General features: G+C 39.7%; 46 protein-coding genes and 3 pseudogenes (1 of these 49 running past the window's edge). 31 read left to right on the top strand and 18 right to left on the bottom strand.

The features are described 5' to 3' along the window. The 3 genes from P20480_RS02560 to P20480_RS02570 form a co-directional block, all read left to right on the top strand. Positions 1–605, top strand: the 3' portion of a protein-coding gene (locus P20480_RS02560; protein ID WP_008132359.1) for a hypothetical protein. The gene continues 151 nt to the left of window position 1, outside the view; the window shows 605 of its 756 coding nt (coding positions 152–756); the start codon falls outside the window, past its left edge; its stop codon occupies positions 603–605. Positions 606–789: 184 nt separating this feature from the next. Further along, entirely contained in the window at positions 790–1,287 is a 498-nt protein-coding gene (locus P20480_RS02565) for a (2Fe-2S)-binding protein (RefSeq protein WP_008132357.1), read from the top strand. Beyond that, a complete protein-coding gene (locus tag P20480_RS02570; RefSeq protein WP_008132355.1) occupies positions 1,284–3,545 on the top strand; it encodes a xanthine dehydrogenase family protein molybdopterin-binding subunit in 2,262 nt (753 codons plus the stop codon). Before P20480_RS02565 ends, P20480_RS02570 begins: the two co-directional genes overlap by 4 nt. Before the next feature lie 65 nt (positions 3,546–3,610). On the opposite strand, the gene P20480_RS02575 is transcribed toward P20480_RS02570, so the two are convergent. After that, positions 3,611–3,808 carry a CsbD family protein gene (locus P20480_RS02575; RefSeq protein ID WP_008132353.1) on the bottom strand — a complete coding sequence of 66 codons (198 nt, stop codon included), beginning with the start codon at positions 3,806–3,808 and terminating at the stop codon, positions 3,611–3,613. A gap of 352 nt (positions 3,809–4,160) precedes the next feature. Here P20480_RS02575 and P20480_RS19635 point away from each other — a divergent pair, with 352 nt between their 5' ends. From P20480_RS19635 to P20480_RS19960, 9 genes are all read left to right on the top strand, one after another. Then, positions 4,161–5,918: a DUF5666 domain-containing protein gene (locus P20480_RS19635; RefSeq protein WP_008132349.1), complete on the top strand. Its 1,758-nt coding sequence runs from the start codon at positions 4,161–4,163 to the stop codon at positions 5,916–5,918. A gap of 59 nt (positions 5,919–5,977) precedes the next feature. After that, on the top strand, positions 5,978–6,469 hold the full coding sequence (locus P20480_RS02585) for a helix-turn-helix transcriptional regulator (RefSeq protein ID WP_008132348.1): 492 nt from the start codon (positions 5,978–5,980) through the stop codon (positions 6,467–6,469). A 177-nt stretch (positions 6,470–6,646) separates the two neighbouring features. Further along, the gene (gene hrpB, locus P20480_RS02590; RefSeq protein WP_008132347.1) at positions 6,647–9,073 is read left to right on the top strand and encodes an ATP-dependent helicase HrpB; all 2,427 of its coding nucleotides are present in this window, start codon (positions 6,647–6,649) and stop codon (positions 9,071–9,073) included. 94 nt (positions 9,074–9,167) lie between these two features. Continuing rightward, positions 9,168–9,632 carry a nuclear transport factor 2-like protein gene (locus P20480_RS02595; protein ID WP_008132346.1) on the top strand — a complete coding sequence of 155 codons (465 nt, stop codon included), beginning with the start codon at positions 9,168–9,170 and terminating at the stop codon, positions 9,630–9,632. A 109-nt stretch (positions 9,633–9,741) separates the two neighbouring features. Further along, a complete protein-coding gene (locus P20480_RS02600; protein WP_008132345.1) occupies positions 9,742–10,857 on the top strand; it encodes an HDOD domain-containing protein in 1,116 nt (371 codons plus the stop codon). Between the two features lie 9 nt (positions 10,858–10,866). Then, positions 10,867–11,418, top strand: coding sequence for a heme NO-binding domain-containing protein (locus P20480_RS02605; RefSeq protein WP_006791471.1), 552 nt, complete (start codon positions 10,867–10,869; stop codon positions 11,416–11,418). Further along, positions 11,411–12,382 carry a sensor histidine kinase gene (locus tag P20480_RS02610; protein WP_008132344.1) on the top strand — a complete coding sequence of 324 codons (972 nt, stop codon included), beginning with the start codon at positions 11,411–11,413 and terminating at the stop codon, positions 12,380–12,382. The genes P20480_RS02605 and P20480_RS02610 overlap by 8 nt, the downstream gene beginning before the upstream one ends. Positions 12,383–12,480: 98 nt before the next feature. Continuing rightward, positions 12,481–12,999 (top strand): CHASE4 domain-containing protein, encoded by a 519-nt coding sequence (locus P20480_RS19965; protein ID WP_238530321.1) that lies wholly within the window; start codon positions 12,481–12,483, stop codon positions 12,997–12,999. Between the two features lie 60 nt (positions 13,000–13,059). Beyond that, complete coding sequence (locus P20480_RS19960; RefSeq protein ID WP_008132342.1) at positions 13,060–14,028, top strand: GGDEF domain-containing protein; 969 nt, start codon at positions 13,060–13,062, stop codon at positions 14,026–14,028. Positions 14,029–14,089: 61 nt separating this feature from the next. Here P20480_RS19960 and P20480_RS02615 read toward each other — a convergent pair whose 3' ends face one another. Then, complete coding sequence (locus P20480_RS02615; protein WP_006791468.1) at positions 14,090–14,305, bottom strand: hypothetical protein; 216 nt, start codon at positions 14,303–14,305, stop codon at positions 14,090–14,092. 167 nt (positions 14,306–14,472) lie between these two features. Between P20480_RS02615 and P20480_RS02620 the strand changes: the two genes are divergently transcribed. From P20480_RS02620 to P20480_RS02635, 4 genes are all read left to right on the top strand, one after another. Next, positions 14,473–16,380, top strand: coding sequence for a DUF1800 domain-containing protein (locus P20480_RS02620; protein ID WP_008132341.1), 1,908 nt, complete (start codon positions 14,473–14,475; stop codon positions 16,378–16,380). A gap of 10 nt (positions 16,381–16,390) precedes the next feature. Next, positions 16,391–17,731: a DUF1501 domain-containing protein gene (locus P20480_RS02625; protein ID WP_008132340.1), complete on the top strand. Its 1,341-nt coding sequence runs from the start codon at positions 16,391–16,393 to the stop codon at positions 17,729–17,731. Positions 17,732–17,819: 88 nt separating this feature from the next. Continuing rightward, entirely contained in the window at positions 17,820–18,533 is a 714-nt protein-coding gene (locus tag P20480_RS02630) for a DUF1499 domain-containing protein (RefSeq protein ID WP_008132338.1), read from the top strand. Between the two features lie 135 nt (positions 18,534–18,668). Further along, on the top strand, positions 18,669–19,715 hold the full coding sequence (locus P20480_RS02635; protein WP_008132337.1) for an NAD(P)-dependent alcohol dehydrogenase: 1,047 nt from the start codon (positions 18,669–18,671) through the stop codon (positions 19,713–19,715). Positions 19,716–19,772: 57 nt separating this feature from the next. Here P20480_RS02635 and P20480_RS02640 read toward each other — a convergent pair whose 3' ends face one another. Further along, positions 19,773–20,975, bottom strand: a complete 1,203-nt coding sequence (locus P20480_RS02640) for an MFS transporter (protein WP_008132335.1) — start codon at positions 20,973–20,975, stop codon at positions 19,773–19,775. Between the two features lie 230 nt (positions 20,976–21,205). On the opposite strand from P20480_RS02640, the gene P20480_RS02645 reads away from it, so the two are divergent. Both P20480_RS02645 and P20480_RS02650 read left to right on the top strand, forming a co-directional pair. After that, a complete protein-coding gene (locus P20480_RS02645) occupies positions 21,206–21,397 on the top strand; it encodes a helix-turn-helix transcriptional regulator (protein WP_008132333.1) in 192 nt (63 codons plus the stop codon). A gap of 108 nt (positions 21,398–21,505) precedes the next feature. Continuing rightward, positions 21,506–23,635, top strand: a complete 2,130-nt coding sequence (locus tag P20480_RS02650) for a TonB-dependent receptor plug domain-containing protein (RefSeq protein WP_008132331.1) — start codon at positions 21,506–21,508, stop codon at positions 23,633–23,635. 31 nt (positions 23,636–23,666) lie between these two features. Here the strand turns inward: P20480_RS02650 and P20480_RS19325 are convergent, their stop codons facing one another. Next, on the bottom strand, positions 23,667–23,837 hold the full coding sequence (locus P20480_RS19325; RefSeq protein ID WP_008132329.1) for a DUF2986 domain-containing protein: 171 nt from the start codon (positions 23,835–23,837) through the stop codon (positions 23,667–23,669). A gap of 170 nt (positions 23,838–24,007) precedes the next feature. Between P20480_RS19325 and P20480_RS02655 the strand changes: the two genes are divergently transcribed. The 4 genes from P20480_RS02655 (at position 24,008) to P20480_RS02670 (ending at position 34,069) form a co-directional block, all read left to right on the top strand. Beyond that, complete coding sequence (locus P20480_RS02655; protein ID WP_008132327.1) at positions 24,008–25,495, top strand: dipeptidase; 1,488 nt, start codon at positions 24,008–24,010, stop codon at positions 25,493–25,495. A gap of 380 nt (positions 25,496–25,875) precedes the next feature. Further along, on the top strand, positions 25,876–26,496 hold the full coding sequence (locus P20480_RS02660) for an OB-fold-containig protein (RefSeq protein ID WP_008132326.1): 621 nt from the start codon (positions 25,876–25,878) through the stop codon (positions 26,494–26,496). 62 nt (positions 26,497–26,558) lie between these two features. After that, complete coding sequence (locus P20480_RS02665; protein WP_006791454.1) at positions 26,559–28,661, top strand: flotillin family protein; 2,103 nt, start codon at positions 26,559–26,561, stop codon at positions 28,659–28,661. A gap of 80 nt (positions 28,662–28,741) precedes the next feature. Continuing rightward, positions 28,742–34,069 carry a DNA repair ATPase gene (locus P20480_RS02670; RefSeq protein WP_008132323.1) on the top strand — a complete coding sequence of 1,776 codons (5,328 nt, stop codon included), beginning with the start codon at positions 28,742–28,744 and terminating at the stop codon, positions 34,067–34,069. An 87-nt stretch (positions 34,070–34,156) separates the two neighbouring features. Here P20480_RS02670 and P20480_RS02675 read toward each other — a convergent pair whose 3' ends face one another. Continuing rightward, positions 34,157–34,921, bottom strand: a complete 765-nt coding sequence (locus P20480_RS02675; protein ID WP_006791452.1) for an EAL domain-containing protein — start codon at positions 34,919–34,921, stop codon at positions 34,157–34,159. A gap of 218 nt (positions 34,922–35,139) precedes the next feature. Between P20480_RS02675 and P20480_RS02680 the strand changes: the two genes are divergently transcribed. Continuing rightward, entirely contained in the window at positions 35,140–35,319 is a 180-nt protein-coding gene (locus P20480_RS02680; protein ID WP_008132321.1) for a 2TM domain-containing protein, read from the top strand. 69 nt (positions 35,320–35,388) lie between these two features. Here the strand turns inward: P20480_RS02680 and P20480_RS02685 are convergent, their stop codons facing one another. From P20480_RS02685 to P20480_RS02690, 3 genes and pseudogenes are all read right to left on the bottom strand, one after another. Beyond that, positions 35,389–35,826, bottom strand: coding sequence for an OsmC family protein (locus tag P20480_RS02685; RefSeq protein WP_008132319.1), 438 nt, complete (start codon positions 35,824–35,826; stop codon positions 35,389–35,391). Between the two features lie 129 nt (positions 35,827–35,955). Next, positions 35,956–36,094 (bottom strand): annotated as a pseudogene (locus P20480_RS19320) (DUF2256 domain-containing protein). Between the two features lie 2 nt (positions 36,095–36,096). Next, positions 36,097–37,626 carry a cryptochrome/deoxyribodipyrimidine photo-lyase family protein gene (locus P20480_RS02690; protein WP_008132316.1) on the bottom strand — a complete coding sequence of 510 codons (1,530 nt, stop codon included), beginning with the start codon at positions 37,624–37,626 and terminating at the stop codon, positions 36,097–36,099. A gap of 184 nt (positions 37,627–37,810) precedes the next feature. Here P20480_RS02690 and P20480_RS02695 point away from each other — a divergent pair, with 184 nt between their 5' ends. The 4 genes and pseudogenes from P20480_RS02695 (at position 37,811) to P20480_RS02705 (ending at position 42,718) form a co-directional block, all read left to right on the top strand. Continuing rightward, the gene (locus P20480_RS02695) at positions 37,811–38,419 is read left to right on the top strand and encodes a flavin reductase family protein (RefSeq protein WP_008132315.1); all 609 of its coding nucleotides are present in this window, start codon (positions 37,811–37,813) and stop codon (positions 38,417–38,419) included. Between the two features lie 43 nt (positions 38,420–38,462). Continuing rightward, positions 38,463–40,388 carry an alpha/beta hydrolase family protein gene (locus tag P20480_RS02700; protein ID WP_008132313.1) on the top strand — a complete coding sequence of 642 codons (1,926 nt, stop codon included), beginning with the start codon at positions 38,463–38,465 and terminating at the stop codon, positions 40,386–40,388. Positions 40,389–40,529: 141 nt separating this feature from the next. After that, positions 40,530–41,971, top strand: a pseudogene (locus tag P20480_RS18735) (ATP-binding protein). A gap of 74 nt (positions 41,972–42,045) precedes the next feature. Beyond that, positions 42,046–42,718, top strand: a pseudogene (locus P20480_RS02705) (response regulator). A 33-nt stretch (positions 42,719–42,751) separates the two neighbouring features. On the opposite strand, the gene P20480_RS02710 reads toward P20480_RS02705, so the two are convergent. Beyond that, the gene (locus P20480_RS02710; protein WP_008132303.1) at positions 42,752–43,606 is read right to left on the bottom strand and encodes a PA4780 family RIO1-like protein kinase; all 855 of its coding nucleotides are present in this window, start codon (positions 43,604–43,606) and stop codon (positions 42,752–42,754) included. 292 nt (positions 43,607–43,898) lie between these two features. Between P20480_RS02710 and P20480_RS02715 the strand changes: the two genes are divergently transcribed. After that, entirely contained in the window at positions 43,899–44,174 is a 276-nt protein-coding gene (locus P20480_RS02715; RefSeq protein WP_008132299.1) for an EF-hand domain-containing protein, read from the top strand. A gap of 12 nt (positions 44,175–44,186) precedes the next feature. Beyond that, positions 44,187–44,642 (top strand): hypothetical protein, encoded by a 456-nt coding sequence (locus P20480_RS02720; RefSeq protein WP_008132298.1) that lies wholly within the window; start codon positions 44,187–44,189, stop codon positions 44,640–44,642. 185 nt (positions 44,643–44,827) lie between these two features. On the opposite strand, the gene P20480_RS02725 is transcribed toward P20480_RS02720, so the two are convergent. The 5 genes from P20480_RS02725 to P20480_RS02745 form a co-directional block, all read right to left on the bottom strand. Next, a complete protein-coding gene (locus P20480_RS02725) occupies positions 44,828–46,075 on the bottom strand; it encodes an FG-GAP repeat domain-containing protein (RefSeq protein ID WP_008132295.1) in 1,248 nt (415 codons plus the stop codon). A 223-nt stretch (positions 46,076–46,298) separates the two neighbouring features. Then, positions 46,299–47,600, bottom strand: a complete 1,302-nt coding sequence (locus P20480_RS02730) for an MFS transporter (RefSeq protein ID WP_008132293.1) — start codon at positions 47,598–47,600, stop codon at positions 46,299–46,301. A gap of 159 nt (positions 47,601–47,759) precedes the next feature. After that, entirely contained in the window at positions 47,760–48,602 is an 843-nt protein-coding gene (gene yghU, locus P20480_RS02735; RefSeq protein ID WP_008132291.1) for a glutathione-dependent disulfide-bond oxidoreductase, read from the bottom strand. Positions 48,603–48,643: 41 nt separating this feature from the next. Continuing rightward, on the bottom strand, positions 48,644–49,225 hold the full coding sequence (locus tag P20480_RS02740; protein ID WP_008132289.1) for a rhomboid family intramembrane serine protease: 582 nt from the start codon (positions 49,223–49,225) through the stop codon (positions 48,644–48,646). A 130-nt stretch (positions 49,226–49,355) separates the two neighbouring features. Next, positions 49,356–50,039 (bottom strand): type 1 glutamine amidotransferase domain-containing protein, encoded by a 684-nt coding sequence (locus tag P20480_RS02745; RefSeq protein WP_006791436.1) that lies wholly within the window; start codon positions 50,037–50,039, stop codon positions 49,356–49,358. Positions 50,040–50,204: 165 nt separating this feature from the next. On the opposite strand from P20480_RS02745, the gene P20480_RS02750 reads away from it, so the two are divergent. Beyond that, a complete protein-coding gene (locus P20480_RS02750; protein WP_008132284.1) occupies positions 50,205–51,128 on the top strand; it encodes a LysR family transcriptional regulator in 924 nt (307 codons plus the stop codon). 19 nt (positions 51,129–51,147) lie between these two features. Here the strand turns inward: P20480_RS02750 and P20480_RS02755 are convergent, their stop codons facing one another. From P20480_RS02755 to P20480_RS02770, 4 genes are all read right to left on the bottom strand, one after another. After that, the gene (locus P20480_RS02755; RefSeq protein ID WP_008132282.1) at positions 51,148–51,882 is read right to left on the bottom strand and encodes a dienelactone hydrolase family protein; all 735 of its coding nucleotides are present in this window, start codon (positions 51,880–51,882) and stop codon (positions 51,148–51,150) included. 81 nt (positions 51,883–51,963) lie between these two features. Beyond that, positions 51,964–53,289, bottom strand: coding sequence for a glycerophosphodiester phosphodiesterase family protein (locus P20480_RS02760; protein WP_008132281.1), 1,326 nt, complete (start codon positions 53,287–53,289; stop codon positions 51,964–51,966). 74 nt (positions 53,290–53,363) lie between these two features. Beyond that, positions 53,364–54,212, bottom strand: a complete 849-nt coding sequence (locus P20480_RS02765) for a carboxylate/amino acid/amine transporter (RefSeq protein ID WP_008132279.1) — start codon at positions 54,210–54,212, stop codon at positions 53,364–53,366. A gap of 101 nt (positions 54,213–54,313) precedes the next feature. Next, on the bottom strand, positions 54,314–56,455 hold the full coding sequence (locus tag P20480_RS02770; protein WP_008132277.1) for a M3 family metallopeptidase: 2,142 nt from the start codon (positions 56,453–56,455) through the stop codon (positions 54,314–54,316). A gap of 310 nt (positions 56,456–56,765) precedes the next feature. Here P20480_RS02770 and P20480_RS02775 point away from each other — a divergent pair, with 310 nt between their 5' ends. Then, positions 56,766–57,626, top strand: coding sequence for a mechanosensitive ion channel family protein (locus P20480_RS02775; RefSeq protein WP_006791430.1), 861 nt, complete (start codon positions 56,766–56,768; stop codon positions 57,624–57,626). Positions 57,627–57,671: the final 45 nt, after the last annotated feature.

The following is a 57,671-nucleotide window of genomic DNA, read 5'->3' as shown; positions in this document are numbered from 1 at the left end:
ACCCTCTAAAAAGGCAATATCCATTGCCTGACATTAAAAATGAAGCTGAGTTTATTAACCGCTTTGATGAAGTGTTCGACGATGAACTAGTTGCCGTTATTGGCAGCTCTAATATTAATACCGATTGGGATAGCGTAGGTTGGCGTGGCATTATACTAAATAACGGCGTGGTATGGGTTAATACTGACGGTAAAATTATCGGTATAAATCGCGGAACATCTAAAGAGCAGGCATTTGCTAAACGCTTAATTGAACAAGACAAGCAATCACTTCATTCAAGTATTAATACATTTGAAGAGCCAGTACTCGATTGGAAAACGGCTAGCTACCATATTCGCGTTGATGATTTAGGTGATCATAATTATCGGTATGCATCGTGGGGTATTAATAAAAAATCTAGTGATAAGCCCGACGTCGTTTTATTAAACGGCGATATAAAGTTTAGTGGCAGTGGCGGGAATCACAGTTATACGTTTAAAAACGGACGCTATAGTTACGTATTACACGTTACTGTAATTGGTTGCGATACATCGCCACCTGGTTGGCTTGAGGTATATAAAGATGATGAGCAGTTATTAAAAGAGTCAGTTATAAGTGCTAAGTAGAGTCAACAAACCCTTCTTATTTATACCTAATAAAGCTGCTACTTAATAACAGCTATAAATTGGCACTTACCGATAAAAATTTCAATAAACCAATCCTAAGTGGTAGGCTAAAAAAGTAGCAAGTATTCAAACCGTTCTCGCGCAACAAGGAATTCCTTTAAAGCGCTTTGCCAAGGAGTTAAATATGATCACGCTTACCGTTAATTGTAATAAACATGAGTTTACAGGCGATCCGTCAACGCCGGTGCTTTGGTATCTTCGAGATGAATTAAATTTAACAGGGCCTAAATTTGGCTGTGGTATGGCGCAGTGTGGTGCGTGCACCATACACATTGATGGCGTAGCGCAGCGCTCGTGCATATTACCTGTATCGGCTGTGGCAGGGCGTGCTATTACCTCTATTGAAGGGTTAAGCGAGCAGGGTGAACACCCCGTGCAAAAAGCGTGGGTTGAGCATAAAGTGCCGCAATGTGGGTTTTGTCAGTGCGGGCAAATAATGCAAGCGGCAAGCTTATTAGCGGCTAACCCCAATCCAACTGATGATGAAATAGTGAGTAATATGTCGGGCAATATTTGCCGATGTGGCACGTATCCGCGTATTCATAAAGCGATTAAGTCGGCGGCTAAAACCATTGCGGGCGTTGAGTATTTTGACCCAAATGAACAAGGGGAAGAGGTATGAAAAACAACAATACGTACTTTGACCTAAACCGCCGCCAATTTTTAAAAACAAGCGCAATAGGCGCATTAGTATTAGGTACTTATTTTGTAGGCAGTGCACCACGAGCGTTTGCTGGCGTGTTAGAGCAACCCTCTGAGCAAGCAAAGCGTGCTAACTTATTTATAGCACTGCGCCCCGATGGCATGGTTGAAATAACCTGCCACCGCTCTGAAATGGGCCAACAAATTCGTACAGCCATTGCTCAAATTGTGGCAGACGAAATGGAAGCTGCATGGGATAAAGTAGTGGTTATTCAAGGTAAGGGCGACCCTAAATACGGGGATCAAAATACCGATGGCTCGCGCAGTATTCGATACAACATGCAGCGCTTGCGCGAAATGGGCGCAAGCGTACGTTATATGATGCAGCATGCAGCCGCTAAGTATTGGAAGGTTGACCCACAAACCTGTACAGCTAATCAGCACGTGGTTACCCACAGCTCGGGTAAAACGCTGGCTTATAAAGATTTAATTGACCTCGCGCTTGGCATTACCCCGCCAGAGCCAGACAAGTTAACACTCAAAACACGTAAAGAATGGCGCTATATAAATACCGGTATGGCGCACATAGATTTAACCGATTTAGTAACCGGTAAAGCCACATTTGCTGCTGATGTTCGCGAACCAAAAGCGCTGGTGGCTATTATTGAGCGCCCGCCGGTAGTAGGTGGTGTGGTTAAATCGTTTGATGCAAGTGCCGCTAAAGCAATTAATGGCGTAGTTGATGTTATTGAAATGCCTGTACCAAAAGGTGCGCCGCAATTTCAGCCAAAAGGCGGTATTGCTATTGTTGCTAAAAATACCTGGGCTGCATGGCAGGCGCGTAAAGCACTAAACGTGGTGTGGGATGATGGTAAAAATGGCGATTATAATTCAGAGAGCTTTAAAAAGTCGTTACTGCAAACAGTGAATGAGCCGCAAGCGCATGTGCGCGAAAAAGGCGATACCACCAGCGTATTGGCTAAATCGAGCAATAAATTAGTTGCCGACTATTACGCGCCGCACTTAACTCAAGCACCTATGGAGCCACCTTGCGCCACGGCAATGTACAATAAAGACAGTGTAGATATTTGGGCTGCAACGCAAAACCCGCAAGCCGATATGAAAACTGTGGCCGCACTACTGGGTATGGATGAGAGTAAAATTAACGTGCATGTCACCATGTTAGGTGGCGGATTTGGGCGTAAATCAAAACCTGATTTTTCGGCAGAGGCCGCCTACATTTCAATGAAAACTGGAAAACCTATTCGCGTTCAGTGGACGCGAGAGGATGATATTCAGCACAGTTTTTATCATGCGGTATCGGCTCAACATATTGAAGCTTCACTCAATGAAAAAGGTAATATTGAGGCTTACTTACATCGCACGGCGTTTTCGCCAATTATGTCTACCTTTCAAGAGGGAGCATCTGCACCTGGTGGCTTTGAGCTAGACCTAGGTTTTACTGATAATCCAATTTTAGCACCCAATATGAAACTGGAACGAGGTGAAGCACCAGCAAAAGCCCGAATAGGCTGGATGCGCTCGGTCACAAATATTTTTCATGCGTTTGCCGTGCAGTCATTTATAAATGAGGCTGCCCACAAGGCGGGTAAAGACTCAAAAGATTATTTATTGGAAACCATTGGGCCAGCGCGTACTATCGATTTTGCAAACCAGAACGCAAACTATAATAACTACGGTGGCGATAAAGCGGTTTATCCACTTGAAACAAGCCGTTTGCGTCATGTTATTGAAAAAGCAGCGAGTATGGCAAATTGGGGGAGAACACTTCCAAAAGGGCGCGGCTTAGGTATTGCTGCGCACCGCAGCTTTTTAACCTATGTGGCTACGGTGGTTGAGGTAGAGGTATCGGACGCTGGTGATTTAAACGTGATTAAATCGTGGGTGGCTATTGATGCGGGTACGGTAGTAAACACCGATACCGTTAAAAACCAAACGCAAGGTGGTTCTATTTACGGTATTACCACTGCTATTAGCGACGGTATTACCTTTGATAAAGGTCGCGTACAGCAAAGTAATTTTCATGATTACCGCGTACCGCTTATGAGCGATTCACCTTTAGAGGTAGAAGTAGAAATAATACAAAGCGATGCCCCACCTGCCGGTGTAGGAGAGCCCGCAACACCGGTTTATGCCCCTGCGCTGTGTAACGCTATTTTTGCCGCTTGTGGTAAGCGCATTAGGCAACTGCCTATTGGTAATCAATTAAAAGCGTAAATAGCGTGCTTTTTTAGCCATTAAACAAAAAAACGCCAAATGGCGGTTTTTTTAGAAGTTAGCGATTAGTGAGTTTTTTCAAACTCATCAACTTCACGCTCTGCTTCTTCTTTAGATTTACCATACTGCTGCTGGATTTTACCCACTAGCTCTGTACGGCTACCTTCAATTTTGTCTAAATCGTCGTTGGTAAGATCGCCCCATTTTTGTTGCGCCTTACCTTTAAGTTCGTTCCAATTACCTTTCATACGATCGCTGTTCATAAGTTTATCCTTACTTTAGGTTAGTGAATTGACTGTCAGTTATAAAGTAGCAAGCCTTGTACCAAGAGATAATAATGAATTTATTGTTCTTATTATTAGTTGGTTATATTTTTATGTTAGGTGGTATTGTTTTTGGTGTTGAGTTTTTATTAAAAATTATACATAGCAGTCTGTAATTATTTCTTAATTTTACTATTAAATATTTTATCTGATTTTATTTTTAAAAACATAATGTTAGGAGGGGTAGGTATAATTACCTATTTACTAATGGCTTATATAGGTCAATAGTTCTACTTGAAGTATCTATGCAGTATGTATGAAGTATATACAATTAACCTCTAGGATTATTAGTATGAACAAAATGAATAAACATATATTCACTTTTAGTGCGCTTACCATATTAACCGCGTGTGGTGGTTCTGAGCAAAAAGAGCAGCCAATACTCGATGCTGTTAATTCATCGGTTGAGTCTGTTTCACCTAAGCTTGTTGTAACCCAAGGTGTGATCACGGGCTTTGGCAGTATTTATGTTGATGGTGTTAAGTACAATACAGACACAAGTAACATAATGAAAAATGGTTTAAGCACTCAATTAAGCGCGCTTAGTGTTGGTATGAAAATTAGTTTTTCAGCACAAGAAAATGATTCAGGCGAATGGATTGCCCAAGATGTTGAATACGATACCGAAATTGAAGGCACTATACAAAGTATTGACCGCAGCACAGGCCAACTACTGATAGCTAATACGGTTGTCTATTATAACGACCTAACTCACTTTATTGATACGTCAGAGGCGCTCATTAGTGTGGGTCAAAGGGTTGAAATAAGTGGTTACCCGCAAGCAGATGGTACTTTTTTAGCATCGTACATTGAGGCCGATACGGATGTAAATAATGACGATCATGAATACACGGCAGGCATTGTGTCGAATTTAGATGAAGCCGCATTACAGTTTACTATTAACAATGTAGTGATTGACTACAGCTCAGCCGTACTTGATGGCTTATTGACAAACGATACCTACGTAAAAGTAGAGGGTAATTTACTTGGCGATGTTATGGTGGCAACAGAGGTTGATGCCAGAACAGTTGAAGAGTCATTAGATGTTGATGACGATAGCGTACTACGATACGAAATCGAGGGGTTAATTACGCAAATCAGCGCAACGTCTATGGGAGTTAATGGTCAAGTGTTTGACTTTGCTGATAATATTGACGTTGAAGGCACATTACTTAATGATTTAACCGTGGGTATGTTTGTTGAGGTTTACATTAATAACAATCAAGTCACTTCGGTTGAACTAAAACGCCCAGACTACTCGTCAGACGGAAAAGTAAAAGGCATTATTGAAGATATAGATTCTGTTAATAAAACGATTACTGTTAATGGTGTGGTATATGCAATTAACGAATTTAGCCGATATGAAGACGATGACGAGCAATACTTTAATTTTGATTCTTTAAATATTAACGATTACGTTGAGATAGCTTATTTGAACACGTCGCCGCTTTTAAGTGTTTTAAAAATAGAAAAAGAAGATCAAGACGAATATAACCAAGAATGGGAAATGAAAGGGCAGGTAACTGCTATTTTAAGCAATTCAATCACAGTTAACGGCGCTGAAATACAGCTAGATGCCAATGCAAAATACATTATTAATGATGTATTGGTTTCGTTAGAAACATTTTTAGCACAGCTTGTTGTGGGTGATCGTGTTGAAATTGAAGGTCAATACGATGCAAATAATGTGTTTGTACTTGGTAAAGTTGAACTTGAGAATGATGACGGTGATGACGGTGATGACGGTGATGACGGTGATGACGGTGATGACGGTGATGACGGTGATGACGGTGATGACGGCGACAATGGCGACCATATCGGTGGCTATGTTGAATTTGAAGGAACAGTCACTGAGCTTTTGACTGCAAACAGCTTTATGATTAATGGCTATGAAGTACGACTCTCTGCAAATGCAGAATTAGAGCTTAATGACCGAGATGTAAATTTAACAACCTTTATGGCGGCATTAACTGTTGGCAGTATTATCGAAATTGAAGGTCAATGGGTCGGTAATCAATACATACTTGCCTCTGAGGCTGAGCTAGAGTAATTAGATGTACTATAATAACTAAGCCACATTATTGTGGCTTTTTTAATGGCTGGGTGAAAATGCATAAAGACAAACTGATTTCTTTTACATTAATTTTGATCGTTATTTTTAAATTGATTGATTTATCAATAGATATTTTAAGCAATGTGGAACCTGTGCATATTTGGCAAGAGATCATGTTAATTGTGTTATCGCTAGCCTTGTTCGTTTATTTGATGATTGATATTCACAGGCGTAGTACCAATGAAAAGTTAAATTTGGCACAGTTAACGGTTTCGAAAGAAAATATTAGGCTGCTTAATCAGCAATTAGAAAATTCAAAAGTCGTATTTTTTAATGAAATTAAAATGCAGTTCCAAAAGTGGGGATTAACGGCGACTGAAAAAGAAATTGCACTATTGTTGATAAAAGGATTATCAACATCAGAAATTGCTAGCATTAGAAAAAAGTCAGAAAAAACTATAAGTAATCAATCATCTGCTATTTATAAAAAAGCAGACGTATCTGGGAGACATGAGCTGGCAGCCCTCTTTTTTGAGATGTTACTTTAAGAGATTTTAAAATTAGTAAGCTAAAATTTTCATTCATTGAGAGAGTCGATGAAAGTTAGTTACTATTTAATTTGATAGTGCTTTACGCCTATAGTCATCAAATACTAATAATATGAATCGCCGTCGCACGATTATTTTTTGCTACAATGCCTGCAAAGCAATTTTGGGTAAATAGCAGTGCTGCCGGTTCAAAACATATATCAACAACTCGTAACTACATTACAAAGCAATCCTATAACGTTATTACAAGCACCGCCTGGTGCAGGTAAATCAACATGGTTGCCGCTACAGCTTATGCGCGACGGCCATTTTAAACGTATTGTAATGCTGGAGCCGCGCCGCTTAGCAGCACGTAATATTGCCAATTACTTAGCACAGTGCCAAAACGAAAAAGTGGGCCAGAGTGTTGGTTTGCGAGTACGCGGTGAAAGCAAAGTAAGCAGTAATACGCGCCTTGAAATAGTCACCGAGGGTATGCTTACCCGCATGCTACAAAACGACCCTGAATTAAGTGATATAGATTTACTGATATTTGATGAATTTCATGAGCGCTCAATTGCAGCCGACACTTCACTGGCCTTTGCTTTAGAGACCCAAAGTGCACTGCGTGACGATTTAACCATATTACTTATGTCGGCCACCCTTGATACCGAGCGCTATACACAATTTTTTGATTGCCCAGTTATACAATCAAGCGGGCGAAGCTACCCCATAGACGAAGTATATATACCCATAAAAGATGAAAGTCGCTGGCTTGATACTATTCCCTCTTTAATAAAACAAGCACTAAGCGAGCAAAGCGGCAGTGCGCTGGTGTTTTTGCCTGGGCAATTTGAAATATTACGCGTACAACAGGCCCTTAATGATTTGCCAAGTAATTGCCTAGTTGTCACGTTATTTGGCGAGCAAGATAAAGACAATCAGCAAGCGGCGATTGCTCCTGCGCCTGAGGGTATGCGCAAAATAGTGCTTACCACCAATGTAGCCGAAACCAGCTTAACCATTGAAGGCATTCGCATTGTTATTGATAGCGGTAAACGCCGCGCAGCGAGCTATAACTTAAGAACAGGTGTAACAGAGCTTACAACACAAAGTATATCGCGCTCCTCTGCCGTGCAGCGTGCAGGGCGTGCAGGGCGAATAGAACCCGGTGTTGTTTACAGGCTTGGCTCAAAGCAAACCTTTGAGCGACGTAATAGTCACGATAGCCCCGAAATACTCACCTCAGACATAAGCCAACTTATGCTTGAAGCAAAACAGTGGGGCGCAAATATTAGCGAACTCACCTTGCTTGATACGCCAACAGCGCAGCAATGCACACAAGCAATGAGCTTACTAACTATGCTTGAAGCCATCGACGGCAAAGGCAAGCTAACCAAGTTGGGCAGCAACATGCTGGGTTTTGGGGCGGATATTCGCTTAGCGCATATGCTTTTAAAAGCGCAGGCGCTTGAGATAGAACTCCCTGGTATTTACCGTTTAGCACTTTATTTAGTGGCGCTGCTTGAGAGCCGAATAAACACCGCCAACGAGCTAAGCTTGGCGCTACATAGCCAACAGCAAAGGCCACACCCAGTATTTAAACAGCAGTTAAAATACTGGCAAAGCCGTTTAAAAGTAACCGACAGTAACAGTGAGCTAAACACCGAGTATTTAGGTTTGCTGGTGGCATTAGCTTACCCCGATCGCATTGCAAAAAAACGCGGTAATGGCTACTTACTTGCCAATGGTGCGGGCGCTGATTTAAACACCGATTACTGGCATAACGATGACTACCTTGCTATTGCAAGCATGGGCGGCCATAAAGGCACGCGTATTTTTGCAGCCACCGCACTTAGCCCATTTGAGCTAAAAGATTACTTACCGCATTTGTTTACTACGCTTGCCCGCTGTGAGTTTGATGAAAAAACCGCGCGCTTTATCCATCAAGACGAAGTAAAGCTCGGCGCCATTACGCTTACAAGCCAACCAAGTAAGCAAAAGCTTGATAAAACCGAGCGCGCCAAAGCGTGGCTTAATTTATTTACTAAACACGGCTTTGCATTATTTAATGAACAACCCGATGCGCAGCAATTATTAATACGCATGAGTTTAGCTAGTCAGTTTATGCCAGATACGTTCCCGGCAATAAGCGAGCAGCAACTTATCGAAACAGCTGATGATTGGTTAGGCGTATATTTACAGGATATAAAAACGCTGGAGCAGCTTAAAAAGTTTAACTACTTTGAAGCACTGCAAAATTGTTTTGACTGGACACAGCAAACAGCCCTAAAAACGCTGTTACCGCTTAGGTTAACGGTACCGAGTGGCTCAAATATAAAAATTAATTACCAGCTAGATGGCCCCGCAAAACTTAGCGTGCGCATGCAAGAAGTGTATGGCTTAACAAGTACGCCAATGCTTGCAAATGGCAAGCTGCCACTGCTTATGGAATTACTCTCACCAGGTAAGCGTTCTTTACAACTTACGCAAGATCTTGCGCACTTTTGGGCTAGTAGTTATCGCGATGTACAAAAAGAAATGAAAGGACGTTACCCCAAGCATTTTTGGCCCGACGATCCAGCCAACAGCGTGGCAACCAATAGAGTAAAAAGCAAAATGTAGGTTTATTAACTTAAAAGTATTTGTTTTATTTTTGAGCATATGAATATAGTGTACCTATAAATAAATCAATACTTTTAACTACAAGGAAGAAGTGATGAAGCGACTATTTACATTTGGTTTGCTATTAGTGAGTACCTTTTTGGTTGATGCTGAAGAGGCACTGGACTTAAACAAATTTGCACAGCATTACTACAGCGCCATGACCGCAACGCAAGCGCCTAACGCAAGTGAAAAAGAGCTTGAAGCCTACCTTAGCTTATTAACGGACGATGTTGGCAGTCAGCACATACCGTATCAAGTAGATGACTCTCGCACTGCCGAAGGCAAAAAACTAATGCGCAAAGGCATGAGCTTTTACTTAGGCGCGCATACCCACTATGAAAGTGAGCTACTCAATACTTTTATATTTAACGATAGCGGTTTTGCGATTCGTTATAAAAACCACGCTAAAGGCATTCACCCACAAAGTAAGCAGCCAATTGAGTACACATCAGTAATGATGGAAGTAATAGAAGTTGAAAACGGTAAAGTGGCGATGATCCGTAAATATCATGAATAAAACCATGCATTTACTTTTTATTAATTAGCGCCTTTGAAAGTAGGGGTATTGATAAAAATATACTACGCTTTAATTATAAACTAGTACGTTATAGCTTTAGGTGTAGTAGATGCATGATTTAAAAATCAATATTCTTATTATTGATGACGACGAACTGCTGTTACGTGCGTTAATACGCACGCTTAACCGTTTATGCCCCAGTGCTTATGTGCACACAGTTCAAGTTGCTACTCAATTTGAACAGCAAATAAATAACAACGCCTTACCTGATATTATTTTTTGTGATTCGATGATGCAACTTCCCACGGGGAAAAACGTTTTAGAACAAGCTAAAGAGCTCTGCCCATCTGCGCTTAGGTGTTTATTAACAGGTGATATGAGTGGGAATTACCAGCTACAATTAAATAATGTAATCCATTTTCACCTAGTTAAGCCTTTTGCTCAGTCACATTTAGAGAGCGTAATAAATAGTGCTGTTGTTTTAAAAACACTTCCTATTAGCGGTGAGCATCGCATTATTTTAGGGCAACTCTCTGAGCTTCCGTTTTTAGGTGAGGTAACGCAAAACCTACTCAATGAGCTCAATAAAAGCGAGCCTAATATTTCTATTTTAGAAAAAGATGTTAGGCACGATCCTTTACTGGCTGGTAAAGTTTTACAAATTGCTAACTCGGCTTTTATGGGGTTTGATAGTAGCACCTCAAGTGTAAAAGAAGCGATTGTAAGGATTGGCTTAATAAACCTCAGAGCAATCGTGGTTTTTTCAGAGTTATCTCATCAGTTACTTAGTAAAAATAAACAAAAAGCAATTAATCACTTAATAGACAAAGGCTATAAAAAAGCAGAGTTATCGCAATCGTTAGCAAAATATATAAAGCAAGATCGCCAAACTCAATTACTCGCATGTGCTGTAGGGTTATTAAGTGTTATAGGTGAGTTAATTATAACGAGTGATCCTCATGGCGACTTAGATAACGAAGTTGTACCTAAGTTTGTGTTAAGTGCTTATTTACTGGCGCTTTGGGGGTTTGACCAAAAAATAGTCGATGCGCAATTGATTGATGAATTACCCTCACAAAAAAGCATATCATTAACCGTGATTCACATGATTGTTGAACATGTGTTTTGCAATAATGCGTTTAACTTTAATCTTGAAGAGTTTGATTTTATAGATGACTTAGCGCTATTTCCCGACATAGAGCAATGGTGGTTAAGTAATAAATAAGGATAAAACATGAAAGGCATAATTTTTAGAGGCTTAGAGGCACTGGTTATTGAAAAGTGCGGTATGGCGGCATGGGATGAGTTACTTGAAAAAAACGCCCCTGATGGCCGTGTGTATATTTCTGCACAAAGTTACCCAGATGAAGAGATAATTGGTTTAGCCCAGGATGTAGCGACAGCCCTATCGATGACTATGCCCGAAGTATTAAAAGCATTTGGTGAGTATTTGTTTGGCCACTTAAACAGAAGCCACCCAACGGTTGCGAAAGGCTTTAATAGTTTTGCAGAGTTAATAATGGGGATTGATAAGGTCATTCATGTTGAAGTCGCTAAGCTATACCATGAACCAAACCTACCAGAAATAGAGTCTAAACTGATTGAAGATGGATTTATTTTAATGCATTACCGTTCTAAAAGGCAGTTATGTATGTGCGCAGAAGGGCTTATTTATGGTGCGGCTTCGCACTACGGTATTGATGTTTCTTTAAACCATGTTGAATGTATGCACGACGGCTGCGACAAGTGCGTTATTGAAGTGAAGTATGAGGCTTTAAATGGCTGAAGACGACTATAACTACAAAAAAGCGTATTTGCGTGAAAAAGCGGCAAGAGATCAGTTAGAAGTTTTACTTGAAGATAAAACACGTAAGTTATTTTGCGCTAATCAAGAGTTAAAAGAAAAGCTGAGCATGCTAAAAAGCCAGCAGGTAACCATAATGCAAACCGATAAAATGGCAACACTCGGTACGTTATCGGCAGGCGTAGCACATGAAATAAATAACCCGCTTGCTTATGTAATGAGTAATGTAGAAAGCATTAAGTACTTTAAACCAACACTTCATTCATTAATGCAGATATCTAAGCAGTTCATAGATAAGTCTATCTCGGCTTCAGAGCTTGAAGCACAATTGGTTAAGCTCGACCAAGAAACGAATATAGATTTTATTTTAGAAGATTTAGATGAACTGCTCGGCGACACTCATGAGGGACTTCAACGTATCGCTGCCATAGTAAATAATTTGCTTAACTTTGCCAGACCGAAAAATAACTTATTGGCTATGGCTGATATTACTGAGTCATTAAATGGTGCCATTAAGTTACTCGCCAATCAGCTAAAAAGTTGTCAGGTGGAATGTGATTATGAAGAGCTGCCATTGAGTTATTGTAATTTATCGGCAATTAACCAAGTGTTTGTAAATATACTGCTAAATGCAAAATATGCGTGTGATTTAGTTGATGGCAAGCAAGGTAAAATAGTCATCAAGTTATTTTCAGACGAAAAAAATATTTATATTGAAATTGCTGATAATGGCTGTGGAATGGACGAGCAAACTAAAAGCCATATTTTTGAACCATTCTATACAACAAAACCAGTAGGGAAGGGAACGGGGATGGGAATGGCCATCGTTTATAACGTGCTAAAAGAGCATAATGGTTCAATTGAGGTAGAAAGTGAGCTTGGCGAAGGTACGCTAATGCGCTGTACTATGCCAATAACATTAATGCCGGAATCATCGTTAAACTAGGTATGTTGGCGCAGAATAAACCCAAGCACACTTAAAAAACTATATATAAGCGCTATTTATAAAATGAATTAAGCTACTTCACACCCTAGGGCCTAATAATGACATTAAGATTTTTTGTAATAATAGGTACTTTAATTTTAATGTGCTTTGTAACTAGTTTATTGGTTAGCTATCGATACTTTTTTACGTTACCAACTATAAATGAAAACATTAAAGACTACCAAAATAGAGAGCTATTGAGCCTAGAAATTGCTTTAAACAGAGAGTTTGTTTTCTTAAAAACCCTAAATTACGATTATTCGGTGTGGGATGACTCTTACGATTACATGACGAGCTTTGATAAAGACTATATTGAGTCAAATTATGTGGACGATACCTTTAAATCACTCAAAATAGATGGTGTATTTATTTACGACATGAACTTTAAACAAGTTTATGGGCATACTTTTGATTACATTCAGGAGCAATCCTTTGAGCTGCCAGAATTTGATCTAAATACTCATTTACCTAACCGTACTATCCTACCTTATAAAAAATACGTCAGAACGCTTCGGTTTTTTAAGAACAGAGCATGGCCCTGTTATGTTTGCATCGCACGTAATTCAACGAACAAATAAAACAGGAGAGCCTGTTGGTAGTATTGTTTTTATTAAAAAGTAAGGAAATCACAAGTTGCTATGATGGCAGAAGTAGCACAAGTAAAACTTAGCTACTCAATAATAAATGACGATAGCGCAACACAAAATTTACTTGTTTTAAATGGTGGAATCCAAAATGAGGGAATAGCCACTGAGCGACAAAGAATATTGCTAGACATAAATGGTAACCCATTACTGAAAATGAATATTGAGCATCACCACCAAAGGTTGCCTGTATTATTTGACTTGTATTTAGTTATTATTTTAATAATGTTTTTTGTAGCCTCTATAATAGGTTTTTTTGTTGTTAATCGTTTTTTTATTACACCATTAATTAATGGTGCATCGGCAATCAATTTAATGTTACTTAAAAATGACCTTCAACCGCTTCATTTTAAAAATCAGTTTTTAGAAATGCGTGTACTTATAAATGGTTTTAATTCCTTAATAAAAGAGGTCAAAAAACAAAACGAACAACTTGAAAAAATAAGTAAAGTAGACGAGCTAACGCAAATTTATAACCGACGTGCCTTTGAAGAAATTTACACATTACAATGGCATGATGCCCACAATCAAAAAACAACGTTGGGATTAATGCTAATTGATGTTGATTACTTTAAGTTGTACAACGACTTTTATGGTCATCAAGAGGGGGATTGTGCCTTACAAGCACTATGTCGTGTTTTAAAAGAAACCGCCCAATCAAATAATGGTATAGCGGCACGTTATGGAGGTGAGGAATTTATACTGTTGTTTAACCAGCTTTCGTTTGAGCAATTTGAACTAACATCTCAACAATTACGAAAAAATGTAAATGCGCTTAAATTACCTCACAAAGGCTCTAAAGTAAGTGATGTTTTAACTATAAGTGTAGGCTGTGCTTTTGCAACGGCAAAGGCTATGGATAATGAAAGCATCACAGCCAAATCATTAATTAAAGATGCAGACGTTATGCTGTACGAGGCAAAGAACACCGGAAGAGATAGAGCCTTAATTAAATCAATATAATTAAACCACCATCGCGAATTATTACTATTAATGCTAAAAGTTTAATACATATTACGCTGCGCTAAACTTCTTTTCCTCCATGTTGCTCGGCTAAATCATCAAGCTCGGCAATGGTATAATCGAAGCCTGTTTCGTCGTAATCATAGCTTACTTTTACGCTATCACCTCCATTAAAAAGACGTGTTTTAACATCGTTCACTGGCCAGTTTTTTAACTCATGTAAAAAACGGTTGGCCACTTGCGATGATTCAAAACGATAACTAATTTCTGTTTTCATGTGTGAGTCTCTGGCTGTTTAACCCCCGTAGTTTGTGCAATTTTGAACGTTAGTCAAGTTTCGATTACAAAAAATAAAAGGAAAAAATGTAAATTTTGTGTTTCAATTAATGCATTAAACTAAGTAGGCAATTGCTTACTTAAACCAAAATATCATGGCGATTTAACATGCATTATAAATTAGTTTTGATAGTAAGCTCAGTCTTTTTTCTTAGTGCCTGCGGTGGTTCTGGCTCAGATGATACCCCAACAGTTAATGGTAACAAACTTCCTTCTTTAACCCTGTCGGGCTTACCCAGTGATATCATAAAAAGCCAAACTATTGAGCTAAAAGCAACAGCCAGCGATGCTGACGGCAGCATCGCAAGTGTAATTTGGCAACAAACTTCGGGGCCTACGGTGTTAAGTGAGCCAGTAAACGCAAGCTCAGTTAGCGTTAAATTGGCTGATGCACTAACTTACACGCCTTCAGAGTATGCGTTTAATGTTACCGCGACCGATAACGAAGGGGCCACTACCGTTAAAACGGTCAATTTTTTTGCCCGCAATAGCATGGATGCATTTTCTGCAGCTCGGTTGTTGCATCAAGGAAGCATGGGGCCAACGCTTGTAGAAATACAAAACGCGCAAGGTCAAAGTGAGCTGCAATGGCTTGATGCCCAACTGGCATTACCCATTAACTATCATCGTGACTATATGGTGTTTACTAATGACGATGAAGATTTTAGGTATATAAGCCGAATAGACGCGTGGTGGAAAGCCGTAATGCAAAGCGACGATCAACTACGCCAGCGCGTGGCCTTTGCGCTGAGTGAAATACTTGTAGTGTCTGATCTCAATAACGATTTACGCTCTCAGCCAGAAGGCATGGTGACCTATTACGATTTACTGCTAACGCATGCATTTGGTAATTTTCGTGATTTACTTGAGGCGGTAACTTTATCGCCAATCATGGGCACTTATCTTAGCCATTTGGGTAACGAAAAGGCCGATGATGCACTTAATATTCGCCCCGATGAAAACTATGCCCGTGAGGTTATGCAGTTATTTACTATCGGGCTTGATGAGCTAAACCAAGATGGTACCGCTAAATTAGACGCTAACGCTAATACTATTGCAACGTATGGCCAAGCAGAAATAGAAGGGTTTGCTCGTGTATTTACAGGGTGGACATTTGCAGGCAGTGAAACATTTAAGCGCAAAAGTCGCGACTATGTTGCGCCTATGCAAGCATTTGAAGAGTACCATTCACAAAAGCAAAAAACGTTATTAAACGGCGATATTATTCCCCAAGGGTATGGTGCGCAAGAGTCGTTACAACTAGCGCTTGATAATTTATTTAACCATCAAAATGTAGCGCCTTTTATCAGTAAGCAGTTAATACAACGACTAATTACATCAAACCCTACATCGCAATATGTAGAGCGAATTGCCAATGTGTTTAATGATAATGGCGAAGGCGCACGAGGTGATCTAGCAGCAGTAGTAAAAGCTATATATTTAGATGATGAAGCTCGTCATTATGGCAGTGTATTAAGCTACCAAGGTAAAATAAAAGAACCGCTTCTTAAAACAGTCCAATTTTGGCGAAACCTAAACGCAAGGTCACCCGAAGGTTATTACAAAACATGGAATTTAGTTGACCGATATGGGCAAGGGCCTATGCAGTCGAGTTCGGTGTTTAACTTTTTTAGACCTGACTACCAGCCTGCCCAGTTGCGAACAAATTCATTAGTGGCTCCTGAGCTACAAATAGCCGGCGATGCAACAATTATAGGCACCATGAACGAACACTTTGCCGATTTAGTGTGGAGCACTGCCGAGGCGCACACTGATTTAAATCCAAATGGCATTTATGTTTACATCATTAACGATATGAATACCTTGCAAAACAATGGGATTAACTACTTACTCGATCAATACAACGTACTGTATTTTGCAGGCTCTATGAGTAGCGACACACGCCAAGCATTATTAGATTTAGATGCTTATTTTGATGACGATCAATATCGCGAACGGGTATCGTATTTACTTTATATGATTGCTATTTCACCTGAATTTAATTTGCAGTATTAGGAGAGACATAATGAGCATTAATAGAAGGCAATTTTTGTCGTTATGTTTAAAAGGCGGTGTATCGGCAGCCGCACTGACTAGTTTGCAACTACAAGCGCTTACAGGCTCTGTTAATGCAGTTGAACTAGGCGACTACAAAGCACTAGTATGCATTTTTTTATACGGCGGTAACGATTCACTCAACATGTTGGTACCCCTTGAAGGTGAGCAGCGTAGCTTGTACGAACAAAGCCGACAAAATTTAGCTGTTGCATCGCCAATTACTTTAAATACTGCAACCCAATTTGCAGGTGGTGTAGGGTTGCACCCATCATTGTCGCCTATTCAACGTGTTTTTAATGAATCTAATTTAGCGTTTGTTGGTGGGGTGGGTACCTTGCTTGCGCCAACAAGTTATAACGATTACAAAAATAATGCAGTGGCATTACCTAAGCACTTATTTTCTCATAATGATCAGCAAGCATCTTGGATGTATGGCCGTGAAAAACAGTCGCTGAACAGTGGTTGGGGAGCACGTTTGTTAGAGCGCTTAAATCAGCAGGATCAGTTTGCTGCCAATGTGTCGTTAGATGGAACTAATCTGTGGCAAACAGGCAGCCAAACAAAAGCGTTTGCACTAAATAAAAGTGGGATTAGTCGTATAAATGCATTTGGCGGTTATCAACCACGCACAGATCACGTAACTAACATTATGAGTCGTATAATGGGCAATACTCATCATCCGCTTAGTGATGCTTATGCAAAAAGCTTTAATTCGGCTATTAACAATACTCAAACTATGAACAATGCGTTAGAGACAGCCCCAGAGCTGATAACACCATTCAGCGATTCTAGTGTTTCTCAACAATTGGCCGCAGTGGCAAAAGCAATTAGTGTGCAGTCTACTTTAGCAACACAGCGCCAAGTGTTTTTTGTTTCAATGGGCGGGTTTGACACCCACGACAACCAATTAGAAACCCACCCGCTTTTGTTAAATTCATTAGCGCAAAGCTTGAGCGAGTTTAATAGCGCAATGCAAGAGCTAAATATGGCAGACAAAGTAACGACCTTTACGATGTCGGACTTTGGCAGAACGCTGACCTCAAATGGTGATGGCACCGATCATGGTTGGGCTGGCAATCAACTAGTAATGGGAGGAGCCGTTAAAGGAGGCGATATCTATGGTGAATTTTTAACGCAGCATTTAGACGGTCCGCAAGACGTTGGCAGTGGAAGGCTCATCCCAAGCGTGGCAAATGAGCAATACTTTGCCTCATTGGCGCAATGGTTTGGCGTTTCATCATCTGAATTGAGCGATATCTTTCCTAATCTGACTAACTTTGATCGCACAACATTGGACTTTTTTATGTAATTAGTTGCTAATGGTAAACCATAATCAAGCACGCGCAGTATAAGTGCTGTTTACAAAATAACAATTACACACAAAATGGAGCACAAGAATGAAGATTTTAGTCAGCTTGGTGAGTTTAATCGCCTTTTTACTGGTTGTATTACCTGGCCCTTTATACAAGTTTGGCGTGGTTGATTTAGGCCTTGCTTTTACAGGCTTTAGATACGGCGTGTATGTGGGTGGTGCAGCACTTGTTTTACTGCTAGTACAGTTAATATTTATGCGTAAAACCGCTTCATTTGGTAGTGCTATCGTTGCTGTAGTATTTTCTGTGGTTGCTATTGCTATGCCGCTTAACATGATGAATAAAGCCAAAAATGTGCCGCCAATTCATGATATTTCAACCGACTTGGTTAACCCGCCTAAATTTGTTGCTATTGCACCACTTCGCGCTGACGCACCAAACCCAGTTGAATACGCAGGGGAAGAAACCGCGGTACAACAACGTAAAGCTTACCCAGAACTAACAACCCTTAACTTTGCACAGTCGCAAAGTGATTTAATTGCAGCAACCGAGCAAGCAATTAAAAATTTAGGCTGGGAATTGGTAAGCGCTAATAAATCACTTGGTTTAATAGAAGCAACAGACACCACAACGTGGTTTGGCTTTAAAGACGATGTTGTTGTTCGTATTGTTGATGAAGGTACTGAGCGCTTTGTTGATATAAGAAGTAAATCACGTGTTGGTCGCAGCGATTTAGGTAAAAATGCCGAGCGTATTAATACTTTAATTGACGAAATTAACGCAGAGCTTACTAAGTAACACTGCCTTAAATAGTAGTATGTGATTGAGCCCAAATAATATTTGGGCTTTTTTGTGGCTGCTTTTCAGTTTGTATTCACTCCTCAAAGTACATACTCAATGCGTTTTAAATTTTTAAACAACTATGGAGTTATGATGAAAACAGTAGGATATGCAGCAAAAAGCCAAGGGTCTGAGCTTACAGAGTTTGAGTTTGAACGCCGCGATTTACGAAATAACGATGTAGAAATTGAAATTTTATACTGCGGTGTTTGCCATTCAGATTTACACGCCGTTAGAAACGATTGGGGCGGTGTAAAATACCCACTCGTGCCAGGCCATGAAATTGTTGGCAAAGTTAAGTCGGTTGGTAGCGATGTTAAAAAATACAAACAAGGTGATACCGTTGGCGTAGGCTGTATGGTTGATTCGTGTAAAAGCTGCGATCAGTGCGACAATAATGAAGAGCAATTTTGCCGTGAGGGCATGGTTGGCACTTATGCCGGTAAAGACAGAGAAACCGGAGAAATGACCCAAGGCGGGTATTCTAAGCATGTTGTAGTTCGTGAAGAGTTTGTACTTTCAATACCACAGAATTTAGATCTCTCACGCGTAGCACCGTTGTTATGTGCAGGTATTACTACGTATTCTCCACTACATAAATGGGGCGTTAAAAAAGGCAGCCGTGTTGCAGTTGTAGGCCTGGGTGGCTTAGGTCATATGGCGGTAAAAAATGCCGTAGCAATGGGTGCTGAGGTAACTGTTGTTGGCCGAAGCGAATCTAAAAAAGAAGATGCTGTTAAACTTGGTGCCCAGCATTACTTAGTTTCAACAAATGATGACGAAATGAAAGAATCGCAGTCAGCATTTGATGTGATCATTGATACAGTGCCAGTTAAACACGACCTATCAATTTATACACCGCTATTAGACATAGATGGAGCATTAATTATTGTTGGTCAAGTGGGGCCTGTTGAAGAGTTAAATACAGTGCCATTATTAATGGGACGACGTCAGGTTGCAGGTTCACTTATAGGTGGTATAGCAGAAACGCAGCAAATGCTCGATTTTTGTGGTGAAAACAATGTATTACCTGAGTGTGAAATGATTAACATTGACGAAATTAACACTGCATACGAACGTATGGAAAATTCAGATGTACGTTATCGTTTTGTAATTGATATGGCGTCGTTAGATTCGTAAAAATTATTGATATGAAAGTAAAAGAGCGGCTTATCAGTCGCTCTTTTTGTGTTGTGATTAATTAACTGTGTTTAAATTGGGTGACTTATTAAGTTGTAAATAGCTCAGCAACCACATTCCTAAGCCACCTAAAAATAATGCCGCAGCGACATAGCCAGTTTGATTTGGCGCAGCCCCTTTGGCAATCGCGATTCCACCTACCCACGGGCCAATTGCGTTTGCTGTATTAAATGCACATTGAACTAATGCGCCTATCATCGCGTGACCCTCAGGTGCTACATCCATGAGTAGGCTTTGAATTAATGTCGCTAAACCGACACTACATCCGATGAAAAAAATAACCGCATAAAGCACCCAAATATTATAACTTGCCGAAACATAAGCAAATGCAAAAATAATGGTGCATACAAGCGCAAAGCCTGTTGTTTTTATTGCCGACTTGTCTGCAGCTTTTCCTAAAACGTAATTACCCAGTGTACAGCCAATGCCAAACATTACCATTGCCACCGAGATAGTATAAGGCGCTGTATTTGTTACATCTAAAATGGTGTCAGCAATGTAGGTATAAATACAAAAAACACCACCAAAGCCAATAATAACAATGCCTAAAATTGACCATGCGAGCTTGTTTTTGAGCACACCAAACTCGTTTAATAAGTTAGAGGGTTTAGCGTTGTCTATGTTGGGCACGACTTTATAAACTAAAATAAATGCAACAAAAGCAATCGCTGCGGCACCAGCTAAACAGTAACGCCAACTTAAATTTTGGCCTACCAATGTTACAACGGGCACACCAACAATAGTTGCAATGGTTAATCCCATAAATACTTTTGACATAAAGCTGGCTCGTTTACCTTGCGGCGCAATATCAGATGCAAGCAAAATGGCAGCACCAAAATAAGCGCCATGAGGCAATCCACTCAAAAACCTAAATATGATTAACTGCTCTAACGACGTAGCCAATGCACTAAGCCCATTAGATACACACATTAAACTTAAAAAAATCAGCAGTGCTTTTCGTTTTCGCATATTAGCCGTTGTAAGCATTAACACAGGTGCACCAACCACTACGCCTATAGCATACGCGCTTATAGCATAACCACTTTGAGAAGGTGTAGTACCAAATGTTTCGCTTATAAGAGGCAGCATTGGCATCATCGAAAATTCAGATAAACCTAAAATAAAGGTGCCTAACGCCAGCACAATTAAAATAGCCGTTTTATTTAGCTGATTGGGTATAGATGTAACATCAGGTTTCATAAACCCCCTTTGAATTAGATGTTTAAATATAAAAAAGTAACGCCAGAGCAAAAAAGCACTATGGGTTATAAATGCAAAAATTTATGAAATGAATATAGAAAAACTTGAGGCAATTAGTTTAAGTGAAGCGGTAGGCTAAGTCATTAGATAGAGTTAAATAAATACGATTTATATTATTTAATTAGCACCTACATACTTAACAAACGCTACAGCTGTGATGAGGGCGACGAATGAAAAACCGCTTAAAAGTACTCAGAGCTGAGCGAAATCTAACACAGGCTAAACTAGCTGAATTATTAGATGTATCGCGCCAAACCATTAATGCAATTGAAAAAGGTAAGTTTGATCCCAGTTTACCGCTGGCGTTTAAAGCAGCGCGTTTATTTGAATTAAAAATAGAAGATATTTTTGATGATGAATAATGCAGGCATATTTAAAATAAAATGAGCAAAGTGCGACAATTTGTCGCGCTTTTATTCTAGCCTCACGAATTATAATTAGTCCAACTATTACAGTGGCATAATTATAAAATGGCAGATTTAAGCAACACTCCAAACACATATTTATTAACGCCTTTGGCTTTTTTTATAGGCAGCATGTTTTCTTCAGCAACCTTTGCAGACGACACCTCTTTAGAAGTTATTGAGGTTCATGGACATTCGCAAAATACACATCTTGCACTTGGTTCTGCAGAATCATTACTAAATGATTTAGGTGTGGATTTTTCTGCTGCAGGTGGGGTGTCTAACTTGCCTATTTTAAATGGCCTGATGGGCGATAGAGTAAAAGTATTGGTCGATGGGGCTGATGTTACAGCGGCATGTGCTAATCATATGAACCCTCCGCTTTCGTATGTTTCTGCTAATCAAATTACGGCTTATCATGTTATTGCGGGTATATCAGCGGTAAGTGCCGGTGGCGATAATATTGCAGGGGTGATAAGCGTAAATACTATTTCACCACAGTATAGCCAAAGTAATGAGCTTAACTGGCACTCAGGCTATGTATCTGCTCAATATAATAGCGTAAACAATGCGCGAAAAGTGGGGGTAGGAGCACGTATTGCGAGCAATACCCTGAGTTTTAATTACCAAGGTGCGTTTAGTGATGCCAAAAGTTACGACGACGGAAATGGAGACTTGGTATTAGATACCTTATATCGCGTTCAAAACCATGCGCTTTCTGCAGCAATACGAGACGAAAAACAACAGTTTGTAATTAAGCTTACACATCAAAAAATACCTTATCAGGGCTTTGCTAATCAGTATATGGATATGACTGATAACACAAGTTATGGCGCAACGGCCCAGTACAAGCGTGTATTGGAAAACAGTGAATTGGAAGCCCAACTTAATTGGCATGATGTTAAACACGAAATGGGTTTTTTTAGCGCTGAAAAAACCGGCATGATGCCAATGAATACCGATGCGCGCGATGTAAGCTCTCAAATTAAATGGCGTTTAAACCTAGATAGCAATAGCAGCTTATTACTTGGGCAAGCATTTTATGATTACCGAATTGATGATTGGTGGTCTGCTGTTGAAGGTTCCGCCATGATGGGCCCTAACGATTACATTAATATAAATAATGGTCAGCGTAAGCGTATTGCAGCATTTGCAGAATTTGAGAGCCAAATAAATACTAAGTTGTGGTTAAATTCAGGTATACGTGTTGAGCATGTAAATACTCGTGCTGACGATGTTCAGCCATATAACGAAGGTATGGCAATGATGACTATGAGCGCCATGCCAATGCAGCCCAGTAACGCAAGTGCCGCTGCTGCTTTTAATAGCAAAGAGCACGATAAATCAGACACGGTGGTTGATATCAGTGTATTACTTAATTATCAGCTTACTCATACTGACGAGCTACAGCTTGGTCTTGCTCGCAAAAACAGAGCACCTAATTTGTATGAGCGATACAGCTGGGGTGTGAGCAATATGGCAACCACCATGATTGGTTGGTACGGTGATGGCAATGGCTATATAGGCAACCAAAATTTAGAAGTAGAAACCGCGCATACAATAAGCTCTACTTATATTAAATCGGCTCAAAACGACGACTGGCAAGTAAGTGCAAACATTTGGTATACCAATGCATCTGACTACATTGACGCAGACCTCGTCAGGTCTTTCAATCGATTTGGCTTAGAAAACACAGCACGTAACATACTTAAATTTACTAATACGGATGCCGTATTGTATGGGGTTAAGTTAGATTTAGCCGCTAATATTCATCAATCTAAAGCACTCGGTAATTGGCAATTAAATGCCAATATTACTAATACACGTGCAAAGCGAGATGATACCAACCAGCCGCTTTATCAAATAAAACCACTGCATACTAAGCTTGCAATTAACCATCAACTCGGCCGCTTTGAAAATACGCTGTCGTGGCAATGGAATGATGCTAAAACACGCGTCGATAACAACCGATTAGAAAACCAAACCGATAGCTACAACATTGTAAATTTAGGTTCAAAAGCGTCATGGGGCGACTTAACGTTAAGTGCACAAGTGAGTAATTTATTTGACGAGTACTATCAACTACCGCTTGGTGGGGTGAGCATTGCGCAGCTTAAAAAAGGCGAAAGCACGGGTTTTGAGCAGCTCGCAGGGCAGGGGCGTTCGTTTAATATAGGGATGAGTGTCGCTTTTTAAGGTGATTATATAATCTACAACCAAGAGCAGGTTACGGCTGCTCTTGGTTTTGTTCTATTTGGGTTAATTGTGCTGCTTGTTGTTCTAGCTTCTCGCGCTCTGCTTTTGATATATACGCGGGCTTATTACTTTTATGTAATTTAGCGTTAGCGCGTTTGTCTTTCTTTTGAAACTTAGTGACTATTTTTTTACGACGATTCACACTGATTTACCCCAATTATTTTAAGCCGCTTATTATACCGCTATCCATATTAAAGCTGCCATATAAATATTTACACTTAATAGTTTGTTAAATTACCGCAAAGCGCTATTTGTAATGCTGTGTGGGCGCTATAATTAAAGCCCTTAGTTATTAATTAAATGGAATAAGTTTTGAAAAAGTTAGCTTTAGCCAGTGCTCTCTTGTTCGCGTTTAGCGCGCACGCACAGTTACATAAAAATATTGATAATGTTGCCGATTACGCTGTAAATACCTACCAAAATGCGCAAGTACACACGCTAACTAACTTAGTTGCTTTTCCTACAGTAAATAAAGATTCAATACCCGCACCACAAAACCCAAATTTTATTAACTTTAAATCGGTATTAAAAATGAAAGCTGCAGAGCTTGGGTTCGACTATCAAGACCTTGGTTACACTGTGCTTATTGGCATGGGTAAACAAACAGACAAGGTAACAGTGGTAACACACGGTGATGTGCAGCCAGCTAATGCGAGTAAGTGGAAGCAAAACCCCTTTATTATTGATACCTCAGAGCCGGGTAAATTAGTAGGCCGTGGTACCGAAGATGACAAAGGCGCTATCGCTACTGCGCTTTACGCCATGAAAGCGATTAAAGATAAAGGCATAGAGCTTGATAACCGCATTGAGCTGATGATTTATCTGGCTGAGGAGTCTGATTGGGGCCCACTTACTGAGTTCATGAAAACATACGAGCAACCAAAGTATGCAGTAACCATTGATGCATCATACCCGGTTGTGGTTGCTGAAAAAGGTTGGAGCTTAATTTCTCCTACATTTAATGCCATATCAGATCAAAAAGCAGTGTATGTAAGCGACCTTGCTGGTGGTGCTTTCAAAAGCCAAATACCAGAAGATGCAAGTTTAGTACTGCATAATGCTAATGAGAGCTTAATTGACTCACTAAAAGCGAAAGCTGAAACGCTTAGTGATGTTGAGTTTAATTTTGAAGAGCAAGGTAAAGGCTTAAAAATAAGTATAAAAGGAATGTCTGCGCACTCATCTGAGCCAGAATCGGGCGTTAATGCTATCGCACACTTGAGCGAGTTATTTAAAGACGTAGCGCTTGAAAACAACAGCGATGGACAGCTTATTAAATTTGTAAATCAACTGATAGGGTTAGATCTTCACGGTAAGCAGTTTGGCGATATTGCCTATAAACATGACTTTATGGGCCCAATGACCGTAGCCCCAACCGTCATTGAGCGCAGCGGGAATAAACTAACGTTAGCTGTTAATGCTCGTCGCCCTGTTGGTAAAAGTGAAGATGTATTAAAGCAACAAATAGAGACAGCCGTTAATCAATGGCAAGCTAACAATAACGTTACACTCGAGAGTATAGATACAGTGATAGGTAACCCTATGCTGTTAGACAATGCGCCGCATGCGCAAAAGCTACTAGATATATTTAAGCACTTTACCGGCGACGAAAAAGCCGATTTTGTATCAATTGGCGGAGGCACTAACGCAAAACTATTTGATAATGCAGTATCGTTTGGACCTTCAATGCCTGGTAAACGTTATACAGGCCACTCTGAGCATGAATTTATTACACTTGAGCAATTAGAGCTTAATTTACGCATGTATACCGCAATGATGATTGAGCTAGGTAATATGTAAGTTATCAGTGTTTTAATATGAAAGCCGCCTTGCTTAACTAGTAAGGCGGCTTTTTTGTATCTGTTAAAGTTGGGCCACGAAGCGAATATTGTATTGATCGTAGTCATTATTATCGGTGTAACTTGCAGTGATATAGTAGCTATCGTTAAAAAGTCATACGTGCAGATAGAATACTTCAATCTAAAAGTAAGTGAGCTAAATTGACCGTTGGAAAATGCCTACAAATAGTGGGTTTATAATGAGGTAATTAAAATAGAGGTGAGCTATTTACAATTCTTTATAAACCAGTGGCTAATTATTATAAAAAACTTAACAAACTCTCTTCAAAATGGTAAAAATCATACTGTGTAAATGTATTAATACAGATGGATAGCAGTAATATGGACTTTTTGAATTTAGCACTTACGTTTCCTACCATTATTTTCACGGCCCTGCTTTTGGTTGTAATCCTTTTTTGGGTGATCACTTTATTAGGCTTTGCTGACATTGATATGTTTGAATCTGATTTAGACATAGAGCCCGGTTCATCTAGCTCAAATAGCGCCCATTCAGCGTCAAACTTTGGTTTTGGCAGTATTCCTATTACGGTATCAATTAGTTTAGTGGTTATGCTTAGCTGGCTAATTAGTATTTATGCACATAAGTTTTTTGCTTACCTACTTGGTGATGGTGTTTTATTTTATGTGTTTGGCTTAGCGATGCTGGTAGTAAGCGCGATTATTGCTTTACCAATTGCAGTTATTATTTCAAAACCATTACAACGCTTTTTCTCAAGTGTAGAAACTTCTCGCAGTAGCGACTTATTGGGTCTTGAATGCACGGTTGTTACTGGAAAGGTGACGCCAACGTTTGGTCAAGGCAGAGTTAATTTTCAAGGCACTGAGCAACTCATTGAAATAAGATCGCATGACGAATACCCCTTCAGCGCAGGTGATACGGTAATATTACTTGAGCATATAAAAAAGCAGCATTGTTATATTGTTACTGCCAAACCTTGGTAACACAACGCCGTTTTTTGCTGTAAATAACACATAATAAATCGATAATTACGTTAGGACATAACATGGAATTTTTAGATAACTTACTACCTATATTAACGTTTGTAGGTATAGCGATAGCGGTCATTTTTGCTATTTTGTTAATTGTTGGCAAGTTTTATCGCAAAGTGGAACAAGGCCAAGCTCTCATTATAAATAAAATGAAAAGTGAGCCAGACGTTACCACTACCGGTGGCATTGTTTACCCTGTTATCCATAAAATGGAAGTGATGGATATTTCAACAAAGCGCATGGTACTTGAACGTAAAGACAAAGGCGGCTTGATTTGTAGAGACAATATACGTGCCGATATCGCCATTACGTTTTATATTCGTGTTAATGAAAACAAAGACGATATTTTACGTGTAGCAAAGCAAGTAGGTTGTGCACGTGCATCAGAGCATGAAACGCTGCAAGAATTATTTGAAGCTAAGTTTTCAGAGGCACTTAAAACGGTTGGTAAGCGAATGGATTTTGTTGAGTTATTTACTCACCGAAACGAATTTAGGGACAACATTAAAGAAGTGATAGGGCAGGACTTATCTGGCTATACACTTGAAGATGTTGCCATTGATTACCTAGAACAAACGTCGATTGAAAAGCTTGATTCACAAAATATTCTTGATGCAGAAGGTATTCGTCGTATTACCGAAATGACGGCAGCGCAAAATGTATTAACCAATCAGTTAAAATGTGATGAGCGCGCAAAGGTAGAAATACAAAACCAAGAAGCCACTGAGAAATCACTTGAAATAGAACGTCAAAAGCAAGATGCAATGTCGCGTCAAGTTCGTGAAATTGAAACCGTTAAAGCGCGTGAACACGCCGAAGCTGAAAAAGTACGCCACGAAGAGCGTTTAAAATCAGAGCAGGCGCGTATTCAATCTGAAGAATCAATTGGAATTAGCGAGCAAAATAAGCAGCGTGAACTTGATATTGCAGAGCAAAACCGACTGCGAGTACTTGGTATTGAGGAAGAAAAAGTTTTACGCTCTCGTGAAATAGAAGTGATTGAACGAGAAAGAGAAACTGAAATTTTACGTATTAACAAAGAAAAAGCGCTTGAAGTAGAACGCAAAGAAATTGCTGATGTAGTGCGCGATCGCGTAATAGTCGAAAAGTCGGTAGCTGAAGAGCAAGAGCGTATTAAAGATGTGCAGGTTTTAGCAGGTGCAGAACGTGAAAAAGACGCCATTATAATCCGAGCTAAAGCAGAAGCAGAAGAAGCACTAGTTAAAGATATTGAAGCTGCTAAAGCGCAAGATCAAGCTGCTGAATTTAAAGCCCGTGAACTTGAAACAATGGCCAATGCAGAACTGCGTATTGCTAATCAGCAAGCTGAGTCTAAAAAGATACTTGCTCAAGCACAACAAGTTGAAACAGCGGCACAGGGCTTAGCTGAAGCAGACGTAATTACAGCTAAAGCACAAGCAAACGCAATGCAGGGTGAAGTAGACGCTAAAGTATTGCGTCAAAAATTAGAAGCAGAAGCACAAGGTAACCGTGAAATAGGGCTATCTCAAGCGCAAGTACAAACAGCCATGGCTGATGCGAATGAGAAACAAGGTGAAGTTGAAGCCATTAACCTTGAACGTAAGATGCTTGCAGAGGCCAAAGGTCTTGAAGAAAAACTACAAGCGCTTAATGCGATGGACCAAGATGCCCGTGACTACGAAAGCTTTACACTACAACTAAACCAGCAAAAAGAGCTAGTGCTGGCTAAAATTGAGGCAGGCAAAGATATAGCAGAGCATCAAGCTCAAGTGATGAGCAAAGCACTAGGCGATGCCGATATTAATATTATGGGTGGCGATGGCCAGTTCTTTAACCAGTTTATGAGTGCTATTAGCTTAGGTAAATCAATAGATGGTTTAGTAGATGAAAGCAAAACAGTACAAACTGTATTTAAAGATCACTTAAATGGCGATCGCAATTTAATTGAGGATTTGAAAGGAGTATTAGCGGGCGCTAACGGCTCAGCTGAAACCATGAAAAACCTTAATATGAGTAAATTATTAAAGCAATTGAGTAACACCACAGCGGCTGAAAAAAGCCAATTACTAAGTATGCTAGGGAGCAATATGGGCAGCGGCCTTGACGAGAAAATAAAACTCGACCCGCAAGACTAACTCCCTCTCAATCTATAGCCGTAATTTATTTACGGCTTTTTTGATCACACATACAAAAGTAATACTGCAGGAAAGGTTTAATGACGGACTCAACACAACATGCTTTAGAGCAGGGATCGTACGATTTAATTAAGCGTCGCTTAAATAATTTTGGCGCAACACTCAAAACGCAAACAGATAACGTTAATTCGCAGCGTATTAGCGAGTTTGGTAGTACAGAGCTTCAAGTTAAAGGGCGCGTGCGTGCGCGAACCGAGCAAAACTGTACGCCTCGCGATATTGTGATTGTAGGCGACAAGGTTATTTTTGCTTACAACGTGTTTTTGGGTCTGAAAAAAGAAACCTCAATTGATGATGTATTTAGTGTGCACAAATTGGTTCAGCAAGAGGACCACTTTGAGATTGAACCCTACCCAGAAAAAACCTTATTTTTAACCGATACCCGTTTTATTAGAGATTTTGAAGAGCTTTATACTTACTACAAGCAAACCAAGCTGCAGCACTTATATCAGCAAAACGGTAAGTTATTTGCGTTGTTTCAGATTGGTGAAAAGCTCTCTGACGTGCGAGTGTTTAGATGGGAGATACACCCAGATAACACTATTCATTATATAGATAATCGCGGTGAACGCGATATAAAGCACGCACACGATTATGATTTTGAATGGCAACAAACAGACCGCAGTGACCATGTTGAAGGGCGTCACGGTCATATAAATATTGCCGATACCGTATTTGTTGAAACCATTGGTGGCACACTCACCATAAAAATAGAAAACAGCACCGAAACCGGCGAAGGCATTCATCAAGAACCTGTTGAAGATAAAAACCAATCGCTTGCTGATAGCGAGGTTGAATACGCGCAAGTGGGTGACTTGATTTTACTTAAAATTTTGCCATACCGAGAAAAGCAGTGGCGCTATTTTATTTTTAACAGCCGCACTTTGCAGGTTACGCGTCAAGATGCCATTGGTAGCGCATGTGTTACGCTGCCTGAAGACCATGGTATTATTTTCCCCGGTGGTTACTATTTGCAGTCGGGACAGGCTCGCTCATTTGAAGAACAAATTGATGATTTAGAATTTCATCGCCAAGTTAAATCGCCCAATGGCGAAGATGTATTGTATGTATTTTATGAGCCAAGCGAAGGACGCTATGCTTTATTTGCTTACAATATTATTGATAAAAACTTACAAAACCCAATCTACTGTCACGGTTATGGTATTTACAACGATGGCATAGCGTTAACCTTCAAAGCCGATAACGAACAAGCTGAACGCGTACACCCAATCCAAATATGGCAAAGCCCATTTGTATCAGCTGAGTTTGCCGCCAATGCACCTGCTTTAACGAGTTTTTTTGGAAAAATTGGTAACCCCGATTTAGTACGCGGTATTTCAGATTTATATAGCGTATGCAAAGCGATTAACGAACAAAGCCCAAGTTTGTTTCACTACGAAGATATGATTTCGCTGAGCCGAAATATATTTGATCGCTACCATTGGCTCAACGAAAGTGAGTTTGCTGACATAGCGCAAAGCTTGCACAGTATTTACGAAACGGCAGAACAAGTACTTGATGAATTTGAAAAAGTAACTGAAATACAGAACAAAGCTAAGCAAGCACTTGCAGATATAACTAAACAGTACACAGAAGTAACACGAGAGGTCCGCCCCGATAGCTTTAAAGCAGTGTCTGAATTTGTTACGGCAATAGACGCGTTAAAAGTACTAAAAGGGCAAATAATCAGCCTTGAAGATATTAAGTATATAGACACAGATGCACTTAACCAGTTACAAGCTGATGTAGATGAGCATTTGAGCGGTGTAAGCCAAGCTACTGCTGCTTTTTTACAGCAATCAACAGCACTTGAGCCGTATCATAAAAAATTAAAAGAACTCGAAGAGCTAAGCGCTAAGAGTGAAAGCGTAACCGAACTTAAAACCTATGTTGCCGAGCTTGATAAACAAAGTGTAGAGCTTGATTTACTCAACCACACAATGCTTGATTTAGACATAGACGATAGCCGTATCCGCACCCAAATTTTAGAAGATATTAGCGGTGTATATGCGTTAGTTAATAGGGCAAAAGCAGGCATAGAAATACGTCAAAAAAGCTTAGGCAGTGTTGAGGCTAAAGCTGAGTTTGCCGCTCGTTTTAAACTATTTTCACAAAGTATTACTAATGCATTAAATAATGCAAAAACCCCTGAGGCGTGTGACGATCAATTATCGCGTTTGCTAATACAGCTAGAAGAGCTCGAGTCGCAATTTAGCGATTTTGATGAATACCTTAGTGAAATAATAGCCAAGCGAGACGACGTTTACGAAAGCTTTGAAGCACATAAGCAAAGCTTAATTGATGCGCGTCAGCGACGTGCGCTTAATTTAGCAAATGCCGCAGAGCGTATTTTACAGGGCGTTAATCGACGTTCGCAAAGCTTCACTGAGTTAGATGCGTTAAACACCTACTTTGCAGCTGATCCGATGATCAGTAAGTTACGAGCACTTACGCAAGAGTTAAAAGATATTGGCGACGAAATACGTGCCGATGATATTCAGTCAAAACTAAAAGCAAGCAAAGATCAGGGCATTCGCTCATTACGTGATAAACAAGATATATTTACCGATGGCGGTAATACGGTAAGTATAGGTAAACACGCATTTAGTGTTAATAAGCAATTACTTGATTTAACGTTACTGCCTCGCGATGAGCAGCTAATGCTGCATTTAACAGGGACCGATTACTTTGAGCCGATTACCGACGCAAAAAGTGTTGAAACATTAGCGCAAAGCCGTCACTTGTGGCAGCAAGCGCTTGTGTCTGAAAACAGCACTATTTATCGTGGTGAATATTTAGCTGCGCAAATTTTATTAGCCTGCGAAAATAGTGAGCATACACTTACATTTGCACAATTACAGCAAGCTAAAGACGACAGTACGCTTTTAAATGTAGTACAAAAATTTGCAGAGCCTCGTTACCAAGAAGGTTACGAAAAGGGCATACACGATCATGACGCTAGCGCAATAATAGAGTCTTTACTTAATCAAAAAAGCACCCTTGATTTACTCATTTACCCAGTGAGTTGTAGGGTAGTAGCGCAGCTTTACAGCGCACAATTGTCAGCAGAACAGTTGGCTACTTTTTATCACCAAGCAAAAAATGCATTGTTGATGGAAACGCACTTTGGTGCAATTAACTTTATTAGCGCTTTAACATCTCAACTGAGTGAATATATCAGCGAGTTTTTAAATACGATACCTCGTATGCTTGTGCACTTTAGTAATTTATCAAGTGAGCTCAGCGCAGCATATTTAATTAAGCAATTGGCGCAGCAAAAAAGTGTAGATGAGCCCCTGTTTATAGTATCTCAGCAAGCTAAAAACCTCGCCGAGCAGTTTAATAGTGATGCAAATAGTAAGGGGTTTAGCAAAGAGCTAACCCAAGCTAATACCACACTTAATAGCACAGATGAGCGCGGTCTACTTTATTTAAGTTGGCTAAATGCCTATTGTTTAAAACACAGTAATATTAGCGCTGAAGTTCAAGCTGAAGCTGCGAATTACCTTCATTTAACAGCCTCTACTTCTTTCAAATACAGCGTTTTAGATGTAAATACCGATAACACTGTTAGTGGATTAATGGGGCAGCATAAGCAAATAAGTGAGCAAACACTTCAAGTTGATTATGCGTCGTTTTATGCACGCACGCGAGAGTATATTACAGAACAAGTCCCTGCCTTTGAGCAATACCATTCTCTACGCAGTGAAATTTTAGCTGAGCAAAAAGAGCGCTTACAATTAGATGAATTTAAAGCGCGGCCTTTGAGTTCATTTGTGCGAAACCAGCTTATTAATAAAGTGTACTTTCCAATTATTGGCGATAACTTAGCAAAACAAATTGGCTCAGCGGGTAAAAACAAACGCACCGATTTAATGGGGATGCTATTACTTATATCGCCGCCTGGTTATGGTAAAACTACGTTAGTTGAATACGTGGCTAACCGCCTAGGCTTAACATTTGTAAAAGTAAATTGCCCGTCAATAGGGCACGACCAAGTATCACTTGATCCATCTCAAGCCATTAACGCAACTGCCGAAAAAGAGATTGCTAAAATCAATCAAAGCTTTGAAATGGGCAATAACGTAATGCTTTATCTAGATGATATTCAGCATACAAACCCTGAATTTTTACAAAAGTTTATTTCGCTATGTGATGGCTCGCGCCGAATTGATGGCGTGTGGAATGGCAAAAGTAAAACGTATGATTTACGTGGTAAAAAGTTTGCTGTGGTTATGGCGGGTAACCCCTATACCGAATCGGGTGAGAGCTTTAAAATACCGGATATGCTTGCTAACAGGGCCGATATTTATAACTTAGGTGATACGTTAGCAGGGTGCGAGCAAGAGTTTGCAATGAGCTTTATAGAAAATGCCCTTACATCTAACTCCGTGCTTGCACCGCTGGCAAACAGAAATATGGACGATTTATACAAATTTGTGCGTATTTGCCAAGGTGAAGATATACCACTTAACGAGCTTGAGTATGGTTACTCACAAGCTGAGGCAAACGAAATTAAAGCGGTAATTAATAAACTGATCACTATTAGAGACACCGTATTAAAAGTAAATGCGCAATATATTGCTTCAGCTGCGCAAGACAACAACTACCGTACAGAGCCGCCGTTCAAGCTACAAGGTAGCTACCGTAATATGAATAAAATGGCTGAAAAAGTTGTAGCAGCTATGAATGACGAAGAGCTCGAGAATTTAATTTGCGATCATTACCGAGGTGAGGCTCAAACACTCAGTAAAGGTTCTGAAGAAAATCTACTTAAGTTAGGTGAACTGCGAGGTACCGCCACAGCGCAAGAACAAGCGCGCTATGAGCAAATTAAAGGTGACTTTGTTAGGTTAAATAAACTTGATGGTGCAGGTAGCCCGGTAATGATGGCGGTTGAGCAAATGGGGTATTTGCATGAGGCGTTAGAGGGCATTGCAAGTAAGCTCAGTAAAAGTAATTTAAGTTATGATTACAATGCATCAATTGGCACTGTAGGCGAAGGTTTGGCCAATTTAGATAGCTCTCAGGGCTTTAATTTACTTAATGAGACACTTCAAAGCTTATTGCACCAAGCGCCAGATAAAAGCAGTGTTGCAGAGCTAGTTAGTGTCATTGAGAAAAGTAGCGCACATTCTCAGTTAAGCGAAATCAATAAAACACTCAATGCTAATAATGTTAATCAAACAATTACGATGTTTGGGCAGCAGTTAGGTGAGGTTATTGCACAAAATACTAATCAGGACGAAATTAAAGTGTTAACTGAAACCCTAAGTCAGGCAATTGCTAATAATGATATAAAACAGCAATTAACCCAATTAGTGCAGGCATGGTCAGGTAAGCAGTAGGTTAGACTTAATAGATTAATGCCGCTTTACAATGAGCGGCATTAATCAAGCTTTGTATAAATTTAAGGTGTGCGATTATTCTCTATTTTACAAATCAAGGTTCACATTGGGTAAGCACTCAAAGCCAGGCTTTGCAAATAAATACCCCTGCATGAGCTCAACCCCCGCGTGTTTAAGCCACACGTATTCTTCTACTGTTTCTATACCTTCAGCCAGTGCTGTAATATTTAAATCTTTAAACATATTTAGGCAGTGGGTTACTATTAATTGGCGTTTTTTATCGCTGTTTATATCTCGTATAAGTGCCATATCTAGCTTAATGATATCTGTTTGAAAGTCAGCAAGTAGATTTAAGCCAGAGTAACCTGCACCAAAGTCGTCTGTAGCGGTTTTAAAGCCTAATGATTGATAATAATCAACTACACGCTTTATATGTGCAGTATCTTCTACTTTTTCTACCTCGGTAAATTCAAACATGATGTTTTTAATAGGAAAATTATACTTTTTAGCCGCCTCTAATGTAGTACGTATGCAGCGCTCAGGCTTATAAATAGCGTTGGGTAAAAAGTTAATGCTTAGCATTGAGGTAATGCCTAGTTTGGCTGCAAGTTCAATTGCTTTAATACGGCAAAGCTGGTCAAACGCATAGCGGTTACTTTCGTTTACCTTAGAAATAATAGAATAAGCAGATTCGCCGTTTAGCCCCCTCACTAATGCCTCGTAGCCAAAAATATTGTTGCTTTGGCAATTTATGATCGGTTGAAACGCCATTGAAAAATCAAACTCAAGTGTGTTTGCATCTTCACAGTTACTGCAGGTAACTTTTGTGCAATTTGTTGATTTTTCATTCATTTAGTTCGGCCTTTTTAATATAAGCATTTAAGGTTAGTTTAAGTTCGATCTTAACACAAACAAGTTAAAGTATGAGTTTTTATATTTTAAGTAGTAAGAAGTAACTAATAAGTAAGCCCTAATTAATGACACTTGTCATAATATTGAGTGACTTTTAACAGCTGTATTTGTTTTGTTTATGCTTAAAAATAACCCTATACACAAAGAGGAGAGTAAATATGAATACATCAACATTTTTTGAAAATCTAAAGCGTTATTTAGCTGTATTAGCATTGTTAACAGTCATTAATTTAATTACCTCGCCAAATTATTTATGGGTAGTTTGGCCTGCGTTGGGTATGGGGATTGCACTACTTAACGATTTACTAGATTTAAACAACTTAAAAAGGGTTGGCTAATGAATGCAAAGCCAAGTGAAAAACTTACTTGGCTTAAGTTGCATATTATTGAAAATAACTATGAGTCGGTTATGAGGCGTTATCGAGTGTTGCATTAAGTGAAATTTCGGTATTAAGCAGCTTTGAGATAGGGCAGCCTTTTTTAGTTTGCTCACATAAGGCCTGAAACTGCTCATTAGCTATGTCACTAATACGTGCTTTTACTTCAAGTGCTATATGCGTCACTGCAAAGCCATCGTCTACTTCATCAAGGCTTACCGTTGCTTTGGTATCAATTTTATCTGCTGTAAAACCAGCATCACCTAATGCAAGCGACAGCGCCATGCTAAAACAAGCACTGTGTGCGGCACCTACTAGCTCCTCAGGGTTTGAGCCTGGCTCATCTTCAAAACGGGTATTAAAGCCGTACGGCTGTTTATCAAGTGCACCACTTTGCGTTGAAATACTGCCTTTGCCTGTTTTAATATCGCCAGACCAGGTTGAGTTTGCCGTTTTTTTAATCGTCATCATCTTCTCCTTGTTTAAATGTAAGTTTTTCAGATTAGGTAAGCTTTTATTTAACAAAAAGCTTAAATAAAACCGAAAAACAATTAATTTCAGATGATGTTGACAAAATAGACGCCAGTAAATTGCAATCTACTTTTTATTTCGTTTACACCGCTCTGAGCAATAAATGACATTGTCCCAATCTCGTTGCCTATTTTTTACGCCACGCAAACGGTTTATTACAGATAGGGCAAATTTTCTGCGGTAGGTTTAGTTTTTTATGCGCCATAGTTACTTAACCTGAGTGTTATTTTTAGCGGTGTTTTTATTTTTTACTTTGCTTGTGTTTGGTGTGATTGCAACATGCTTTCTAAGTATTTTTCCTATGGCACGTTTAACTTCAGGACGATCTCGGTATTGCCATAATCGCTCGCGGGCGTCTTTTGAGGCGAGTGTTAAATCAAGCATAGGCTCGGGGTAATCTTCACCCAGTTTAAAATCGTTAAAAAGCGCTTCCATTGGTGTTTGCTCCCACGGCTCGTGTAAGTATTCAATAGGGAGCTTTTCAAGTTCAGGGCACCACTTTTTTATAAAGGCGCCGGTTGGGTCCTGATCTTCCGATTGTTTTATCGGGTTGTAATGGCGAATGGTATTAATACCCGTAACCGATGCCTGCATTTGAATTTGCGGATAATGAATACCCGGTTCAAAGTCTAAAAAATAATTAGCTAATGGAAAGCTTGCTTGCTGCCAGCTTATATTTAAATGGTGTGTTACAAAGCTCACCAACATAGCGCGCATTCTAAAGTTAATATAACCTGTGGCCTTTAAACAGCGCATGCATGCATCTATTATAGGCACGCCTGTTTGCCCCTGCGCCCAACGCTCAATATCATGCTTTACATGTTTATCGGTACGATACGGAAATGAATGATAGCCCGGGTTTAATGCTTTAAACTCCATAGTGCATTCGCTTTCAAATTTTTGCATAAAGTGGCAATGCCAATGCAAACGAGATACAAAAGCTGCAAGCGGGCGCTTCCAACCTTTTTTATCGGGATGGTTTGAATGATAAGCGTCTATCGCAGTTTGATAAACTTGCCTAAGGCTTATATTTCCCCATGCTAAATATGGCGATAGTCTAGAGCAATGGGTGCGGCTTAAGCTAGGGCTAGATATTCCTTTTTGATAGCCTTTACCGCGTTGGGTAAAAAAACTTTGCATAACTTCTCTTGCATGAAGCGGGCCGCCCTGCTGAAAATTGTCATCATCTTGAGTGTAAGTTTCAGGTAATTCTGGATTGTTATAATTTTTAAGTTTGACGGTATTAACATTCTTCCAATTGGGTATAGCAAGCGGAGCCTGCATTGTTTTTTGCCAGCGTTCGTTCCAATTGTCACGGTTTTTTTTACCACGAATAACAGCGCCTGTTGGCGACTCTTGCCAGTTAATATGGTTATGGTGGCACCAAGCTTTAATTGCTAAATCGCGTTCAAAGGTATTATTTAGCCCTATTTCTTGGTGGCTAAAAATATGTGATATTTCAAACTGCTCATTAAGCTTTTGAAGCAGAGTTTGCATGTTTTCATTGAATATATACACCTTTGCATTAAAGCGCGCTAATTGAGAGTTTAAATCAACAATAGACTGGTACACAAAGCGCCAGTGTCGTTCATTATAATGAGCATCCTCAAGCAGAAGTGGTTCAAAGTTGTACATTAGTAAGGTAGGTAGGCCAGTATCAAACGCACTTTTTAATGGCTGATGATCGCTCAAGCGTAAATCGCGTTTAAACCACACTATATTTATTTTTTCACGCATTTAATTTACGACTCTTAGCTTAAATTAGTATATTAATGTTCACGTTATTTGGTGTTTTATTGCGTTTGCATTTTTATTAACGGGTACTGTTAGCTACAAAAAACGCACTAAAATAAAAAGTTAAAGTTGTTAGTACGTAAAGGTTTTAAATTGCGATTTAGTTTTAATAAGAATAAGGAAAAATATGTTTTTAGATTTAACTAGTAATGCTGATCACAATGTATATTCATATTTAGTGGGCGGTATAAGCCCGCGCCCCATTGCATGGATCAGCACGTTAAGCGAAAAAGGGATTGCGAACATTGCTCCGTACTCATTTTTTACCGTAGCAAGCTGTAATCCTCCTGTATTAAGTGTTACTCAGGTAAATCCGCGTGATCACGCTAACAAAGACACGTTAACTAATTTACTGGCTACTAAAGAGTGCGTGGTCAATATTGTTAGCCATAGCTTAGTTGAACAAATGAACCAAAGCTGTGCCAATTACCCTAATAACGTAAGCGAGTTTGATGAAGCAAATATACAACAGGCGCCAAGTTTATTAGTGAGCCCGCCAAGTGTAGAGGCTTCTAAAGTTCGCTATGAATGTACCTTGCGTGATGTAATTACGGTTTCAGAAAAAGCCGGTGGCGGAAAAATGATGTTATTGGATATTGTTGGTATATGTGTTGATGATGAAATATTAGTAAACGGTTATATTGATCCTGCTCGATTAGAGGCTGTAGGGAAAATGGGTGGCGATTACTTTAGTACGACAAAAGATAAATTTGTTCTTAAGCGCCCTCAGTTATAGAATACGGACCTGATTTAAAAACATAAAAATAAAAGGACTTTTGATGCGTAAACTTATTGCAGCTGCATTGATCACTCTTATTAGCTTTAATGCTCTCGCCGCACAAGATAAAAAATTGCCAATAGAAGCCTTTGCGGGCTTAAAAGACTTTAGCCAAATTAAACTATCTCCCAATGGTGAGAACCTTTCTTTTGTTCGAAACCACAAAGGCACCTTAGTGTTAATGGTTAAAAATCTCAAAACAGGAGATACAAAAGCAATTTTAAATGCAGACAACCGCACTGTATTTTTTGATTGGTATAGCTGGGCTAATGATAACGTTATTTTGCTGGGTGCTAGGTTTATTAAGTACCAATTTGGCGGGGCTAAATATACATCTACACTTTTGTACTCGTACAATCTCACAAATAAAGATGGGATTAAATTAGCGTTTAGAGCTGTCCCTTCTCGAGATGAGCGTCAGCCACAATTTGCAGACCGTATAGTGAGCTTTCTACCAGAACAAGAAGATAAAATTTTGGTACAGGGTGATTTTACAGTGCCAAATAACCCTGCTGTATACGAGCTAGATCTTAATACATTGCGCAAAAGTAAAGTACAAAGACAGCGCAATAACGTAACAGATTGGTTTGCCGACAGGCAAGGTAATGTTCGTATAGCTAAAAAAATGGACGAAACACAATTTACTTATGAATTACTTAATGCTGAGACCGGAGACTGGGACACGTTATTTGATTACGAAGTATTTAGTGAGCAAAGTATTTCTATATTAGGGTTTGATAAAAACCCTAACCTTTTATATATCTCGGCTTTGCACAACGGACGAGATGCATTGTTTAGACTTAACCTAACTACCAAAGAGCGCGAGTTAATTTACAGCAATGATAAATACGACTTTGATGGTTCTATTTTTTATTCTAGCAAAACAGGTGAGGTTGCAGGGTTTACTGATTCTCACATAGGGGACGGGGTAAACTACTGGGATGCAGATTTAGATAAACTTCACCGCTCTTTAAGAGTATCGCTTCCTAAAGACGACTACGATATTGATATTTTAAGCACCACTAAAGATCAACAAAAATACATACTTTGCGTTAGTTCAGCAAAGTCGTCAGGTAGTTATTTATTAGGAGACAGAACAAAAAATCAGGTCAGCGCCATTGCCGATGCCTATCCGCAAATTGATGAAACAGTATACGGCGGTAAAGAACGCATTAGTTATAAAGCGCGAGATGGATTAACCATTGAAGGTTATTTAACGTTGCCTGTAGGGTATAAAAAGGGCGATAAATTACCCACTATAATATTTCCGCATGGTGGTCCAATGGCGCGAGATTACGCTAACTTTGATTATTGGACTGCATTATTGGCTTATCATGGTTACGCTGTATTACAGCCAAACTTTAGAGGCTCAAGCGGATATGGTTATGAGTTTTTAATGCAATCTATTCAGGGTTTTGGTTTAGCCATGCAAGACGATTTACAAGATGGCGCCAATTGGCTTATTGAACAAGGTATTGCACAACCTGAAAAAATTTGTATTGGTGGCGCAAGTTATGGTGGTTATGCAGCGTTAATGGCGGTTGTTAAGCACCCTGAAACATTTAAATGTGCTGCCAGTTTTGCAGGCGTAAGTGATTTAGAACACCTTGTTTTTAAAGCGCGTTACTTTACCAATAAAGAAATAGTCAGAAAGCAGTTTGGTACAGACGACGATATGCTAGAAGCTAACTCTCCTGTAACGTATGCAAAGCAGATTAACCGACCTATATTATTAGTTCATGGCAGTGATGACAGTGTAGTGCCTGTTTACCATAGCCGGGAAATGGAAGATGAATTAGACGATGAAAATAAAGACGTTACTTATATTGAGTTAGAAGATGGCGATCATTATTTATCGCATCAGGCACATCGCGTTAAAACGCTGCAGGCTTTTTTAGATTTTTTTGATAAACATTTAAAAAACTAAACAATACAAAGGCGACTTAGGTCGCCTTTTTTGTACAATTTTTTTAAGTAGGTGCACATTGTTTGCACGTTTAGTTGTTAAACTTATTTAAATATGGCCAAGTTATAAGTGGCGGTTTAATTTTAAGGTGAACGCTTCCCCATGAAAATTCACAATAAACTTTTTTTAATTTTGTTTAGCTTTACCTTTAGCATTATTGCGGGGCTGGTGGTGCTCATACAATGGAGCATAGGCCAAGGTGTTATTGATTATGTGAATGCAAAAGAAATAAAAGCACTTGAGCCGCTTGTAACAAAGCTCGCAAAGCAATATGAAAGCAGTGCCTCGTGGGACGAAGTCATCCGTGACAATAAAAGCTTTAGACGCCTTGTTGAAGCCGAGTTACAAAGCAGCCAATTTTCTGAATTTGCAGAACGCCCAAGTCCTAGAGGCCGGTCAATGAGGCCACCACCACCTGAACGCGGTCGTTTTGATATGAAAGGCCCTCCCAGACCAAACGATATTGCTCATTACGCGTTACTTGATAAAAATAAGCAACCGATAAGAGGGCGTTATCTCGATGAACTCACCTATATCAATACGCCAATTACTGTTAACAATATAGTCATTGGTTATTTAGCTGTTTCAAAAAGAGATAATTTGGTTGATGGCTACGAGCTTGATTTTTTAGAACAGCAAACAGACTACTTATGGTTTATTGCTATAGCTGCTGCATTATTTACGTTGCTGTTAACTTTTTTACTATCACGGCATTTAGTAAGCCCGGTAAAAAAATAGCAACCGGGATGCATCAGCTTACGCAAGGTCACTTCACTACTAAGCTGACTCTTGATAGAAAAGACGAATTAGGCCAATTAAGTGAAGATTTTAATACACTGGCCTTTACACTAGCTAAAGATGAGCAAGTACGTAAACGCTGGTTAGCTAATATTTCTCACGAATTAAGAACACCAATGAGTATTTTGCTGGGTGAACTTGAAGCAATGTTACTTGGGGTACGTGAGCCTAATACCAAAAATATTAGTTCAGCTAATGATGAGGCGATGCATTTAAAGCGCCTAATAGATGATTTACATATGCTAAATAGTGCCGAATTAGGGGGGATGCATTACACCATGCAGCCAACCGATTTAACAATACTGTTAAATACAATCGAGCAAAAATATCAGGTTATATTTGAGCAGCATACAATCAAACTTTATCTATTAAATAGTGCTCAATACGCCAATGTTGAGGCTGATAAAACACGGCTACTGCAGTTGTTTGATAATATTTTAATGAATGCAGTTCATTATGCTCAGTGCACGACTATTTCAATAACTGCTAAAAACATAAGTAAAAAAGGGCAGTCATTTATTGAGCTGAGTATTGAGGATAATGGAGTTGGGGTAGAGTCTTCACATTTAGCGCATTTGTTTGAATACCTGTATCGAGTTGATGGTGCGCGTAACCGCCAAGAAGGTGGTTCAGGCCTTGGTTTATCAATCTGTAAACATATAGTTGAGGGTCATAACGGTGAGATAGTCGCAGAAAAAGCGGACCTAGGTGGTTTAGCTATTATTATACGCCTGCCAACCATTTAACAATGTTTAAACCTAATCTTTAAATTGCCTACTTTATTAAGTGGTTTGAATTTACGTTACGAATAGAGGTGCCAATGAGTGAACACATTTTAATAGTTGAAGATGAAGAAAAATTATCTAATTTAATGAGTGATTTTTTAATGAATCATCATTTTAATACTCATCAAATACACCATGGGAATGACGTACTTCCATGGCTTGAAATTAATAGGCCAAACCTTATTTTGCTAGACGTAATGTTACCAGGTCAAAGCGGAATCGAATTATGTAAAGCGATTAGGCGTTTTTCCAATGTGCCTATTATTATGGTATCGGCCAAAGTAGAAGAGATAGATCGCTTGCTAGGGCTTGAGTTAGGCGCAGATGATTATATTTGTAAGCCGTTTAGTTACGCAGAGTTGGTTGCGCGGGTAAAAGCTATTTTAAGGCGTCTCAACGTTTCAGCAGTACAAACATCGGTAATGCAATTAGATGAAACCACCTATAAAGTAAAATACCAAGATAACGACATCGAGCTAACTAACTTTGAGTTTCAGTTGTTTAAACCTTTGTTTAATAACCCAAGTAGAATTTATTCACGAGATAGCTTAATGGATACCATGTACACCGATCAGCGTATTGTGAGTCATAGAACGATTGACAGCCACATAAAAAAATTGCGTAAAAAGACTGGATGAATTAACTAAAACAGAGAGTGTGATTCAATCTGTTTATGGGGTAGGTTATCGCTTTGTACACCCGCAATAAGGGAACAAAGCGATTAACAAAAACGTTGGCGTTTTATTCTTCGTCTGAAAAGTTAATGCGCGCTAGTCGCTCTTGCTCTTCATCGGCTGCAGCTTGTATCTCGTCTAGTACTGAATCAACGTCAGCTTCTTCGCTGTCATCTTCAAATTCACCGGTGAGTATAGAATTAGGTGTAAGTTTTGCCTCTTCAAATAGCGCCCACATTTCTTTAGCGTATTGGGTATTTAACAACTCAGGTGCAAACTCACTATAGTAACGACGCATGTTGTTTACGTCACGAGCAAACATGGCTTCAGCGCTATTGTTAGCGGACGCATTTACAGCTTGCGGTAAATCAATGATCACAGGGCCTTTATCGTCAACAAGCACGTTAAACTCTGATAAGTCTCCATGAATAATACCCGCGCACAGCATAAGCATAATGTAATGCATCATCAGTGTATGTTGTTTTATAGCTTCCTCTTTACTCATACTTACATGGCCTAGCTGCGGCGCAACATCGCCTTCGCTGTCAGACACAAGCTCCATAAGTAAAACACCATCAACACAAAAATATGTATCGGGTACACGCACACCGGCTCTAGCTAAACGAGAAAGAGCATCAACCTCAGCATTTTGCCAAATCTCTTCTTCTAACTGGCGCCCGTAACTTGAGCGTTTTCCCATTGCGCGAGCTTGGCGACCACCGCGAACTTTTCGGCCTTCTTGGTATTGTGCGGCTTTTTTAAAACTGCGTTTAACAGCATCTTTATAAACCTTTGCACACCGAATGTGTTCACCACAGCGAACTACAAATACATCGGCTTCTTTACCGCTCATTAGTCGGCTAAGTACTTCGTCAATTAAACCGTCATCGATAAGGGGTTGTAAGCGTTTTGGTGTTTTCACAGCTTGCCTGCTAAGTGGAGTTGGTTATTAATCATTATTTAAGAAAGTGCTCTGTAATTAGTTGTTTTATATGCTCAAGCAGTATATCAGCTTTGAGAATTAAGGGCAGTATTACGCGCATTTACACATGCTTGCGTTAGCTTATCTGCTGATTGTAAATTGAGCAACCAGAACGCCCTAGAACACATCAATTTTTTAAATTATTTAATACTTCCTTATTATTTGCACATTTTTTGCGTTTTTAAGGTGTAAGTTTACGGTATCAACACGCCCTAAATATAAGGTTATTACTATGAAGCATTTAACATCAACGGCAATGATTGTATTACTTAGCATTGTTTTTTCGGCCAATATTGCTGCAAAAGGAAGTAATAACAAACCGCCTAAGCCAGACTTTTCAACTCTCGACACCGATGGCAATGGTGCAATTAGTTTTGATGAATTTAATACTAAAAAGCCACCTCACGGTGACGCACAGACTATTTTTGATGAAATTGATGCTGACGGTAATGGGGAAATCAGCGAGCAAGAATTAAGTGAACATAAACCGCCTCGTCGTGAACGTTGAAAGGAAACTAACATGATCAATTCAATAAACAATAACGCTACTAATTTTATGCCGCAGCAAAAAAGCCAAGCAGTATCGCTAACATCAGAACAAAGTGATTTTGTAAAAGAAACGCTAGCGCAATTTGATCCCGAAAACTTAACCTCTGAAGATGCAAAGAGCATTCAAGCTGCGTTTGAAGAGCAGGGTATTTCACCCACTAAAGAGCTGGCAGAATTAATGAGCGAGCTTGAATTTGATGCTAAAAGTATTGGTGATGCTGGCCGACCTGAAGGGCAAAGACCGCCTCCACCGCCACAAAATTCACTAGAGCAAGTTAATACAGAAGATGTAGTAAGTTACCTTGATGAATTACTCGAGCAGTATTCAAGCCAAATAAACGATGAAGATAAAGACGCTATACTATCGGCTGTTCAAGAAAAGTTTGGCTTGTCTGAATCTGATTCGTTACTCAGTATTAAAGCGTAAGTATGTGTAAAAGCTGACATTAAAAGCCCAGTAATACTGGGCTTTTTGTGTAGGTGGTTAGTTTAAGCGGGTTTTAATTTTACTGGTGCCATCTTCTTCGGTAAATTTAAATACAAAGTCTTTTTTACCGTCTTGGTTAATGTCAACTAACAAAATATCTTTACTTTTTTTAGGTAGGGTTAATTTTATTTTTTACGCTTTTTGTTAAGCAAATTGTCCTCTTCGCCGTAGTAAACATAGAGCGTTTTTTTGCTGTATTTATATACCGCATCAGTTTTGTCATCCCCGTTTATATCGCCTATGTATAAGGGTGGGGTTGCATCGCCATTGCTCATATTTATTTCCATCTCAAGGTCAATTTCTATACTTGATTTACTAGCAAATGAGCCATCGGTTTGTTGCTTATAAATATTCATTTCTACATCTACGTCAGTTTTACCACCGCCCATAGCCATAGAGGCAATAGTGCCAAGGCCAATGTCTAAGTCCATTGTTTGCAGGTCTATTAAGCCATCGTTATTAAAGTCTGTTTCAAATACAAGCTGACTAGGGCCGCTGGTATTTAACAATTTAATAGGTGTTTGACTAAACCCTGTTTTATTACCCAAATAAAGGTTATGCGCTATGTCAATATCGAGCGAATCCATACCTTCCACTGGCTTATATTGCTTGGTAATAAAGTCTAAATAGCCATCGTTATTTATATCAAGAAGCTGCTTTATTTTGCGTTTTTCACCGTTACTAAGCTCGCCCAACTCAATATTAAAATTAACGTCAGCCATGGCTTTGTTGTAACCATTAGTATTTGCGTAAAGCACATTGGCGCCTTTTTTATTTAAAAACACTAAGTCATTTAGGCCGTCGTGATTAAAATCCGTAATTGTAGGTTGGTTATTAATATCAACTTCAAGGGTGAGACCATCTTTTGAAAAATCACCAGTAAACTGCGTCTTTTTTTCAAAAGTATGAGGGGTAAATTGGCCGTTGTTAGTTTGAATATAAAGGGTTGTTTGGTTTAAGTCTGGGAGCAAAATATCACTCAGGCCATCTTTGTTGGCATCAATGATAAAGTTTATTTTTTCAAACTCTGTTACTTCTAACTGGTTTATTACTGATGTATATGCAAATAAAAGTGAAGGTTTTTCTTTATCCGCTTTGTAAATGCCATCGCTAGCTACCACAAGCGCTTGCTTATCATTTGTATTAGCAAGTGTTGCCACGTCAAAACCAATTGCATTGTCAGGCAGAACGAGCTGAGAGTTTTGCGCTGATAGTAAATCAATGCGTTCTAGCTGCTTAAGCTCTTTGTTAAAAGCAAATAACGTTGTCGAGTCGGTTGTTACTAACCCTTCAGTGGTTTTAATCGACATGGTTTGCGCTAATAAAGTACTAGGTGCAAGCAATATAAGTAATGCACTAAACGGTTTTAACATGGTAAATCCCTTTGTATAATTTTAAGTAGGCGAATATTTAACTCTTTTCAGCCTACGGCAAAAACTAACGTTAGGGTGTAAGTAATTGTAATAAAATGTTTATGCTAGTTAGCTTAATTAATCTAAGCGCTGAGCATATCTGCTAGAGATAGGTTTATTGTCCACAGTGCAGTTTAATCAAGTAAGCTGTTTTAGGTATTAGTGCAAGTTGATATGGTTAGGGTTACTCTATTTTAGGTAAAAATAATGCACTAATGGCGCCACAAAAACCAAGCAGGCTGTAGAGCAAAATAAGTTCAGCGGTAGATAAAAAGCTCTCAAGTAATCCAATGCTGCCTAACAGGAGTAAAAGCACGCCAATAACCGTGTTACTTACTGCAACATAGTCGGTGCGCTTGTTTCCTTGTGCCATATCGACTAAATACGTTTTGCGGCCAAGGCGAACACCTTGGTGAGCAACAGAGAGTAAAAAGTAAAGCGTAGGCAGCAGCCACCAAGCACTCAATAAATGGTTAAACCACGTTGCAATAACAAATACCGTTAAGCCATTAAGAGTTACAAGCATGGCACTAAGCACTAAAACTCGTTGGCTTGATAGGTCGCTTAATCGCCCCCAAATTGGCGCGGACACTAAACTGGCTAACCCCGATACAGCAATAAATGTTGCAAGTAACGAAAACTCAAACGATTGGCGACTCGCTAAAATAATATAAAATGGCGCGCTTAAAGCTGAGCACAATAAAAAAGCACGTGTGACAACAAAGTGGGCAAATTGCTTATCTTGGTAAAGGAGTTTAAGTTTTGTAAATGCATGCAGTAGCCCGTTTTTCCCACCGTCGGTAGCCCCTTTGTATTCATTTATGCGGCTATAAAAAAAGGCCGCCACAATCCACATTATTGCGCCCAATACCAAGGCAATTAATACTGTGTTTTGTTCTTTCTGCTGTGAAAAAAACCACATCAGTAGTCCAAAGGTTAGGGTTGCCAAACCTGCAATACTTGCCGCTAAGCCGCTAATATTGCCTCGCTGTTTTTTGGGGATCACTTTACCCAGTACATCTTTTGCTGCTACTGAATTAAAGCCTCGTGCTAAACTAAATAATATTAACAAACCTAAAATAGCGAAGCCTGCTTGTTTTCCCTCTAATACAAAAGCAACGCCTACCATGGCTAATATACATATCGATTGCGCAATAGCGCCAATTACCCACACCCATTTACGAACAGATAATTTGCGGATCACATCGGCAATAGCCAACTGCGGAAGTAAAGAGCCAGACTCCCTTATTGGCACAAGCCACGCTATAAAGCTGCCAGGTACGTTTAAGCTATGCATTAACCAGGGAAGCGTAACTTTGGGATTGAGTAGTGCGTCTGCAAACTTACTAAACAGCTGGCTTAGTAATAAAGTAATGAAGTTACCGGGCACCTCTTTACATGCAGACTCATCAATTTCCTTGCAAGCTTTAGCATCTTCTTCATTGTTAAGGCGCTTATAAATTTGCTCTTTTGTTAGTTTGACCACGGCTTTACACTGCTTTTAGGTAAGTAAATTTATACTAGGTTGATATGTTTAAATATTCTACTTTCAGGCAGGGTAATGTGATCATTTTAGTAGCGCCATATTTATAGCGGACATAAAAAACCAGCATTTAAGCTGGCTTTTTTGATGCATTCTAGTACTTTATTTAAAGTCGTCTGCGCTATGTCGCTCGGCTAACTGTTCTTCCTCGGGCCCCCATGTGCGATTAACACGACGACCTCTTTTAACCGCTGGACGCTCAGCAATTTGTTTGGCCCATCTAACAACATGCGTATAAGAGGCAACGTCTAAAAACTCAGCAGCATCGTACAAGTCGCCTAAAACAAGTGAGCCATACCAAGGCCAAATAGCAATGTCGGCAATTGAATATTCATCACCTGCCATATAGTCGTTATTGCTTAAATGCTGATTAAGTACATCGAGTTGGCGTTTGGTTTCCATAGTAAAGCGGTCAATGGGGTATTGCATTTTACTTGGCGCATAGCTATAAAAGTGGCCAAAACCGCCACCTAAGTAGGGTGCAGAGCCCATTTGCCAAAATAACCAGTTACGGCACTCGGTTTTTGCTACAAGGCTTTTGGGTATAAGTGCGTCAAACTTTTCACCTAAATATTGTAAAATAGAGCCAGACTCAAATACACGAGTTGGCGGTGTTGTTGAGTGATCGAGTAACGCAGGAATTTTTGAGTTTGGATTAATATCAACAAAGTCAGAACCAAACTGATCTCCCTCGCCAATATTAATTAGATAAGCATCGTATTGCGCATCATTAAGGCCAAGCTCTAAAAGTTCTTCAAACATAATAGCGGCTTTTTGGCCATTAGGCGTTGCCAGCGAGTACAGTTGAAATGAATGCTCGCCAATAGGCAAGGTTTTGTCATGAGTTGCCCCAGCTATGGGTCTATTAATACTGGCAAACTTACCGCCACTTTCACTTTCCCACGTCCACACTTTGGCTGGTGTGTAATTGTTTGTATCGCTCATAAATAACCTCACTGTTAGATTGATTCACTTAAAATAGTTTTTTATAAACCTTTTTGTCTATCTGCTTTTGCTAATTTATAACCTAAAAACAACCCGCTTAGGGCTCCGAATAAGTGGCTTTCAAACGAAATATGAAAGCGTTGCGGCAATACGCCCCAAATAAATCCGCTATAAAGTATGGCAACAACGATAGCGATTACGATTGATTTTAGCGAACGCCTGACCACGCCATAGCAGAGAATAAAACCCCACAACCCGTATATTACGCCGCTCAAACCAACATGAAGGCTACTACGGCCAAATGCCCAAACTAATAACCCGCCCAAAAGTGCGGTGAAAATAAATACAGAGTAGAACCGTTTAACACTGTATTGACAAATGAGCCAGCTGAGCACCGCAAAAGGCAGCATGTTACTGGCAAAGTGCCACCAGCTACCGTGTAAAAAGGGAGCGCAAAGTATGCCTATTAAACCTTGTATGCTGCGCGGGTAAATACCTAAACCATTAAGGTTTATACCAGGAAGGCTATTAATAACTTGAAGTACAAAGCAAGCAGCGACAATGCTAAATATAGCAAAGCGAGTCGTTGTTAGTAATGACAGAGACGTAGGCTTGGTTGTCATAAATTTCCCTAATTGACCTTAAACAGTTGCCAGTATAGGAATTGTATTTGGTAATGAAAAGCAAATAAAAAGCACAGCTCAAATGCTGTGCTTAATTAAGGCCGCGTTGGCCTTTAGTATTTAAATGCTATTAACCCAATTTAGTTAATAGTTTTTTAGCAGCAAGCTCTGAGCTTGCAGGGTTTTGACCCGTAATCAGCAAACCGTCTTCTAGGGCAAGTACACCCCAATCTTCAGTTTTTTGGTAATCGCCACCTTTTTTGATTAGCTCGTCTTCCACTAAAAAAGGAACTACGTCGGTCAGTTGTACAGCTTCTTCTTCACTGTTGGTGAAACCAGTTACTTTTTTACCTGCTACCAATGCGTTGCCGTCTGCATCTTTAACATTTAAAAACACAGCACTTGCGTGACAAACGCCAGCAACTGGTTTTTCTTCTTTAACAAAACTTTCAATTAGTGATACAGAATCGGTGTTATCTACTAAATCCCATAATGGGCCGTGGCCGCCAGGGTAAAATACTGCGTCGTAATCACTTGAGTTTACTTCGCTTAGTGCATGTGTGTTGGCCATTAGCGCTTGTGCTGCGCTGTCTGCATCGTAACGTTTAGTTGCATCGGTTTGAAAATCAGCAAGTGTGCTTGTAGGGTCAATTGGCGGTTGGCCACCAGCAGGAGATGCAAGTGTCACTTCAGCGCCAGCATCAACAAATGCATAGTAAGGTGCTGCAAATTCTTCAACCCAAAAACCGGTTTTTTCACCTGTGTTACCAAGATCCGCATGTGAAGTAAGTACCATAAGTATTTTTTTAGCCATAACTATATTCCTTCGATAATTGAGTTAATTAGTATTTGGTATTCACCAAACTCGTATTATTACTATATGCATTTAAATTACTTTAAACAACGATGATAAATTTGACTTTATTGGTTTAATAATTGATACAATGAATGGGTTGAATTTTAACTAGGCGGAAAAGCCATGAAAGTGTCATTCGAGCAATTAAAAAGTATGGTGGTGTTTGCACAAATTGTAGAGCAGGGAAGTTTAACAGCCGCCGCTAAGCAATTAGGTTTAACACGCGCTGTGGCAAGCTATCATTTAAAAAAATTAGAAACCCAGCTTGAAGTTACACTTTTAAATCGCTCTACTCGCACGATGACACTTACAGAGGCCGGTATAGCGTACTACGAGCGTTGTCGCGTTATTACTGAGCAAGCCAATGCCGCTAATCAACAAATAGAGAATATAAAAAGCGAGCCGCAAGGTTTACTTAAAGTGAGTTGCCCCGTTAATGTGGGTATGCAATTGATTGTACCCGCTATAAATACGTTTAAGCGCCAATATCCAAAAATTGAAATCGACCTACAGCTAACCGACGACGTAGTAGATATAATAAAAAATGGTTTTGATATTGCCATTCGTGGTGTTGCGTTAAGTGACTCAAACTTACAAGCGACAAAACTGACCACAATGAGTACCTGTATTTGTGGCTCTTCAGATTACTTTAACTATTTTGGTAAACCTAAAACGCCAGCTGATTTAAAAGCGCATAAATGGGTTGTGTATCAGTTGGGGAGTAAAACTTTAACGCTACAAAAAGATGGTAAAAAGCACGACATTACAATGCAAGGTGGTTTAAGCACAAATAATGCGGCAGCACGCACGGCATTTGTAGAGGCAGGGCATGGTCTTGGCCGTATTCCCTTATATGATGCCTGGCCAAAGGTGCAAGCTGGGCTACTAGAGATCATATTAGACGATTACAAAACTAAAGATATTGAGCTTTACGGGGTGTTTCCGCCAGGTGCTACAGGCTCTAAAAAGCTTAGGTTATTTATTGATTATTTAAAAGCGTACTTTGTAAAGCAGCATACCGCGCTGGGTATGCTGAAAAGTACTTAGTAAGACGTTCTTAAAGTGTTTATAAAGTGCGATTAAAAAGCGCCACGGCTTGTTGGTACATTGCGATTGCCAATGCGCCGTCGTATCGCTCACCTTCATCACGCATAAAGGCATGTTGCGCGTTAACTTCTTGCCACTGGTAGTTAATGCCTGTCGTTACACATTGCTGATAAATTTTACTGCGGCCTTCTTGTGGTACATGAGGGTCTTGTTTACCCCAAATAAAATGTATTTCACCTTGTATATCGGCCATGCGCTCAAATGAATTGTTTCCTTCTTGAGCTGGTAATGTATTGCTGTGAATATCCGTTGCGTATAAGCAAAACGCTGCTTTAATTTGGGGATTAAGTGCAGCTCTGTAAGCTAAATGTCCGCCAATACATACACCCATCGCCCCCACTGAACCTGAGCAATACTGCTGCGATTTTACAAAATCGATTAATGTTTGTGTGTCGCTATCATGATGCTCAAGCGGTTTTTTCCACTTATCCGCATTGCCTTTGTCTTTACCTGCATCATCGTAAGCAAGTACAGTCCCGATAGGGTTTAACTCATGAAATACCTCAGGCACGAGTACAACAAAACCATGGCTTGCCAAAAGTGCAGCACTTCGAGCAATAGGAGCCGTTTGCTGAAAAATCTCAGAATAAAAAACAATGGCAGGAAACTGCCCATCGGCTTGTGGACGATACACTGTGGTTCGCATTAGGCCTGTTGGCGTTGGTAAGTCGGTATTATGTTGTTGGATGATCATAAAAGCGCTCAGTTAAAAAGGTTTGGTAATTTCTTTATGGTAACTGAGCGCAGCAGAATAAACGACCGCTGAAATGCGTTTTTAAATGCTAGCTGGCATTTTATTACAGCTTGCGTAGTAGCTTACCGTGGCCGGCCAATCAGAAAATATACCCATTACACCCACTTGTTTTGCTAACACATCAACTACAGTCATCATATCGCCATCGTTATTGATTACATCAGCAATTGACTGATAATAATAACCACCCCCTTCATTTAGCGGCCCTGAGCGCTCAAGGCTCCATGCTATGAGCTTCAAACCTGCCGCTTTTGCGTCAATTGCGTATTGTGAAGGAACAATATTGTTATCGTTATCGATGGTAAGCATCATCCAAATGGGAGGCGCAAGTATTTTAACGTCGTCAGCAACCAGTTCAGCCATGCTTGGTTGCCATGTTGCTGGATTGCTCGGGTCAAAACCAGCTTCACTATCGCGACCATCTAAATAAACACTTTGACCTGCAAATTCAGGGTTGGTGTTAATCCAATATTTTACATCGTCTAAATTAAACGATTGTGGGTATACCTGATTTGCGGGAACATCTAATTGCGTGTATTCATCAAGCATTTTTTGTGCGTATTGTTCTTGGCTCATACCATCAAAAGGCATGCTAACTTGAGGCGACTTAAGCTCTGGGGTCATTTTTACACCCAACTCTTTAAATAACTCAATACTTTGCTTGTGGGTTAATAGCGTTCCTGTTTTTGAGTATAAATCGGTACGCCAATTTGGGGTGCCGTCAAGGTATTCTGCCACTGTGGTGGCTTTAGGATTCGCACCATCCATTTTTCCTTCAAGGGTTAAAAATTCGCTCAGGCTAATATCGCTTGTACAGCACTTTGCTGAAGCGGGAGTCCCGGTATTTGGATTGGCTGGGGTAAATGGCACACTGCATTTGGCGGCAAGTTCTGGGATAGCTAAAATATTAGTGGTGGTATGTAAGTCACATTGTGAGTGGCGACACACTAGTTCTTTATCGTTTGTAAACGTTACATCGCACTCTACTATACCTGCGCCCATTCGCGCTGCTGCAATATAAGATTCTTTAGTATGTTCAGGGTATTGCATTGGCGCACCGCGATGCCCAATTGAAAAGTCTGTTGTATAAAATGGGCCATCTTGGCATGATGCTAATTGTGTTTTTAACTCGCTTGGCGCCATGTCGTTAATTAAATAATCAGGGCGTGTGCCAAGTTGAACATTGCTACCTTGGGCAACTTCTACAACGACTGGCGTGGGTACTTCTACAATTTCAACTTCAGTGTTAGTTACTAAAACGTCTTTTTCGACTACTTTAACTTCATCGTCACAACCGGTAAGTGCAGCAATTAGAAGGCAACTGGCAGATAAGGTAATACGCTTCATTGTTTATCCTTAAAAAATAAAAGTTGCACTACCTTAGTAACTCTTAATGACAATTCAACGACAGAAAAGTGAACTTATTTTTTCGCCATTATTTGATTAACCACTAACGCTAAAAGCATTATTGCTGCACCAATACTTAGCCTAAAAATATCGGCATCTCTATTCCAAATAACAATATTAACAATAATACCGGCAGGGATGAGTAAGTTATTCATGACCGCCAACGCCCCAACATTGACAAGCGTTGCGCCTTTATTCCATAAAAAATAACCCAAGCCAGAGGCCACTATCCCTAAATAAATTAAAATCCCCCATTGTGTATTTGTGCTTGGCAGTTTGCTCGGGTTACCAAATAATGCGTAACATAAGCCTGCAACAATGAGAGCGCCAATAAAAAACCAGCTAAATGCCGCCTTGTCGTCAAGCTGCTTGCCTTGCATTAACCGTTTGTAAGTAACTTGCCCAGTTGCAAAACTTAAATTGGCTCCTTGTACAAGCAACAGCCCTAGCCAAAAGTCATTGTTGAGATTTTCATAACGAATTGCTACCGCACCCAGCACGGCAATTAAGGCAACAATAAAAAATTGCGGATTAAACTGTTTGTTAAGGGTATCGTTTAATAAAGTAATATAGAGCGGCGTCATAACCGTAAAAAGCAATACTTCAGGGACGCTTAAAAACAAAAATGAGTGGTAGTAAAAACTGTACATAACCCCAAGTTGCACAGCGCCTATCAACATAAGCCTGATTGCGGTGGCGGGAGGAAGGCGTTTGATAAACGGTAAAAATACCAATGTAGCTAGCGCAACACGGATTAATACGCTAAACCATGCATCAACGTGCCCAGCTAAATATACGCCAATTAAACTAAACGAAAATGCCCAAAGCAGGGTCACTGCAAATAAATAGCCCATAACCATCATTGTGTAATAACTAATTGGCTAAGTTTATCTGTTATAAATTAAGGTATAAACAATAAAAGCCCGCAAGCGGGCTTTTATATTAAAAATAATAAGTTAAGTTATTATTCTACTAAACCACGGCGCTTAAGTAGTGCGTCGGTTGTTGGTTTTTGACCTCTAAACTCAATGTAGCTTTGCATTAAGTCACGGCTATTACCTTTTGATAAGATTTCTTTACGGAAGTTGTCGCCGTTTTCACGTGTTAAACCACCGTTGTTTTCCATGTGTGCAAATGCATCGGCTGCAAATACTTCAGTCCAAAGGTATGCGTAGTAACCCGCAGAGTAACCGCCGGCAAATGTATGGCTAAAGTAGTTTGATTTATAACGCGGTGGTACAGGGTAGTAATCAATACCATGAGCTTTTAGCGCTGCGTTTTCAAACTCTTGAACATCATTGATTTTCTTATCTGAACCAAATGAATGCCATTCCATATCCAGTAAAGCAGCCGCTAAATATTCAGTCGTACCAAAACCTTGGTTGAATTTTTGCGATGCTAATACTTTATCAAGCAATGCTTGTGGAATTGGCTCACCTGTTTTGTAGTGCTTAGCGTAATTTGCAAGTACGCTAGGCTCAATCATCCAATCTTCATGTGCTTGAGATGGAAATTCAACAAAGTCACGCGCTGTTGCAGTGCCAGCAAGGCTTGGGTATTTAACATCTGAGAATAAACCGTGAGCCGCATGACCAAATTCATGGAACATAGTCGACACTTCGTCAAAGGTCATAAGCGTTGGCTCGCCTTCAGCAGGCTTTGGAATATTTTGCGCGTTATAAATAACAGGTTTAGTGCCTTTTAAGCCGCTTTGGCTTACGTATGCACTCATCCATGCGCCGCCACGCTTGCCTTCACGTGCGTATGGGTCCATGTAAAATAAACCAATTGCACTGCCGTCAGCGTTGAATACTTCATAAACGGTTACATCTTCGTGGTAAACCGGTAAGTCTTGACGTTCTTTGAACGTAATACCGTATAGTTTATTCATCGCAAAGAATAAACCATCGTTAATTACTGAGCTCATTTCAAAGTAAGGTTTAACTAACGCAGGGTCTAGGTCGTATTTTTCAGCACGTACTTTTTCAGCGTAAAATGCCCAATCCCAAGGTTTAAGTTCGAAGCTTTCGCCCGAATCATTAATTACTTTTTGGATAGCTGCTGCTTCAATTTTTGCTTTTTCAACTGCTTTAGGGGCAAGGTCATCTAAAATGCCGTATACATTTTCAGTTGTTTGCGCCATACGCGAGGTCATTACATACGAAGCCCAATCTTTGTAGCCTAAAAGCTCTGCTTTTTGTGCGCGTAAGTTTGTTTCTTCAATGATGATAGGGCCATTTGTTTGTGCTGCACGGTTTGCTGAGGCAGTAAAAATTTGCTCACGTAACTCGCGGTTTTCAAGGCTTGATAAAATAGGCTGTTGCGTGGTGTTCACAAGCGTGATCATGTAACCTTCTTTGCCTGCTTTTTTAGCTGCAGCTGCTAGGCCTGCAATTTCACCCTCAGAAAGGCCTGCAAGTTTAGACTTGTCAGTAACAACAATCACATCTTCTTTAAACGATTTTAAAACGTTTTGCGAAAACGCAGTAGAAAGCTCGGCAAGCTTTGCGTTAATTTCGCGCATTTTTGCTTTTTCTTCGTCACTTAATTTAGCACCGGCTTTTACAAACTGCTTGTAGTAAAAGTCAACAAGGCGTTGATCTTCAGCGCTTAGTGCTGCTTGGTTATCGTAGATTGTTTGAACGCGCTCAAATAAAGCACCGTTTAAATAAATGTCATCAGAGTGAGCCGATAATACTGGCGCCATTTTTTTACTAATGCGCTGGTATTCGTCATCTGAAATTAAGCCCGATAAGTTATAAAATGCCGTTGATACACGGTTCAATAACTCACCAGATAGTTCCATTTCAACTAATGTGTTTTTAAATGTTGCTGGCTCTGGGTTATTAGCAATTGCTTGAATTTGAGCTGTATGCTCTGCAATACCCGCGTCGAATACAGCTTCGTAATCTTTAGTACCAAATTTATCAAACTCAGGTGCCATGTATTGTAAAGGACTTGGTTTGAATAACACATTGCTTGCGTTTACGTCTTGCACTTGTGCTGCGCTTTCTTTTGCCATTGTTTGTGTTTCTGATTTATTTTCTGAACAGGCAGATAGTAATAATGCACTAGCAATTGTAGTGGCGATTAGGGTTTTACGCATAATAACTCCATAGAAAGATTAGCCGGGATAGGCTTTTCGAGTCGAAAAACCCACTTAACTTACCAAATTTTGATTTATATACAATAAAGTTTATCGAGATTATGCAGGATTTAAACGCAAATTAGCTAAAAATAGATGTTTAGATAGGTAAAAGTAGCTTTTGTTGTTTGTTTTTTGGTGGCACAAGTACTGCAAAATAACAAAGTGCAATTTTTAAAGTCAGTTAAATTGCATTGTGGCGTGCTAAAGTTAGTTAATTAAAACACATTCACTCTATAATAATATTAAAGACCCCCTGATTGGAAAATAAATGAATTTAGAACAAATAAACGAAATCCTTTCTTTTGTTGTATTTAGTTACAACGATATACAACTCACAGTGGCAAAAATAATTCAGGTACCACTTATTTTATTTGCAATGTGGTTTGTGGTGACACACATTGGTAAGTTAATAAAAAGAACTTTACTCGCCAAGAAAATAAGCCAAGATGCTGTTCATTTATTTACGCGTATTTATTTTATTTTAAGTATCGCCATTTTAGTTTTTACCTCGCTAGAAGTATTAAATATTCCATTGACGGCTTTTGCATTTGTATCGGGTGCTATTGCAATAGGTGTGGGGTTTGGTGCGCAAAATATAATTAATAATTTTATAAGCGGTTGGATATTAATGTGGGAGCGTCCTATTCGAATAGGTGACTTTTTAGAAGTAGGCAGTGCAAAAGGCGTCGTCGAAACTATTAATACACGTTCAACGCGGATTCGTCGAAATGATGGCGTACATATGTTGATCCCCAACAGCCAATTATTAGAAAACACCGTAACAAACTGGACGTTAATTGATGGGAATGCACGCTCGTCGGTAAGCGTAGGTGTTGCTTATGGATCGGATGTAGTTTTAGTTAAAAAACTCATCCAACAGGTGCTTGATGAGCATAAAGCGATTTTAAAAACACCAAAATCGGCAGTGCTATTTGACGACTTTGCCGATAGCTCATTAGTTTTTAACGCTGTTTTTTGGGTATGTGCTGAATCTGAAACCATGCTTAGAACCGTGCGCAGTGATATTCGCTTTAGTCTGTACGATGTATTTGAGCAAAATAATGTAGTGATTGCGTTCCCTCAACGAGACATTCACATAGATGGAGAAATAGCCTTAAAACGAACGTGATAAAGCATTGAGGAAAAAACCGCCGAGTGCGGTTTTTCACCTTAG

This window comes from Pseudoalteromonas sp. BSi20480 (genome assembly GCF_000241365.1).
In the GTDB taxonomy this organism is placed as follows: Bacteria; Pseudomonadota; Gammaproteobacteria; order Enterobacterales; family Alteromonadaceae; genus Pseudoalteromonas; species Pseudoalteromonas marina.
Note: the sequence above shows the minus strand (reverse complement) of the source record. Positions and strands in the feature narration are given on the sequence as shown.

Bases quoted from the DNA above. Each gene is read 5' to 3' on its own strand.
- P20480_RS02565 (WP_008132357.1), top strand. From the start codon at position 790: ATGATCACGCTTACCGTTAATTGTAATAAACATGAGTTTACAGGCGAT.
- P20480_RS02570 (WP_008132355.1), top strand. From the start codon at position 1,284: ATGAAAAACAACAATACGTACTTTGACCTAAACCGCCGCCAATTTTTA.
- P20480_RS02575 (WP_008132353.1), bottom strand. From the start codon at position 3,808: ATGAACAGCGATCGTATGAAAGGTAATTGGAACGAACTTAAAGGTAAG.
- P20480_RS19635 (WP_008132349.1), top strand. From the start codon at position 4,161: ATGAACAAAATGAATAAACATATATTCACTTTTAGTGCGCTTACCATA.
- P20480_RS02585 (WP_008132348.1), top strand. From the start codon at position 5,978: ATGCATAAAGACAAACTGATTTCTTTTACATTAATTTTGATCGTTATT.
- P20480_RS02595 (WP_008132346.1), top strand. From the start codon at position 9,168: ATGAAGCGACTATTTACATTTGGTTTGCTATTAGTGAGTACCTTTTTG.
- P20480_RS02600 (WP_008132345.1), top strand. From the start codon at position 9,742: ATGCATGATTTAAAAATCAATATTCTTATTATTGATGACGACGAACTG.
- P20480_RS02605 (WP_006791471.1), top strand. From the start codon at position 10,867: ATGAAAGGCATAATTTTTAGAGGCTTAGAGGCACTGGTTATTGAAAAG.
- P20480_RS02610 (WP_008132344.1), top strand. From the start codon at position 11,411: ATGGCTGAAGACGACTATAACTACAAAAAAGCGTATTTGCGTGAAAAA.
- P20480_RS19965 (WP_238530321.1), top strand. From the start codon at position 12,481: ATGACATTAAGATTTTTTGTAATAATAGGTACTTTAATTTTAATGTGC.
- P20480_RS19960 (WP_008132342.1), top strand. From the start codon at position 13,060: ATGATGGCAGAAGTAGCACAAGTAAAACTTAGCTACTCAATAATAAAT.
- P20480_RS02615 (WP_006791468.1), bottom strand. From the start codon at position 14,305: ATGAAAACAGAAATTAGTTATCGTTTTGAATCATCGCAAGTGGCCAAC.
- P20480_RS02620 (WP_008132341.1), top strand. From the start codon at position 14,473: ATGCATTATAAATTAGTTTTGATAGTAAGCTCAGTCTTTTTTCTTAGT.
- P20480_RS02625 (WP_008132340.1), top strand. From the start codon at position 16,391: ATGAGCATTAATAGAAGGCAATTTTTGTCGTTATGTTTAAAAGGCGGT.
- P20480_RS02630 (WP_008132338.1), top strand. From the start codon at position 17,820: ATGAAGATTTTAGTCAGCTTGGTGAGTTTAATCGCCTTTTTACTGGTT.
- P20480_RS02635 (WP_008132337.1), top strand. From the start codon at position 18,669: ATGAAAACAGTAGGATATGCAGCAAAAAGCCAAGGGTCTGAGCTTACA.
- P20480_RS02640 (WP_008132335.1), bottom strand. From the start codon at position 20,975: ATGAAACCTGATGTTACATCTATACCCAATCAGCTAAATAAAACGGCT.
- P20480_RS02645 (WP_008132333.1), top strand. From the start codon at position 21,206: ATGAAAAACCGCTTAAAAGTACTCAGAGCTGAGCGAAATCTAACACAG.
- P20480_RS02650 (WP_008132331.1), top strand. From the start codon at position 21,506: ATGGCAGATTTAAGCAACACTCCAAACACATATTTATTAACGCCTTTG.
- P20480_RS02660 (WP_008132326.1), top strand. From the start codon at position 25,876: ATGGACTTTTTGAATTTAGCACTTACGTTTCCTACCATTATTTTCACG.
- P20480_RS02665 (WP_006791454.1), top strand. From the start codon at position 26,559: ATGGAATTTTTAGATAACTTACTACCTATATTAACGTTTGTAGGTATA.
- P20480_RS02670 (WP_008132323.1), top strand. From the start codon at position 28,742: ATGACGGACTCAACACAACATGCTTTAGAGCAGGGATCGTACGATTTA.
- P20480_RS02675 (WP_006791452.1), bottom strand. From the start codon at position 34,921: ATGAATGAAAAATCAACAAATTGCACAAAAGTTACCTGCAGTAACTGT.
- P20480_RS02680 (WP_008132321.1), top strand. From the start codon at position 35,140: ATGAATACATCAACATTTTTTGAAAATCTAAAGCGTTATTTAGCTGTA.
- P20480_RS02685 (WP_008132319.1), bottom strand. From the start codon at position 35,826: ATGACGATTAAAAAAACGGCAAACTCAACCTGGTCTGGCGATATTAAA.
- P20480_RS02690 (WP_008132316.1), bottom strand. From the start codon at position 37,626: ATGCGTGAAAAAATAAATATAGTGTGGTTTAAACGCGATTTACGCTTG.
- P20480_RS02695 (WP_008132315.1), top strand. From the start codon at position 37,811: ATGTTTTTAGATTTAACTAGTAATGCTGATCACAATGTATATTCATAT.
- P20480_RS02700 (WP_008132313.1), top strand. From the start codon at position 38,463: ATGCGTAAACTTATTGCAGCTGCATTGATCACTCTTATTAGCTTTAAT.
- P20480_RS02715 (WP_008132299.1), top strand. From the start codon at position 43,899: ATGAAGCATTTAACATCAACGGCAATGATTGTATTACTTAGCATTGTT.
- P20480_RS02720 (WP_008132298.1), top strand. From the start codon at position 44,187: ATGATCAATTCAATAAACAATAACGCTACTAATTTTATGCCGCAGCAA.
- P20480_RS02725 (WP_008132295.1), bottom strand. From the start codon at position 46,075: ATGTTAAAACCGTTTAGTGCATTACTTATATTGCTTGCACCTAGTACT.
- yghU (WP_008132291.1), bottom strand. From the start codon at position 48,602: ATGAGCGATACAAACAATTACACACCAGCCAAAGTGTGGACGTGGGAA.
- P20480_RS02740 (WP_008132289.1), bottom strand. From the start codon at position 49,225: ATGACAACCAAGCCTACGTCTCTGTCATTACTAACAACGACTCGCTTT.
- P20480_RS02745 (WP_006791436.1), bottom strand. From the start codon at position 50,039: ATGGCTAAAAAAATACTTATGGTACTTACTTCACATGCGGATCTTGGT.
- P20480_RS02750 (WP_008132284.1), top strand. From the start codon at position 50,205: ATGAAAGTGTCATTCGAGCAATTAAAAAGTATGGTGGTGTTTGCACAA.
- P20480_RS02755 (WP_008132282.1), bottom strand. From the start codon at position 51,882: ATGATCATCCAACAACATAATACCGACTTACCAACGCCAACAGGCCTA.
- P20480_RS02760 (WP_008132281.1), bottom strand. From the start codon at position 53,289: ATGAAGCGTATTACCTTATCTGCCAGTTGCCTTCTAATTGCTGCACTT.
- P20480_RS02765 (WP_008132279.1), bottom strand. From the start codon at position 54,212: ATGATGGTTATGGGCTATTTATTTGCAGTGACCCTGCTTTGGGCATTT.
- P20480_RS02770 (WP_008132277.1), bottom strand. From the start codon at position 56,455: ATGCGTAAAACCCTAATCGCCACTACAATTGCTAGTGCATTATTACTA.
- P20480_RS02775 (WP_006791430.1), top strand. From the start codon at position 56,766: ATGAATTTAGAACAAATAAACGAAATCCTTTCTTTTGTTGTATTTAGT.